The 56,904-nt window shown below is 68.0% G+C and carries 48 protein-coding genes and 1 pseudogene (2 of these 49 running past the window's edge); 25 read left to right on the forward strand and 24 right to left on the reverse strand.

Translation table 11 applies throughout. The features are described 5' to 3' along the window. A protein-coding gene (locus BM436_RS16115; RefSeq protein ID WP_093556556.1) for an Lrp/AsnC family transcriptional regulator crosses the window boundary here: on the forward strand, positions 1-254 show its 3' portion. 250 nt of this gene lie to the left of the window's left edge; 254 of the gene's 504 nt are visible here — the last part of the coding sequence; its start codon lies off the left edge, out of view; its stop codon occupies positions 252-254. Between the two features lie 103 nt (positions 255-357). Then, entirely contained in the window at positions 358-1,707 is a 1,350-nt protein-coding gene (locus BM436_RS16120) for an MBL fold metallo-hydrolase (RefSeq protein WP_093556557.1), read from the forward strand. Between the two features lie 6 nt (positions 1,708-1,713). Here the strand turns inward: BM436_RS16120 and BM436_RS16125 are convergent, their stop codons facing one another. After that, entirely contained in the window at positions 1,714-2,439 is a 726-nt protein-coding gene (locus BM436_RS16125) for a hypothetical protein (protein WP_093556558.1), read from the reverse strand. Positions 2,440-2,758: 319 nt separating this feature from the next. Here BM436_RS16125 and BM436_RS16130 point away from each other — a divergent pair, with 319 nt between their 5' ends. Then, positions 2,759-3,568: a heparin lyase I family protein gene (locus BM436_RS16130; protein WP_093556559.1), complete on the forward strand. Its 810-nt coding sequence runs from the start codon at positions 2,759-2,761 to the stop codon at positions 3,566-3,568. A gap of 14 nt (positions 3,569-3,582) precedes the next feature. Next, entirely contained in the window at positions 3,583-4,494 is a 912-nt protein-coding gene (locus BM436_RS16135; protein WP_177307244.1) for a polysaccharide lyase family 20 protein, read from the forward strand. An 18-nt stretch (positions 4,495-4,512) separates the two neighbouring features. On the opposite strand, the gene BM436_RS16140 is transcribed toward BM436_RS16135, so the two are convergent. Next, positions 4,513-5,424, reverse strand: a complete 912-nt coding sequence (locus BM436_RS16140) for a polysaccharide lyase family 20 protein (RefSeq protein WP_177307253.1) — start codon at positions 5,422-5,424, stop codon at positions 4,513-4,515. Between the two features lie 161 nt (positions 5,425-5,585). Between BM436_RS16140 and paoA the strand changes: the two genes are divergently transcribed. From paoA to BM436_RS16170, 6 genes are all read left to right on the forward strand, one after another. Continuing rightward, the gene (gene paoA, locus BM436_RS16145; RefSeq protein WP_093556562.1) at positions 5,586-6,230 is read left to right on the forward strand and encodes an aldehyde dehydrogenase iron-sulfur subunit PaoA; all 645 of its coding nucleotides are present in this window, start codon (positions 5,586-5,588) and stop codon (positions 6,228-6,230) included. Then, a complete protein-coding gene (locus tag BM436_RS16150; protein ID WP_093556563.1) occupies positions 6,227-7,186 on the forward strand; it encodes an FAD binding domain-containing protein in 960 nt (319 codons plus the stop codon). Before paoA ends, BM436_RS16150 begins: the two co-directional genes overlap by 4 nt. Further along, positions 7,183-9,381: an aldehyde oxidoreductase molybdenum-binding subunit PaoC gene (paoC, locus tag BM436_RS16155; protein ID WP_093556564.1), complete on the forward strand. Its 2,199-nt coding sequence runs from the start codon at positions 7,183-7,185 to the stop codon at positions 9,379-9,381. Before BM436_RS16150 ends, paoC begins: the two co-directional genes overlap by 4 nt. A 130-nt stretch (positions 9,382-9,511) precedes the next feature. Continuing rightward, the gene (locus BM436_RS16160) at positions 9,512-10,669 is read left to right on the forward strand and encodes an RCC1 domain-containing protein (protein ID WP_177307255.1); all 1,158 of its coding nucleotides are present in this window, start codon (positions 9,512-9,514) and stop codon (positions 10,667-10,669) included. 28 nt (positions 10,670-10,697) lie between these two features. Next, on the forward strand, positions 10,698-12,605 hold the full coding sequence (locus BM436_RS16165) for a PglL family O-oligosaccharyltransferase (protein WP_143133165.1): 1,908 nt from the start codon (positions 10,698-10,700) through the stop codon (positions 12,603-12,605). 201 nt (positions 12,606-12,806) lie between these two features. Continuing rightward, complete coding sequence (locus tag BM436_RS16170; protein WP_229490351.1) at positions 12,807-14,375, forward strand: sensor domain-containing diguanylate cyclase; 1,569 nt, start codon at positions 12,807-12,809, stop codon at positions 14,373-14,375. Between the two features lie 10 nt (positions 14,376-14,385). Here the strand turns inward: BM436_RS16170 and BM436_RS16175 are convergent, their stop codons facing one another. Together BM436_RS16175 and BM436_RS16180 are read right to left on the reverse strand one after the other, a co-directional pair. Beyond that, the gene (locus BM436_RS16175) at positions 14,386-14,607 is read right to left on the reverse strand and encodes a hypothetical protein (protein WP_143133167.1); all 222 of its coding nucleotides are present in this window, start codon (positions 14,605-14,607) and stop codon (positions 14,386-14,388) included. A 160-nt stretch (positions 14,608-14,767) separates the two neighbouring features. Then, complete coding sequence (locus BM436_RS16180; RefSeq protein WP_093556569.1) at positions 14,768-15,871, reverse strand: histidine kinase dimerization/phospho-acceptor domain-containing protein; 1,104 nt, start codon at positions 15,869-15,871, stop codon at positions 14,768-14,770. 344 nt (positions 15,872-16,215) lie between these two features. Between BM436_RS16180 and gudD the strand changes: the two genes are divergently transcribed. The 4 genes from gudD (at position 16,216) to BM436_RS16200 (ending at position 21,700) form a co-directional block, all read left to right on the forward strand. Then, positions 16,216-17,568 (forward strand): glucarate dehydratase, encoded by a 1,353-nt coding sequence (gudD, locus tag BM436_RS16185; protein WP_093556570.1) that lies wholly within the window; start codon positions 16,216-16,218, stop codon positions 17,566-17,568. 129 nt (positions 17,569-17,697) lie between these two features. Then, positions 17,698-18,663 carry a Bug family tripartite tricarboxylate transporter substrate binding protein gene (locus BM436_RS16190; protein WP_093556571.1) on the forward strand — a complete coding sequence of 322 codons (966 nt, stop codon included), beginning with the start codon at positions 17,698-17,700 and terminating at the stop codon, positions 18,661-18,663. Between the two features lie 41 nt (positions 18,664-18,704). Then, complete coding sequence (locus tag BM436_RS16195; protein WP_093556572.1) at positions 18,705-20,324, forward strand: MFS transporter; 1,620 nt, start codon at positions 18,705-18,707, stop codon at positions 20,322-20,324. Between the two features lie 68 nt (positions 20,325-20,392). Beyond that, positions 20,393-21,700 (forward strand): homoserine dehydrogenase, encoded by a 1,308-nt coding sequence (locus BM436_RS16200; protein ID WP_093556573.1) that lies wholly within the window; start codon positions 20,393-20,395, stop codon positions 21,698-21,700. 19 nt (positions 21,701-21,719) lie between these two features. Here BM436_RS16200 and BM436_RS16205 read toward each other — a convergent pair whose 3' ends face one another. From BM436_RS16205 to BM436_RS16225, 5 genes are all read right to left on the reverse strand, one after another. After that, positions 21,720-22,184 (reverse strand): carboxymuconolactone decarboxylase family protein, encoded by a 465-nt coding sequence (locus tag BM436_RS16205; protein WP_093556574.1) that lies wholly within the window; start codon positions 22,182-22,184, stop codon positions 21,720-21,722. Positions 22,185-22,377: 193 nt separating this feature from the next. Further along, a complete protein-coding gene (locus BM436_RS16210; protein ID WP_143133169.1) occupies positions 22,378-22,719 on the reverse strand; it encodes a hypothetical protein in 342 nt (113 codons plus the stop codon). Between the two features lie 123 nt (positions 22,720-22,842). Further along, positions 22,843-25,110 carry a TonB-dependent receptor gene (locus BM436_RS16215; RefSeq protein WP_177307257.1) on the reverse strand — a complete coding sequence of 756 codons (2,268 nt, stop codon included), beginning with the start codon at positions 25,108-25,110 and terminating at the stop codon, positions 22,843-22,845. 198 nt (positions 25,111-25,308) lie between these two features. After that, positions 25,309-25,929 (reverse strand): exopolysaccharide biosynthesis protein, encoded by a 621-nt coding sequence (locus tag BM436_RS16220; protein WP_093556577.1) that lies wholly within the window; start codon positions 25,927-25,929, stop codon positions 25,309-25,311. Next, positions 25,919-26,434 carry an MgtC/SapB family protein gene (locus BM436_RS16225; RefSeq protein ID WP_093556578.1) on the reverse strand — a complete coding sequence of 172 codons (516 nt, stop codon included), beginning with the start codon at positions 26,432-26,434 and terminating at the stop codon, positions 25,919-25,921. The genes BM436_RS16220 and BM436_RS16225 overlap by 11 nt, the downstream gene beginning before the upstream one ends. Positions 26,435-26,599: 165 nt before the next feature. On the opposite strand from BM436_RS16225, the gene BM436_RS16230 reads away from it, so the two are divergent. Together BM436_RS16230 and BM436_RS16235 are read left to right on the forward strand one after the other, a co-directional pair. Further along, complete coding sequence (locus BM436_RS16230; RefSeq protein WP_093556639.1) at positions 26,600-26,941, forward strand: ArsR/SmtB family transcription factor; 342 nt, start codon at positions 26,600-26,602, stop codon at positions 26,939-26,941. Continuing rightward, positions 26,938-27,429 carry an SRPBCC family protein gene (locus tag BM436_RS16235; protein WP_093556579.1) on the forward strand — a complete coding sequence of 164 codons (492 nt, stop codon included), beginning with the start codon at positions 26,938-26,940 and terminating at the stop codon, positions 27,427-27,429. Before BM436_RS16230 ends, BM436_RS16235 begins: the two co-directional genes overlap by 4 nt. Before the next feature lie 6 nt (positions 27,430-27,435). On the opposite strand, the gene BM436_RS16240 is transcribed toward BM436_RS16235, so the two are convergent. After that, positions 27,436-28,197 (reverse strand): hypothetical protein, encoded by a 762-nt coding sequence (locus BM436_RS16240; RefSeq protein WP_143133170.1) that lies wholly within the window; start codon positions 28,195-28,197, stop codon positions 27,436-27,438. Between the two features lie 191 nt (positions 28,198-28,388). On the opposite strand from BM436_RS16240, the gene BM436_RS16245 reads away from it, so the two are divergent. Next, positions 28,389-29,003: a LysE family translocator gene (locus BM436_RS16245; protein WP_229490353.1), complete on the forward strand. Its 615-nt coding sequence runs from the start codon at positions 28,389-28,391 to the stop codon at positions 29,001-29,003. On the opposite strand, the gene BM436_RS16250 is transcribed toward BM436_RS16245, so the two are convergent. The 10 genes from BM436_RS16250 to BM436_RS16295 all read right to left on the reverse strand — a co-directional run bounded on the left by BM436_RS16250 (position 28,932) and on the right by BM436_RS16295 (position 41,956). After that, positions 28,932-29,669: a phosphatase PAP2 family protein gene (locus tag BM436_RS16250; protein WP_229490355.1), complete on the reverse strand. Its 738-nt coding sequence runs from the start codon at positions 29,667-29,669 to the stop codon at positions 28,932-28,934. The two genes, BM436_RS16245 and BM436_RS16250, sit on opposite strands and share 72 nt — an antisense overlap. A gap of 66 nt (positions 29,670-29,735) precedes the next feature. After that, the gene (locus tag BM436_RS16255) at positions 29,736-31,376 is read right to left on the reverse strand and encodes a phosphoethanolamine transferase (RefSeq protein ID WP_229490357.1); all 1,641 of its coding nucleotides are present in this window, start codon (positions 31,374-31,376) and stop codon (positions 29,736-29,738) included. Between the two features lie 134 nt (positions 31,377-31,510). Then, entirely contained in the window at positions 31,511-33,946 is a 2,436-nt protein-coding gene (locus BM436_RS16260) for a TonB-dependent receptor plug domain-containing protein (RefSeq protein WP_093556582.1), read from the reverse strand. A gap of 220 nt (positions 33,947-34,166) precedes the next feature. Continuing rightward, entirely contained in the window at positions 34,167-35,315 is a 1,149-nt protein-coding gene (locus BM436_RS16265) for an NAD(P)/FAD-dependent oxidoreductase (RefSeq protein ID WP_093556583.1), read from the reverse strand. Then, complete coding sequence (locus tag BM436_RS16270) at positions 35,312-36,697, reverse strand: FAD/NAD(P)-dependent oxidoreductase (RefSeq protein WP_093556584.1); 1,386 nt, start codon at positions 36,695-36,697, stop codon at positions 35,312-35,314. Before BM436_RS16270 ends, BM436_RS16265 begins: the two co-directional genes overlap by 4 nt. Next, a complete protein-coding gene (locus BM436_RS16275) occupies positions 36,679-36,987 on the reverse strand; it encodes a (2Fe-2S)-binding protein (RefSeq protein ID WP_093556585.1) in 309 nt (102 codons plus the stop codon). The genes BM436_RS16270 and BM436_RS16275 overlap by 19 nt, the downstream gene beginning before the upstream one ends. Beyond that, entirely contained in the window at positions 36,984-38,852 is a 1,869-nt protein-coding gene (locus tag BM436_RS16280) for an ABC transporter ATP-binding protein (protein ID WP_371859644.1), read from the reverse strand. Before BM436_RS16280 ends, BM436_RS16275 begins: the two co-directional genes overlap by 4 nt. Beyond that, on the reverse strand, positions 38,849-39,718 hold the full coding sequence (locus tag BM436_RS16285) for an ABC transporter permease (RefSeq protein ID WP_093556587.1): 870 nt from the start codon (positions 39,716-39,718) through the stop codon (positions 38,849-38,851). The genes BM436_RS16280 and BM436_RS16285 overlap by 4 nt, the downstream gene beginning before the upstream one ends. Next, on the reverse strand, positions 39,715-40,671 hold the full coding sequence (locus BM436_RS16290) for an ABC transporter permease (protein WP_093556588.1): 957 nt from the start codon (positions 40,669-40,671) through the stop codon (positions 39,715-39,717). Before BM436_RS16290 ends, BM436_RS16285 begins: the two co-directional genes overlap by 4 nt. Before the next feature lie 10 nt (positions 40,672-40,681). Next, positions 40,682-41,956: an NAD(P)/FAD-dependent oxidoreductase gene (locus tag BM436_RS16295; RefSeq protein WP_093556589.1), complete on the reverse strand. Its 1,275-nt coding sequence runs from the start codon at positions 41,954-41,956 to the stop codon at positions 40,682-40,684. Between the two features lie 352 nt (positions 41,957-42,308). On the opposite strand from BM436_RS16295, the gene BM436_RS16300 reads away from it, so the two are divergent. The 7 genes from BM436_RS16300 (at position 42,309) to BM436_RS16330 (ending at position 50,123) form a co-directional block, all read left to right on the forward strand. Continuing rightward, complete coding sequence (locus BM436_RS16300) at positions 42,309-43,781, forward strand: aldehyde dehydrogenase family protein (protein WP_093556590.1); 1,473 nt, start codon at positions 42,309-42,311, stop codon at positions 43,779-43,781. Between the two features lie 248 nt (positions 43,782-44,029). Next, entirely contained in the window at positions 44,030-46,195 is a 2,166-nt protein-coding gene (locus tag BM436_RS16305) for a TonB-dependent siderophore receptor (protein ID WP_093556591.1), read from the forward strand. 17 nt (positions 46,196-46,212) lie between these two features. After that, a complete protein-coding gene (locus tag BM436_RS16310; RefSeq protein WP_093556592.1) occupies positions 46,213-46,965 on the forward strand; it encodes a DUF4198 domain-containing protein in 753 nt (250 codons plus the stop codon). A 21-nt stretch (positions 46,966-46,986) separates the two neighbouring features. After that, positions 46,987-47,364 (forward strand): hypothetical protein, encoded by a 378-nt coding sequence (locus tag BM436_RS16315; RefSeq protein WP_143133172.1) that lies wholly within the window; start codon positions 46,987-46,989, stop codon positions 47,362-47,364. 132 nt (positions 47,365-47,496) lie between these two features. After that, entirely contained in the window at positions 47,497-48,810 is a 1,314-nt protein-coding gene (locus BM436_RS16320) for an esterase/lipase family protein (protein WP_093556594.1), read from the forward strand. 2 nt (positions 48,811-48,812) lie between these two features. Further along, positions 48,813-49,307, forward strand: coding sequence for a hypothetical protein (locus BM436_RS16325; protein ID WP_143133174.1), 495 nt, complete (start codon positions 48,813-48,815; stop codon positions 49,305-49,307). Positions 49,308-49,451: 144 nt separating this feature from the next. After that, on the forward strand, positions 49,452-50,123 hold the full coding sequence (locus tag BM436_RS16330; RefSeq protein WP_093556596.1) for a haloacid dehalogenase type II: 672 nt from the start codon (positions 49,452-49,454) through the stop codon (positions 50,121-50,123). 152 nt (positions 50,124-50,275) lie between these two features. Here the strand turns inward: BM436_RS16330 and BM436_RS16335 are convergent, their stop codons facing one another. The 4 genes and pseudogenes from BM436_RS16335 to BM436_RS16345 all read right to left on the reverse strand — a co-directional run bounded on the left by BM436_RS16335 (position 50,276) and on the right by BM436_RS16345 (position 56,625). After that, positions 50,276-52,711 (reverse strand): TonB-dependent receptor plug domain-containing protein, encoded by a 2,436-nt coding sequence (locus BM436_RS16335; RefSeq protein ID WP_177307259.1) that lies wholly within the window; start codon positions 52,709-52,711, stop codon positions 50,276-50,278. 279 nt (positions 52,712-52,990) lie between these two features. Then, positions 52,991-53,911: a PDR/VanB family oxidoreductase gene (locus tag BM436_RS37880; protein WP_229490369.1), complete on the reverse strand. Its 921-nt coding sequence runs from the start codon at positions 53,909-53,911 to the stop codon at positions 52,991-52,993. Positions 53,912-53,983: 72 nt separating this feature from the next. Next, positions 53,984-55,021, reverse strand: a pseudogene (locus BM436_RS37885) (PepSY-associated TM helix domain-containing protein); the annotation flags it as partial. 38 nt (positions 55,022-55,059) lie between these two features. Beyond that, positions 55,060-56,625, reverse strand: a complete 1,566-nt coding sequence (locus tag BM436_RS16345; RefSeq protein WP_229490359.1) for an ABC transporter substrate-binding protein — start codon at positions 56,623-56,625, stop codon at positions 55,060-55,062. A 274-nt stretch (positions 56,626-56,899) separates the two neighbouring features. Between BM436_RS16345 and BM436_RS16350 the strand changes: the two genes are divergently transcribed. Continuing rightward, positions 56,900-56,904, forward strand: the 5' end (the start) of a protein-coding gene (locus tag BM436_RS16350) for an acetyltransferase domain-containing protein (protein ID WP_093556599.1). 1,225 nt of this gene lie beyond the right edge of the window; the window shows 5 of its 1,230 coding nt (coding positions 1-5); its start codon is at positions 56,900-56,902; the stop codon falls past the right edge of the window.

Consider the following 56,904-nt stretch of genomic DNA (forward strand, 5'->3'; position numbering starts at 1 on the left):
ACTTCCGCAAGTTCGAGGATGTGGTTGGCAAGTACGAGGAAATCGTCGAGTGCTACAACGTCAGCGGCGGCTACGATTACCTGTTGAAAATCGTGGCACCGAGTGTCGCTTCTTTCCAGGCCTTGATGGAGCAGCTGCTGGACGAGCAGATCGGCATTTTGAAGTTCTCCAGCCGTATCGTGTTGCGTCAGCCCCTCCTGCGGCGAAACTATCCACTGAGCACCATCATCAGCGGGAAAAGAAGCTGGGAATGAGGCGCCCGCGGCACCGGCTGTTCGACTCGCGCCACTTATGCATTCTTCCCCGATGGCGCACGGCCCGCGCGTTGTAGAATGCCGCCTTCCAGGGAGACCAAGCATGGCCAAGGCGGCGCTGACAATATCGAGAATTCTGCACGCGGGCTATGTGTTCGAATGCGAGGGCACGCGCATCGCCTTCGACACCATTTTCGAGAACCCGTTCAGCCGCAACTGCCACGCCTTCCCGGACGTGCGCTTCGACCTTGACGAGATCCGCCGCCAGCGCTTCGCGGCGGTCTTCATCTCGCACTTCCACGACGACCATTGCTCGCTCGAGAGCCTGGACCTGCTGGACCGCGCCACGCCGCTGTACATCTATTGCATCTTCGACGAGCTGTTCGACATGGTGCGCCAGCTGGGCTTCACCGAGGTGCGCCAGTTGAAGCTGAACGCGCCGGTCGACGTGGGCCCGTTCCAGGTGGTGCCGCGCGAGGCGATGGACGCGGACGTCGATTCGATGTTCCAGGTGCGCGCGGCCGGCCTGAACGTGCTGAACGTGGTCGACTCCTGGATCGACCAGGGCACGCTGGCCCAGCTGGCGCGGGAGGGGCCGTGGGACATGGTGCTGTGGCCGTTCCAGACCATGCGCGAGATCGAGGTGCTGTCGCCCGCGCGCGCCGCCGCCGCGCCGCAGGCGCTGCCGGAGGAATGGCTGGATCAGTTGAAGGTGCTCGATCCCCGCTACGTGGTGCCGAGTTCCTGCCAGTTCCTGCAGGAGCCGTGGTCGTGGTACAACCGCGCGTTCTTCCCCATCACCTACCGCCAGTTCGCGCTGGAGGTGGGAGCCGCGCTGCCGGAGGCGCGCGTGGTGCGCCTCGATCCCTCGGTCTCGGTGCTGCTGGACGCCACCTCGCTGCGGCCCGCGCCGCCGCTGGACTGGGTGGTCCCGGTGGGCGAACAGGATGTGGACTACGAGTACGAGGGCAACGCCGCGCCGCCGGGCACCGCCGATATCGCGCGCCGTTTCGCGCCGCTGACGGCGGAGCAGGACGCGCGCGTGATGGCGTATTGCCGTTCCGGCCTGCCGGAGAAGTACGGGGAGGTGGAGGCGTCGTCGGAATACTTCGACCAGCCGCGCGTGTGGCGGTTGTCGGTGTACGACCACACGGGCGGGGCGACGCATTTCCGCTACCTGCTGCAGCCCGATGGCACGGTCCGCGCGGACGACGGCGCCGCGCCGCTGGGCTGGACCACCGAGATTCCCGCCACCAAGCTGTACGCCGCGTTGGAGTTGGGGGAGTCGCTGACGTCGATGTACATGCGCATCAACGACGCCGTGTTCGACGCGGACACGGAGCGCGACCTGGAACAGGCGGACGTGGTGGACGATCCCTTGATACGCTGCCTGTTCAGCGACACCTTCGGCGCCTACCAGGCCGCGCAGCTGCGCCGTCTGCTGGGCCGCTGACCATCCTCATTTGCCCAACAAGCGCAGCGACTCGTCCCAGTCGCCTTCCCAGTCGTACAGGAAGTCGTGCGTCTTGAAGGCGCGCTTCAGGGGACCGAGCGGCACGCGGTAGACGTCGTGCAGGCCCAGCGCCAGCGTGACGGGATTCCACACCGCGTTGCGCTTGGACTTCTTCGCGCTGGCTTTCACGCGCGCGCCGTCGTCGCCGAAGATGCCGATGGCGTCGTCCAGCGCCTTGTCCAGGTCCATCTTCACGATGCGCGAGAAGGCCTCCATCACTTGCGCCTTGCCGATGCCGAACTGCGATTCGCGCGCCGCCTCGGCCTTGACCACCGGCGGCGGGTTCAGCGCCAGTTCGGCTTCGTGTTTGAGCTTGCCCGCCAGGCGTTCCAGGTCCTTCTTCTGGAAGCGCAGCTCGTCCAGGCGGCGGCGGAAGCCCGGCTCCGGCAGCCGGGTGACGATCTTGTAGGCGTCCTTGGTGATGGTGATCAGCACGTCCTCGCCGCCGGCGGCCAGGCGCGCGGTGTCGCCCTCGAAGAAGATGGGCGCCGCGTAGCCGCCATTGGCGTCGCCGAACAGTTCGGCGTGCGCCGCGTCGTAGTCCAGCCAGACGTAGGGCGTCAGGCCGTGTTCGAGCAGGCGCGCCAGGGTCCAGGGGGAGGCGGTTTGCAGCGCCAGCCAGGCGCAGGCTTCGGCGGTCGTGGCCCGGAAGGGCAGGTCGGTGGTGCTCATTCATGTCTCGCATCGGGGAGGAAAGCGATTGTAGTGCAAAATGCGCGCGCCGCGGACCTGGCACCTGGCTCGCAAAAGACGCGAACCAGGCGCTTGCGGAGTCGCCGGTACGCTTGCCGTTTTTCATGGGCTTTCTTTCAACTAAGCGGAACTGACAATACACTTGACGTGCGGGAATCTAAGTTGGCCTTATGTTATGTGGCCGAATGGTCTTTCAATGAAATTAAATATTGTAGGCGTTGTCCTACGGCAACGTTAGTTGCCGTGCGGCGTGATATCTTTGCTCCCGTTCCTTACCGAATACTTTGGGAGATAGAAAATGAACCGCGCAAGGCAAGCCTGCCTACTTTCCGGACTGTTGTTGAGCGGCGCCGCCAGCGCCCAGATCGATACGCTGATCGGCGGGGCCGTCACCCCGCTGACCTTCTCCAGCCGCTACGCCCTGAGCGCGGCCAACGCGGCCAACCTCGGCTTCGTGTCCGATCCGGCCGGCAGCGGCCGCACCGTGCTGAGCACTGCCGTCAACGGCGCCGAGGGCGAGGTCGGCGCCATCAAGCGCACCGACTTCCACCCCTTGGGCGAGGCGCTGGCCACCGGCGTGCGCTGGTACGGCATCAGCGTCTACGTGCCGAACAGCTGGGTCGTGCACCCGAACCCCGCCGTCATCGCGCAGATCGACAGCGCCGCCACGGCCAGCGGCCTGGGCGCGCCCCTGTCCCTGCTGGTGCGCGGCGGCGGGCTGGAGCTGAACCTGGTTTCCAACCACCTGGCCGCCGGCGCCACGGCGTCGAACTCGGCGCGCGAGATCATCAAGCTGGGGGCCCTGGTCACCAATCGCTGGTATTGCCTGGTGGTGCGTTCCGACTGGCAGACCACGCTGGGCAGCGGCGCCATCACGATGTGGATGAATGGCGAGAAGGTCTACAACGCCAGCAACTCCACCAACTCCTACTTCGGCGCGGCCCAGACGCCGCGCGCGGGCTTGATGTTCCCCGGCCTGATGGGCGTGACGGAGCGCACCCTGTACACCGATTTCATCCGCCTCGGCGGCCCCACCACGACGGCCCTGCAGATGTACCAGATCAGCCCTTGTTCCTCGTTTGTCAACGGCTCCAACATCCAATGGTAGGCCGGGAGAAGAAAATGCGACTCACTAAAATCCTGGCGGCCGCCGCCTTCCTGTGCGCCGGCGGCGCCCAAGCCCAGATCGACCTGGCCCGCGGCGGACCGGTCAACACGCTCAGCCCGAATCCCAATCCGCTGATGTACGTGAGCCAGAACCTGGCCCGCAACCTGACCTCCACCTACCGCTATCTCGACGACCTGTACAGCCTGAGCGCGTCGTCGCCCGCGCGCTTGTCGCTGGTGCCCGATCCGCTCGGCAGCGGACGCAATGTGCTGCTGCACAACCTGAACAAGACCGATCCGCTGGTCTCCGGCGGTTCGCGCACCGAGGTGTCGCTCAAGTATGAATACGTGATCGAAGGCGTGCGCTGGTACGCGGTCAGCATGATGTTCCCCGCCGACTGGCAATTCCACGCCAGCCCGACCGTCGTGGCGCAGCTGCACACCAGCCAGAAGACGCTGGCCGTGCCGCCGCCGGTGTCCATGGTGGCCAGCGGCCAGGACCTGAACATCGAGCTGCACTACAACTACCGCAACATGAGCGGGCAGGGCACCGACCCCGCCACCCGCGCCAACACCGGCGAGCAGCTGGTGCGCGCCGCCAAGATCGAAACCAACAAATGGTATTGCTTCGTGGTGCGCGCCGAGTGGTCCTACAAGCCTGGCCTGGGTTCCATGCAGATCTGGATGAACGGCAACATCGCCTACGAGGCGAGCAACGTCTACAACGCCTACGAAACCTGGCTGGGCAACTATCCCAAGGTGGGCTTGTACCTGCCGGGCGTGATGCAGGTGGCGACGCGCAACCTGTACACCGACTTCATCCACGTGGGCGGCGCCTCCAGCACCTATGACATGATGGCGGCGCTGACCCCTTGCGGCGTCAACGCGGCGGCCACCAGCAGCGTCATCAAGCAGGGCGTGCTCTAGCGGCCCTCTCGCGGGCACTCACTTGATGACAGGGGGCGTGGGCGAGATGGTGGCGCCGCAGGGCGTCAGCGCCGTCATCTGGTCGAAGGTGCTGGTCGCGCCGCCCGTGTAGATGAAATCGGTGTACAGGGTGCGCGACGGCACGGCCATGGTGCCGGGCAGATATGCGCCGACCTTGGGATAGTTGCCCAGCCAGGTCTGGTAGGCGTTGAAGGCGTTCTTGGTCTCGTAGGCCACGTTGCCGTTCATCCAGGCCTTCACCGAGCCCAGCCCGGGTTTGTAGGACCAGTCCGCCCGCACGACGAAGCAATACCATTTGTTGGTCTGGATCTTGGCCAGGCGCACCAGTTGCTGGCCCGTGTTGGCGCGCGTGGCGGGATTGGTGCCGGTGCCGTCCGTGTTGCGGTAGTTGTAATGGAACTCCATGTTCAGGTCCGTACCGCTGGCCACGACCGACACCGGCGGCGGCACGCTCAGCGTCTTCTGGCTGGTGTGCAGCTGGGCGACGACCGTCGGGCTGGGATGGAACACCCAGCCGGTCGGGAACAGCACGGAGAAGGCGTACCAGCGCAGGCCCTCCATCACGTAGTCGTATTTGAGCGCGATCTCGGTGCGCGAACCGCCCGCGTACAGCGGATCGGTGTTCCGCACCGTGAACTGCAGCACCTTGCGTCCGCTGCCCTTGGGATCGAGCACCAGTTGCAGGTTGTTCGCGTTGCCGGTCTGCAGGATGTACAGGTCGTCCAGGTAGCGGTAGGTGGCGGTCTGGTTGCGCGCCAGGTTCTGGCTGACGTAGGCCAGCTTGACGGGGTTGGGCGCCAGCGTGTCGACCCTGCCGCTGCGGGCCCGGTCGAACTGGGCGGTGGCAGGCGCGCAGGCGAGGGCGAGCGCGCAGGCGGAAAGGGATAGTCGGGGAAGGCAATGCCGCATGGCGTTCTCTGTGGCTGACAATATGCATGTCACTATACTCGGGCCCGCTTTTGACGGGCGCGCAGCTGCTTTCATCCCTTAATGTGCGATGGCGTACGGAAGCGCGCCGCCATCGCCCGCATGCTTGTCCGCTCACGTCAGCCAAATAGAAAGCGGACACCATGGACGAGTTCAGCGACCTCAAGATATCCCGGCGCGACCTGCTGATCGCGGGCGCCTTGACGGCGACCACGGCCTCGGTGCCGTCCCTGGCGGGCGCGGCGGAGGCCAGGCCGGAGCCGGTCCGGCAACCGGTGAGCGCCAAAGTGAGCCTGCAAGTGAACGGCCAGCGCCGCGAGCTCGAGCTCGACACGCGCACCACGCTGCTGGACGCCCTGCGCGAGCACCTGCACCTGGCGGGCACCAAGAAGGGCTGCGACCATGGCCAGTGCGGCGCCTGCACCGTCATCGCGGACGGGCGGCGCATCAACTCCTGCCTCAGCCTCGCGGTGATGCACGAGGGCTCGAACATCACCACCATCGAGGGCCTGGGCACGCCGGACAAGCCGCATCCCATGCAGGCGGCCTTCGTCAAGCACGACGGCTACCAGTGCGGCTACTGCACCCCGGGGCAGATCTGTTCCGCCGTCTCGGTGCTGGACGAGATCCGGCGGGGCGCGCCCAGCCACGTGACGGCCGACCTGACGGCGCGTCCCCTGCCGACGCCCGAGGAGATCCGCGAGCGCATGAGCGGCAATATCTGCCGCTGCGGCGCCTATTCGAACATCGTGGACGCGATCACCGAGGTCGCCGGGAGGACGGCATGAAGGCCTTTTCCTACCAGCGCGCGCGCACGCCCGCCGAGGCCGCGGCCGCCGCGCTGCGCACGCCGGGCGCGAAGTTCATCGCTGGCGGCACCAACCTGCTCGACCTGATGAAGCTGGAGATCGAGACGCCGGCCCACCTGATCGACGTGAACGGCCTGGCGCTGGACCAGATCGCGCCGCTGCCCAACGGCGGCCTGCGCATAGGCGCCCTGGTGCGTAATTCCGACCTCGCCGCAGACGAGCGCGTGCGGCGCGACTACGGCGTGCTGGCGCGCGCCCTGCTGGCCGGCGCCTCCATGCAGCTGCGCAACCGCGCCACGACGGCGGGCAATCTGCTGCAGCGCACGCGCTGCCCCTATTTCTACGACACCAACCAGCCCTGCAACAAGCGCGTGCCCGGCAGCGGCTGCTCGGCCGTAGGCGGTTTCAGCCGCCATCACGCGGTGGTGGGCGCCAGCGAGGCCTGCATCGCCACCCATCCCAGCGACATGGCGGTCGCCATGCGGCTGCTGGACGCGGAAATCGAGACCGTGCGGCCGGACGGCGCCGCGCGCGTCATCCCCATCGCGGACTTCCACCGGCTGCCGGGCAACACGCCCCATGTCGAGCACGCGCTGGAGCCCGGCGAGCTGGTCACCGGCGTGACGCTGCCCCCGCCCCTGGGCGGCGCGCACATCTACCGCAAGGTGCGGGACCGCTCGTCGTACGCCTTCGCCCTGGTCTCGGTGGCGGCCGTCGTGCATCCCGGCGGCGACGGCAGGGTGGCGCTGGGCGGCGTGGCCCACAAGCCGTGGCGGGTGGAGGCGGCCGAGCGGGCCATGCCCGGCGGCGCCGGGCGGGTGGCGGAGCTGCTGCTGGTGGGCGCCAAGGCCACCGCCGACAACGCGTTCAAGATCCCGCTGGTCCAGCGCACGCTGGCCTCCGTGCTGGCCGAAGCGAAGAAAGGTCAACCATGAAGTTCGCCACCCCCGCCACCACCAATCCCATCGACCAGCTCAAGGTTGTCGGGCGAACCGTCGACCGCATCGACGGCCCGCTCAAGACCACCGGCACCGCGCCCTACGCCTACGAGCAGAGGGAGGGCATACCGAATGCCGCCTACGGCCACGTGCTGGGCGCGGCCATCGCCAAGGGCCGCATCGCCTCCATCGACACCGGCGAGGCCCGGCGCGCGCCGGGCGTGCTGGCGGTGGTGACCGCCGCCAGCGCCGGCAAACTGGGCAAGGGCAAGTTCAACACCGCGCGGCTGCTGGCCGGACCGGCGGTGCAGCATTACCACCAGGCCGTGGCGCTGGTGGTGGCCGAAACCTTCGAGCAGGCGCGCGCCGCCGCGCAGCTGGTGCGCGTCAAGTACGTGAAAGAGCGGGGCGAGTACGACCTGGAACACGCCAAGGACAAGGCGGGTGTGCCCAAGGACGATCAGCCCGACTCGAAGTTCGGCGACTTCGCCAAGGGCTACGAGGCGTCGCCGGTGCGGCTGGACGCCCGCTACACCACGCCGGACCAGTCGCACGCCATGATGGAGCCGCACGCCTCGATCGCCTCCTGGGAGGGCGACAGGCTGACCGTGTGGACGGCGAACCAGATGATAGATTGGACCAAGGGCGACATGGCGAAGACGCTGGGCATCCCCAAGGACAAGGTGCGCCTCGTGTCGCCCTATGTCGGCGGCGGCTTCGGCGGCAAGCTGTTCCTGCGCGCCGAGGCGCTGCTGGCGGCCCTGGGCGCGCGGGCGGCGGGGCGGCCGGTGAAGGTGGCGCTTACGCGTCCGCTCATGTTCAACAACACCACCCACCGGCCGGCGACCATCCAGCGCATCCGCATCGGCGCCACGCGCGAGGGCAAGATCACCGCCATCGGCCACGAAAGCTGGTCCGGCGACTTGCCTGGCGGCAAGCCGGAGACGGCGGTGCAGCAAACCCGGCTGCTGTACGCGGGCGCGGACCGCATGACCCGCACCCGGCTGGCCGTGCTGGACCTGCCGGAAGGCAACGCCATGCGCGCGCCCGGCGAGGCGCCCGGGCTGATGGCGCTGGAAATCGCCATGGACGAGATGGCCGAGAAGCTGCGGATGGACCCGGTGCGCTTCCGCGTCATCAACGACACCACCAGCGACCCCGAGAAGCCGGGCCGCCGCTTTTCGCAGCGCCGCCTGGTGGACTGCCTGCGCATCGGCGCCGAGCGCTTCGGCTGGAACGCCCGCAAGGCCGAGCCGGGCCAGACGCGCGACGGGCGCTGGCTGATCGGCATGGGCGTGGCGGCCGCCTTCCGCAACAACCTGGTGATGAAGTCGGCGGCGCGCGTGCGGCTGGACCGGAGCGGCGTCGTGACCGTCGAGACCGACATGACCGACATCGGCACCGGCAGCTACACGGTGATCGCGCAAACGGCCGCCGAAATGATGGGCGTGCCGCTGGACAAGGTGGTGGTGAGGCTGGGCGACTCGGACTTCCCCGTCTCGGCCGGTTCGGGCGGGCAGTGGGGCGCCAACAGCGCCACCGCCGGCGTGTACGCGGCCTGCGTCAGGCTGCGCGAGGCGGTGGCGGCGAAACTGGGCTTGCCGGCCGACGCCGAGTTCGCCGACGGCCAGGTCCGCGGCGGCGGCCGCTCCGCGCCCCTGGCGCGGGCGGCCGAGGCGGCCGAGTTGGTGGCAGAGGACGCCATGGAATACGGCGACCTGGACAAGCAGTTCCAGCAATCGACCTTCGGCGCCCATTTCGTCGAGGCGGCGGTGGACGCCTACACCGGCGAGACGCGCGTGCGGCGCATGCTGGCCGTGTGCGCGGCCGGCCGCATCCTCAATCCCAAGTCGGCGCGCAGCCAGGTGATCGGTGCGATGACGATGGGCGTGGGCGCCGCGCTGATGGAGCACCTGGTGGTCGACAAGCGCGCCGGCTATTTCGTCAACCACGACCTGGCCGGCTACGAGGTGCCGGTGCACGCCGACATCCCGCACCAGGACGTGATCTTCCTCGACGAGACCGATCCGGTGTCCTCGCCCATGAAGGCCAAGGGGGTGGGCGAACTCGGCATCTGCGGCGTGGGGGCGGCGGTGGCCAATGCCATCTACAACGCGACCGGGGCGCGGGTGCGCGATTATCCGGTCACGCTCGACAAACTGTTGCAGAAGTTGCCCGACCTGACCGCATAAATCCAGTGGGCGAAGTTACATGAAGAATAATATAGTTGACTAACGACAATGCCATCTTTATCATGCTTTCCTCAAAGTATTGAACGATTCGAGGATACGGATGACTAAGTGGTACGGAATCACGGCTGGCATGACGGCTGTATTGGCGCTTAGCGCTTGCGGTGGTGGCAATGGCGAAGTGGCGGGCGGCGAGAGCCGTCACGCACTGGGCGGCGCGGCCCCGGCGCCCGAGCCCCTGGTCGATGCGCAGCGCCTGGCGGCGGGCCACGAACACGTGGTCGGCCTGGGCGCGGACGGCCGGGTGTATGCGTGGGGCCGCAATGACGCCGGCCAGCTGGGCACGGTTTCCGGCCGCCAGTCGGATGTGCCGGTCCTGATCGCCGGCATGAGCGGCGTCAAGGCCGTCGAGGCCGGCGCGTTCGCCACCGTCATGCTGAAGCAGGATGGCACCGTCTGGGTCTTGACCCCGCGCGGTCCGCAACTGGTTCCCGGCCTGGTCAATGTGAAAGCGATCGCCGCCGGCCAGTCGCACGTGCTGGCCCTGCAGGGCGACGGCAATGTGTGGGGCTGGGGCCGCGGCGGCAACGCGACGGGCAGCGCCACGCCCGCCGTGGTGGCCGGTCTGAGCCACGTGAAAGCCATCTCGGCGGGCCAGGACTACAGCGTCGCCCTGAAGGCGGACGGCAGCGTCTGGACCTGGGGTGTCAACCAGTTCGGCCAGCTCGGCAACGGCGGCACGGCCTACTCGGCCCAGCCGGGCGTGATCGTCGGCCTGTCCAACGTCCGGGCGGTGTCGGCCGGCGAGGTGCACGCCTTGGCGCTGAAGGACGACGGCACGGTGTGGGGCTGGGGCAACAACAGCTACGGCCAACTGGGCGGCACCATCTATTACGCCCGCAGCCCGGTCGCCGTCAAAGGCTTGCCGGTGCCGGTCGCCGGCATGAGCGGCGTCAAGTCCGTGGTCGCGGGCGCCTACAACAGCGGCGTCGTGAACTGGGACGGCGGTGTCTGGGTGTGGGGTAACAACCATTATGGCCAGTTGGGCAACGGCTCGCACCAGGTTTCCTATGCGCCGCTCAAGGTCAACGCCGTCAGCGACGCGGTGACGATGGCGATCGGCAGCGGTTTCATCTCCGTGCTGAAAGCGGACGGCGCCGTGTACTCCTTCGGCCGCAACAACTCCGGCCAGCTGGGCAACAATACCCGTGGCAACTCCAGCGTTCCAACCCAGGCCGTGGGCATAGGCGGCTTCGGCAACCTGAACCTGGGCGCGTCGGTGTCGCGTTAACAGCGACGGCGGTCTGGCGGGAGCGTTCATGGCCACACCCGCGGCGCCGCCCATGGCGGCGGCCGCGCCCCCGCGCGCCGGCGACCGCCTGGCCTGTTTTTGCCTGGGCCTGATGCTCAGCCTGCCGTTCCTGCAGCCCTTCCACACGCTGCCCCTCACGTCCTTCCACGCCGAATGGCTGGCCATGCTGCTCGGCCTGCTGTCCATGGCGCCCTTGCTGGCGCGTCCCGCCAGCGCGCCGCTGTACCTGCCCGGCATCGCCTGCGCCCCGGCGGCCTTGCTGCCGGTCGTGCTGCTGCAACTGGCGGCGGGCATGTTCGCCTACGCCGCCAGCGCCATCCTCCTGATGTTGTACCTGCTTTGGTGCATGGGCCTGATGCTCGCCGGGCGCAGCCTGGCCGCGTCCATGGGCCTGCCAGCCTTGATGGCGCGCCTGGCCTGGGCCGTGCTCGGCGGCGGCTTGGCGGGCGCCGTCTTCGGCCTGCTGCAGTACTTGCAATGGTGGCCGGTCTTCGGCGGCCTGATCAATCCACCCGCGGCGGTGGACCTGTACGGTGTGTTTGGCAATCTGGCCCAGCAGAATCATTTCGCCGACCACATCGCGCTGGCGATCGCCGCGGCCGGCTACCTGGCCCTGACCGGGCGCCTCGCTCCGCGCTGGTTGTGCGCCTGCGGCGCGCCGCTACTGGCGGCGCTGGCGCTGTCCGGCTCGCGCAGTGGCGTGCTCTACCTCTCGTGGCTGCTGCTGGCGGCCTTGGTGCTGGTGCCGCGTGCCGGCCTCGTTGACGCGCCTGGCGGTGGAGCTGGCGGAGGACCTGATGCCTGCCCGGAGGGGGGGGCGGGCGGCGAATCGCGTGGCGGATCGGATGGCTGGCCGGTTTGCGCGGATGACGGGCGGCGGGGTGCGCAGGGTGTGCGCCGCGTCTTGCGCTGGATGGCGGTGGGGCTGCTGGCGCTGTCGGTCGCGCTGGTCGTCGCGGCCCAACTGACGCCGCTTGGCGCCCAGTTGAGCCGCCTCGCGTCGCCCGAGGGCGCCCTTGGCCCGCGCCTGTACCTGTGGGGCCATGCGCTGCGCATGTTCACCGGCCACCCTTGGCTGGGTGTCGGTTTCGACGCCTTCGCCCACCAGCTCGAAACGCAGCTGACCGGGCCCGCCCCCTACGGCATCGACCAGTACGCCCACAACCTGCCGCTGCAATTGATGGCGGTGTCCGGCCTCGCCGGCCTGCTGGCCGTGCTGGCGCCGCTGGCGATGTTGGCGCGGCGGCTGTGGCGCGCCGCCTATAACCCCGAGCGTCTCTTCGCCTGGGGCGTGCTGGGCATCCTGCTGATCCACAGCATGCTGGAGCAACCGCTGTTCTATGCGCACTTCCTGGGCGTGGCCGCCTTGTTCGCCGGCGCCGCCGATCCGTCCGGCCGCGCGCTGCGCATGGGAACCTGGACCACCGCGCTGGGCGCGCTGGCGCTGACATTGCTGCTGGCCTTGCTGCTCAAGACGGCCGGCGAGTACCGCCAGGTGGAGACGCATTTCCACGGGGCCGGGCAGGGGGCCGCCGCGGACCCGGCCCAGCAGGCGGAGCAGCTGCGGTCCCTGCGCGCGCGGTCGCTGCTGGCGCCGCTGAGTGAACTGATCGCGCCGGAGCTGTTCGTGCCCGCCGACGCCCCGGCGGCCGCCAAGCGCGCGCTCAACGAGCGTCTGCTGCGCTTCGCGCCCACCGCCGACGTGGCGTTCCGCCATGCCGCCCTGTTGGCCGAGGAGGGCAGGATGGAGGCGGCGCAGGGGCAATTCCGGCGCGCCGCCTACGCCTATCCCGATTCCGCCGGCGCCTACCTGGGGCGCTTCCAGGCCATGGCCGCCACGGACCCCGCCACCTATGGCGCGCTCGCCGCGTTCGGCGAACGATTGCTCGTTGCGATAGTGCAACAGAAAAAATAGTCCGTTCGAACCCACTGTGGGACGCGGCTATACTGGAGCTACTAACAGTCCGCCCCCCACCCAAGCGCGGGCTGCTTGCCTGGCCCAATCTTTGCCGGATTATTGCGCACGTTCGTCGCTCGTGCTGCAGGAGGATCTGTGCGGCCCGCTATAGGCTTTTATCATAGTTTCAAATTCAAAATCACGCTTGTCGTCACCTCCATGGTGCTGATCGCGGCCATGGGTGTCGGCGGCGTTTCGCTGCTGATCGCCGAGGCGGCCATGCGCCTGGTGATCGCGCGCCAGGAACTGTCCCTGCTCACCAGCGCGGCGGCCTTCATCGACAACGACATCGACGGCAAGCGGCAATTGCTGAAATCGCTGACCGAGCAGATACCCGGCCGCGAGGTGACGCTGGACGAGGTGCAGGCCTGGCTCGAGGCGCACGGCGCCTTGCGCGACGCCTTCTTCGACGTGACCGCGTTCGACGTGTCCGGCACGTTGATCGCCAGCCTGCGTGACCGCCGCGCGAAAGGCACGATCAATATCGCCGACCGCCAGTATTTCCAGGACACCGTGCGCATGCGCGAGGGCCTGATTTCCACCCCCTTCAAGAGCCAGTTGTCCGGCAAGCCGGTGATCGTGATCACCCAGACGTTGGAGAACGCCAGGGGCGAGCTGATCGCCGTGCTGGTCGGCGCCATCGACCTGCAGCGGCCCTCGTTCTCGGCCCAGCTGGACGTGCTGCGCTCCAACGGCGAGGGCTACCTGTTCATCGTCGGCAGCGACCGCACCATCATCCATCATCCGAACAAGGACCTGATCCTCAAGCCCGTGGAGCGCGACGAGGATTCGGTGATGGACGCGGTGCTGAAGACGCCGGAGGGCTGGCAGGACAACCTGCTGGACGAGGGTGAGCTCAGCCTGGTCGCGCACAAGCGGCTGCGCACGGTGGACTGGACGATAGCGGTGTCCTACCCGACGCGCAGCGTGTTCGCGCCCATGGCGACCGTGCGCCTGCGCGCGCTGGCCGCCGCCTCGCTGCTGACGCTGCTGGCGGCGCTGTTCGGCTGGGCGCTGACCAAGGCGCTGCTGCGCCCGCTGGAGACGCTGCACGGCCACGTCGAGGACATCAGTTCCGGGGCCTCGGACATCAAGGTGTTCGACGTGGTTGACGAGGACGAGTTCGGTTCGCTGAGCAGGGCCTTCTTCGCCCTGTCCCAGCACCGCGCGCGCGCCGAGCAGGCGCTGCACCGGCTGGCCACCACCGACGCGCTAACGGGCATCAACAATCGCAGGATGTTCGACGAGTTCTTCCCCATCGCGCTGTCGCGCGCGTCGCGCGCGGGGCAGCAGGTGGGCCTGGCCTTCCTCGACGTGGACCATTTCAAGCGCATCAACGACGAGTACGGCCACGCGGCCGGCGACGCGGTGCTGGTGGAGTTCGCGCGCAGGCTGGAGCGCACCGTGCGCTGCACGGACACGGTGGCCCGGCTGGCGGGGGACGAGTTCGTCATCGTGTTCGAGCAACTGCCGTCGAACGCGGAAGTGAATCTGCTGGGGCGCAAGATCCTGGAGGCGATGGCGGCCCCGTTCCTGGTGGGCGGGCGCGAACTGCTGGTGACCACCAGCATCGGCATCGCGCTGACCACGAGCATGCCGGCGGCCGCCGACGACGTGATGCGCGCGGCCGACCAGGCGCTGTATGGCGTGAAGGCGGCGGGGCGCAACGGCTTCGCCGTCAATCACGCCGGCGCCGAGCGCCTGCTGCGTGTGCGGGGCTTGCCCTAGGCCACTCGGCTCAGCCCGGTCCGCCGCGCGCCTGCAATGCGCCGTCCGCCACGCGGTCGTCGGCGACCCGGCGTGCCTGCGGTTTGGTCAATACACGCAATATGGTTTCGGGCGGCACGCCGTGGGCGGCCATATGCGCCCAGGCGATCGCGCATCCATGCTTGTTGTCAATTTCGATACCACGGCGTATCACTTGCACCGTGTGGGTGTCCAAACGAGAATTCCAGGTCATGGCGGTCTCTATGCTAGCGGGCCGCAGGGATGTGGGGGCCGGGGTAATGGTCGCGCGGGGGAAGGGCGCTGGAAGGTGACGCGTGCACAATGTTACATAATTTCAGCGGCGCCGTCATTGAAGTTAACAATCAAACTTCCAAGTTGATAGGTTCGCATTTTCAGCTGTTCGACGCGATCGGCAGGATGATGCGGATGCGTCCGGGCGCGTCGGGGTCCGGGGTGGCCGAGGACAGCACGCCGCCCAGCCGGTCGCAGGCCTCGCGCGTGTCCGCCAGTTGCGGCGTGCCGTCGCCGCTCGTCGCCGCCATGGACCCGGCGGACCCGTCCGCCGGGGGCGCCACGATGCGGATATCGAGCAGTTCCCCGTCCGCCGTGACCTCCAGCTCCAGCGTGCTTCCCGGCGCGCCCTGCTGGCTGGCGTGCCCGATGGCCGCCGTCATGCCGCTGGCCAGCAGGTCGCCGCCGCGGCTGATCATGATCTCCGGCGCGCACGACACCCGCAGCGTCTGGCCGCGCGAGGCGATCAGGGGCGCGGTGTCCCGCAAGACCTGGTCGATGACGTCGCCGGCCGGCATCATGGCGGGACGCCACGCGCAAACCCTGGTCGGCTCGGCCGGCTGCTCCATCAGGTCGGAGGCGACGTCGGACATCAGCCGCACTTGGCGCTCGAGCACGTCGGCGATGCGTTCGACCGGGCCTGCCGTGGCGATGTGGTGCAGCACGTGGGTGGCGGACAGGATGGCCGACAGGGGATTGCGCAACTCGTGGGACAGCTGGCTGAGCACCTGGCGCCGGGAGGCGTCGGCGCGGACCAGCGCGTCCTCCAGCTCCCTGGAGTCGGTGATGTCGACATCGACGCAGAACACGCCCAGCACATCGCCGCCGGGCCCCAGCGCGGGCTGGGGGTAGGACAGGATCAGGCGTTTCGTGCCGTCGGGCCGTTCCACCGCCAGTTCCACGCCGTCTGCGAGGTCGGCCGTTCCCGTCGCCAGCGTGGCGGGGGTCTCGTCCGGCCCCAGCTCGCCGCCGTCGGCGCGCAGCAGCCGGTGCGCGGCCTGGAAGCGTCCGTCACCGTCGCGTTCGGGCGCCGCGCCCCACAACTGGGCGGCGGCCTCGTTGAAGCAGACGATGACGTTGTTCAGATCGCAGCAATAGGCGGGCACCGGCAGGCTGTCGATCACGCCATGGTGTTTGCACTCCAGCCAGCCCGTCCGGCTATCCGGCGTGAACATGACCAGGCCCGGCCGGTCCGGGGCGTTCATCGCGGCACCTCGCGCAGCACGGCTGGGGGATGGAATCCGGGCGAAAACAGGCCGCGCGGGGTGATGTTTTGATATGTTCGATGAGTGGACATGGCCAAACCCGCTTTGGTGAGTGTCGTTAGCACCATTGGACACGATGGCGGCGACGGCCGCCGTCGGCGCGCGCCTGACACCCGCGTAGGCCTAGCGCCCGCCAGGGCGTGGCCCCGCCCTTACAAGACGCGGCAGGCAACGTCGAAATGACAGAAAATGATTTGTCGAATGATAGAATGATTGATTAATCCGGAAAGTGCCTCTATACTGGGTCCAAGTTGTATGACGACCGATAACCACGAAAGGCAATCATGACCTCCATTCCCAGCAACGCGGCCAACGGCGCACCCGTCATTACGGAAGTCCGCGTCATCCCCGTCGCCGGCCGCGACAGCATGCTGCTCAACCTGAGCGGCGCGCACGGCCCGTATTTCACCCGCAACCTCGTGATCCTGACCGATAGCTCGGGCAACACCGGCGTGGGCGAGGTGCCGGGCGGCGAGGCGATCCGCAAGACGCTGGAGGACGCGCGTCCCTTGCTGGTGGGCCAGCCGATCGGCAATTACAACGGCCTCCTGAACAAGGTGCGCACGGCGTTCGCCGAGCGCGACGCGGGCGGACGCGGCAACCAGACCTTCGACCTGCGCATCGCCATCCACGCGGTGACGGCGCTGGAAGCGGCCCTGTTGGACCTGCTGGGCAAGTTCCTCAACGTGCCGGCCTGCGCCTTGCTGGGCAGCGGCCAGCAGCGCGAGCAGGTGGAAGTGCTGGGCTACCTGTTCTACATCGGCGATCGCGGCGTGACCGACCTGGAATACAACAGCGAGCCGGACGCCGCGGACGCGTGGAGCCGCTTGCGCCACGAAAAGGCGCTGACGCCGGAATCCGTGGTGCGCCTGGCCGAGGCCGCGTATGAGCGCTACGGCTTCAACGACTTCAAGCTGAAGGGCGGCGTGCTGCGCGGCGAGGAGGAGATCGAGGCGGTGACGGCGCTGGCCGAACGCTTCCCGAACGCGCGCATCACGCTGGACCCGAACGGCGGCTGGCTGCTCAAGGACGCCATCCGCCTGTGCCGCGACCAGCACCACGTGCTGGCCTACGCGGAAGACCCGTGCGGCGCGGAGAACGGCTACTCGGGCCGCGAGGTGATGGCCGAGTTCCGCCGCGCCACGGGCCTGCCGACCGCCACCAACATGATCGCCACCGACTGGCGCGAAATGGGCCACGCCATTCAGCTGCAGTCGGTCGACATCCCGCTGGCCGACCCGCACTTCTGGACCATGCAGGGTTCCGTGCGCGTGGCGCAGATGTGCGACGAATGGGGCCTGACCTGGGGCTCGCACTCGAACAACCACTTCGACATCTCGCTGGCCATGTTCACCCACGTGGCGGCCTCCGCGCCCGGCAAGATCACCGCCATCGACACGCACTGGATCTGGCAGGACGGCCAGCGCCTGACCAAGGCGCCGCTGCAAATCGTGGACGGCAAGATCGCCGTGCCGGCCAAGCCCGGCCTCGGCGTCGAGCTGGACATGGACGCCATCGAACAGGCGCACCAGCTGTACCGCGACAAGGGCCTGGGCGCGCGCGACGACGCCATCGCCATGCAGTACTACATTCCTGGCTGGAAGTTCGACAACAAGCGTCCCTGCTTCGTGCGCTGATGACGTGAAAATGATGCGGGGGTGGAGTGGCCGCCGCACCGTTCGAAAGTTTGATTGCGCAAGCGGCACCCGCTGATATACTCTAATTAAGTCGTATGATGACTGATGACTACTACAAAGGGAGATAAAATGAAGATCAAGCAACTGTTGTCCGGGCTGGCCGTGGGTTTGGCGATGTCCGCGAGCGTGCACGCCGCCTATCCTGAAAAGGCGATCACGGTGGTGGTGCCGTTCCCGGCGGGCGGTTCCTCCGACGCCATCGCCCGCGCGATCGGGCCGAAAATGGTCCAGCGCCTGGGCCAGCCATGGGTGGTCGACAACCGTCCCGGCGCGACCGGCGCCATCGGCGGCGGCATGGTCAAGCGCGCCGCGCCGGACGGCTACACCATCCTGGTCGCGTCCATCGGCGTGTATTCCGTCAATCCCATCCTGCAAAAGACGCTGCCGTACGATCCGTCCAAGGACTTCGATCTGCTGACGGTGGCCGTGCAGGCGCCCAACGTGCTGGTGGCCACGCCCAAGTTCCCGGCCAATAACATGGCCGAGCTGCTGGCCTATATGAAGAAGAGTCCCGGCAAGGTGACCTTCGCCAGTTCCGGCTCCGGCAGTTCGGACCACCTGACCGCGGCGCTGTTCTGGCAGAAGAGCGGCACCAGCGGGCTGCACGTGCCCTACAAGGGCGGCGGTCCCGCGATGACGGACCTGCTGGGCGGCCACGCCGACGTCTCCTTCGTCAACATCAACACGGCGCTCAGCCACATCAAGGCCGGCAAGCTGAAGGTGCTGGCGGCGACCGGCGACAAGCGCCCGGCCGTGCTGCCCAACGTGCCGACGCTGGCCGAATCCGGCATCGAAGGCGTGGACATCTATTCCTGGCAGGGCATCGCCGCGCCCAAGGGCCTGCCCAAGGACGTGAAGGACAAGCTGCACACCGCCATCGTCGCCTCCCTGAACGACCCGGAGATCAAGAACAAGCTGGTGGAGCAGGGCTTCGAGGTGGTCGCCAACACGCCGGAGCAGTTCACCAAGTTCCAGGCGCAGGAGCTGGCGCGCTGGAAGGCCGTCATCCAGGCTGGTAACATCACGGCAGACTAAGGCCGTCTTCCAGGCCGACTCCACGGCCAACTCCCAAACGCATGCCATACACGGTTCCGCCAGACGCATCCCCTCCCGCCGCCGATCCCGACCTGTCGGCATTGGCGCCGCTGCGCAATCCGGTGTACCGGATGCTGTGGGGGATCTGGTTGACCGCGAACATCTGCATGTGGATGAACGACGTGGCCGCGGCGTGGATGATGACCACGCTCTCGGCCTCGCCGCTGCTGGTGGCGCTGGTGCAAAGCGCGTCCACGCTGCCGGTGTTCATGCTCGGTCTTCCGAGCGGCGCGCTGGCCGACATCCTGGACCGGCGCCGCTACTTCCTCGTCACCCAGTTCTGGGTGGCCGGCGTGGCGCTGCTGCTGTGCGCCGCCGTGCTGCTGGATGCGATCACGCCCGGCATGCTGCTGGCGCTGACCTTCGCCAACGGCATCGGCCTGGCGATGCGCTTCCCGGTGTTCGCCGCCATCGTGCCGGAACTGGTGCCGCGCGGCCAGCTGCCCGCCGCGCTGGCGCTGAACGGCGTGGCGATGAACGCGTCCCGCATCGCCGGGCCGTTGATCGCCGGCGCGTTGATCGCGGGCGCGGGCAGCGTCTATGTGTTCGTGCTGAACGCCGCGCTGTCGCTGGCCTGCGGCGTCGTCATCATGCGTTGGCGGCGCGAGCACGTGCCCAGCCGCCTGGGGCGCGAGCGCCTGCCCAGCGCGATACGGGTGGGCGTGCAGTACGTGCGCCAGTCGGCGCGGCTGAAGGCCACGCTGCTGCGCACCGCCGTGTTCTACCTGCACTCGATCGCCGTGCTGGCGCTGCTGCCGCTGGTGGCGCGCGCCCTGCATGGCAGCGGCGCCGGCGGCTTCACGCTGCCGCTAGCCAGCATGGGCGGCGGCGCCATCGCCGGCGCCTTGCTGCTGCCGCGCCTGCGCCGCGCCGCCTCGCGCGACGCGCTGCTGGCCGGCGCCGCCATCGTGCAGTCGCTGGCCATGGCGGCGGTGGCGACCAGCCGCGAAATCTGGCTCAGCGCGCCCACCATGTTCTGCGCCGGCATGGCGTGGATCATCGCCGCCAACCTGCTGACGGTGGCGGTGCAGCTGTCCCTGCCCAACTGGGTGCGGGCGCGCGGCATGTCCGCCTTCCAGATGACGATGATGGGCGCCAGCGCTGCCGGCGCCGCCCTGTGGGGGCAGGTGGCCACCGTGTACAGCGTGCAGGCCAGCCTGCTGTGCGCCGCCGCCTCCGGCGCGGCGGCGATGCTGCTGGTCCAGTGGCTGGCGCCGGACCTGAGCGGCGAGGAGGACTTGACGCCGACGGACGCCTTCAAGGCGCCCGAGATCGGCGCCGCCGCGTCGGCCGGCCATGTGCAAATCACCGTCGACTACCGCATCGATCCCACGCGCGCCGAGGAGTTCCGCGCGCTGATGCTGGAAAGCCGGCGCCGCCGCCTCAGCCAGGGCGCGCTGGCCTGGGAACTGCTGCGCGACGCGGCCGATCCCGCGCACTACATCGAGCGCATCGTCGACGAATCCTGGACCGAGCACCTGCGCCGCTTCGACCGTGTGACGCGCGCCGACGTGTCCCTGCGCGACCGCAAGTTCGCCTATCACCTCGGGCCGAATCCGCCGCTGGTGACGCGCTGTTTCATCGAGAACCTGGACGCTTGACCGCGGGCCTCGACTTGGTGGATTGACAATTGCCGGTACAATTGAGTTTTTCATAACTCGATTCCGTCATGAATCCGATCAAAGTAGGCTTGTTGGGCGTTGGTGTGGTTGGTTCCGGAACCTTCAATGTTTTGAAGCGCAACCAGGAAGAAATCCGTGGCAGGGCCGGGCGCGGGATTGAAATCGTCATGGTTGCGGCGCGCGACGTGGCGCGCGCGAAGGCCATCGTCGGCGACGACGTGGACGTGGTCAACGACCCGCTGCTGGTGGTGAACCATCCGGACATCGAGATCGTGGTGGAAGTCATCGGCGGCTGCACCGTCGCCAAGGATCTGGTGCTGAAGGCCATCGCCAACGGCAAGCACGTGGCCACGGCCAACAAGGCCCTGCTGGCCGAGCATGGGGGCGAGATCTTCGCCGCCGCGCGCGAGCGCTCGGTCGCCGTCGCCTTCGAAGGGGCGGTCGCGGTCAGCATCCCCATCATCAAGGCGCTGCGCGAAGGGCTGTCCGGCAACCGCATCGAATGGGTGGCGGGCATCATCAACGGCACCACCAATTTCATCCTGTCCGAGATGCGCGACAAGGGACTCGCGTTCGACGTCGTGCTGAAGGAGGCGCAGCGCCTGGGCTACGCCGAATCCGATCCCACCTTCGACATCGAGGGTATCGATGCCGCGCACAAGGCCACGCTGCTGGCGGCGATCGCCTTCGGCATTCCGGTGCAGTTCGACAAGGCGCACGTGGAAGGCATCACCCGGCTGGACCAGGCCGACATCGCCAACGCCGAGCGGCTGGGCTACCGCATCAAGCTCCTTGGCATCGCCAAGCGCACCGATGCCGGCATCGAACTGCGCGTGCATCCCGCGCTGGTGCCGGCCAGGCGTTTGATCGCCAACGTGGAGGGATCCATGAACGCCGTCATGGTGAAGAGCGACGCGGCCGGGGTGACCATGTATTACGGCGCGGGCGCGGGTTCCGAACAGACCGCGTCGGCGGTGATCGCCGACCTGATCGACATCACCCGCCTGGCCACGGCGCAGCATGAACACCGCGTGCCCTACCTGGCCTTCCAGCCGCACGCGATGGCGCAAACGCCCATCCTGCCGATGGCCGAGATCCGCACCGGCTACTACCTGCGCATCCAGGTGCGCGACCAGCCGGGCGTGCTGGCCGACATCACGCGCATCCTGGCCGGCCACGGCATCTCCATCGACGGCATGCAGCAGAAGGCGCCGGCGGAGCGCGAGCGGACCGAGATCATCATGCTCACGCACCAGACGCGGGAAAAGAACATCCTGGCCGCCATCGCGGACATGGAGGCGCTGTCCACGGTGCCGGCGCCGGTGACCATGCTGCGGGTGGAGGAGCTGGCCTAGGTTTGCCGGATGGCCGGTTTTACATCCCCGGCGCTGGCACCTCGGGGATCTGGTTGCGCAGGCTCAGGTTGAGCAGGTTCCAGCCCTTGATGACGGAGATGGCATAGCCCATCTCGGCGACTTCGGTCTCGTTGAAATGCTCGCGCAACTCGGCGTAGGCCGTGTCGGTGTCGTCGCGGTGGGCCAGGGCGTTGACCGCTTCGGCCCAGCCCAGGGCGGCGCGTTCGCGGGCGCTGAAGAAGGGCGCCTCGCGCCAGCCGGCGATGGCGTTCAGGTGGCGATAGTCGGCGCCTTGCTTGACCAGGTCGCGCCAGTGCATGTCGATGCAGACGCCGCAACCGTTGATCTGCGATACGCGCAGGTTGATCAGTTCCACCAGTCGCGCGCCGAGCGAGCTTTGCTTCACGGTGGCGGACAGGTTGACCATCGCCTTCAGGCTGGCGGGAGCGAGTTGGAAGAAGGGAACGCGTGCGGTTTGGCTCATGATGTGGCTCTTTCGGTAAGTTGGGAAGGCACCCTGTGTGCCTTCCATACCGATAAGACGCCCCGGGCGAGCGGGTTGTGACAGTTTTTTTGAAAATAATCTCAGAAGGATCTGGTTTGAGTGTTTCAGCTTGCCAAGGTGGTCGCGATTTGCGACCACCTTGGCATTCTCCTCTGCCGTGAGGATGAACAGGTCAAACCGGCAGCGCGCTGGTGGTGACGGACGCCTCGTTGATCTCCTCGGCGACGATCGCCGTGGCTTCATCGTTGGCGCCCATCAACTGCACCATGGCGCGCTGCTGGACCTCGGCGGCGTTTTGCGCCAGCGCGGACATGCACGACTGCGGCGCATCCATCCAGGCGCGCGCCAGATGGTCCTGGATGATGCGCATGGAACTGGTCCACAATTCCTGCGATGCCTGCTGCATGGACTGGTGGTAGACCGAACCGATCCGGGCCCACATGTCGGCGATCGGCTGGCCCGCGCCCCAGTTGTACGTGACTACGGAAGGAGTTGGAAAGAAGGCTGGATACATGATGGTTCCCCAAGAGAAGACTTCGGTGGTGGGCGCTAGGTCGTGCTTGTGCATCGCACAACAAAAGTATAGTTGAGCCACCGAGCGGGGGGCGCCCGCGAGCCGTTTAGTAGCTGAGCGGCGTCAATACAATGCCTTGAGATTCAGGCTGATCCGGCGCGGCGCGCCTTGCATGAAGTAATCGAAGCCGAAGCCTGCCAGGCTCAGCGCGTACACGTCGTAGTGTCGGTCCAGCAGGTTGCTGACATTGGCGGTCACCGTGTAGCGTCCGCTGCTGTCGCTGACGGCGGCGCGCGCGTTCAGCAGGCCGTAGCCCGCCTGCCTGATGCGCTCGTAGCCGGGCCGGTCGTTGTAGGCGCTGTACCATTGGCGGCCCTGGGCGCTGCCGGCGAGGCTGAGTTCGACCAGTCCGCCGGACCTTGTGCGGGTGCGGTAATCGATGGCCGCGTTGAACTTGGCCTTGGGCGCGGAGATCAGCTCGTTGCCGCTGAGCCGGTCGGCGCCCAGCTCCAGTTCCGTGTATTCGGTGTCCATCAGGTTCAGGCCGGCCGCGAAGCGCCAGGCGTCGCTGGGGCGCCAGGTCAGCTCCGTCTCCAGGCCGTGGATGCGCGCCGCGCCGGCGTTCAGCAGCATGGTGGAGGCGCCCACCACGTTGATGAACTGCTGGTTGCGGTAGCGGTAGGCGTAGGCCGCCGCGTTCAGGCGCAGCTTGCGCTGCAGCCATTCCGATTTGAAGCCCACCTCCAGCCCGCGTATGGTCTCCGGCTTGGTATAGCCTTTGCTGACCACGGTGTCTGGCGAATAAAACAACCCTGGGTTAAACGTGCCGCTGCGAAAGCCATTGCTCGCGTGGGCGTACAGCATGGCGTTGTCGTTGAGCTGGTAGTCCATGCCCAGCTTGCCGGACCAGTTGTGCTCGCGCTCGGCGCGCAGCGGGCCGGAGGCGGTGGTGTAGGGGCCCACGAGGTAGCGGCCGCCCATGCCGGGCGGCAGGAAGGCCGCTTCGATACCCGTCGTGTTGCCGGGCACCCAGCTGCCCACCGGCACGCCCGCGGCGGTGCGCTGAGAGACGTTGATGTAGTCCAGGTGATTGTTGTCCACCGTGTAGCGCAGCCCCAGGTCGGCCGCCAGCTTGTCCGTGAGCTGGTAGCGGCCTTGCGCGTAGGCGGCGCGGCTTTCCTCGCCCTTGTTCATGCTGTGGCTGACCACGCCGTAGCGGTTGAGCAGCGCGGCCAGCGCCGGGTCGAGCGCCTGCACCAGCGGCAGCGGCGTGTCGAAGAAGCGGTAGGTGTTGGCCATGGCCTTGCGTTCGCGTCCGTAATAGACGCCCGCGATCAGGCTGAAAGGCCCGCCCCAGTTGGATTCCATGCGCAGGTCCTGCGAGACGGCGCGTCCGTCGAAGCCCCAGTCCGGTTCGATCAGCGACTGCGGGCTGCCGTCGCCGTCGGCCTCCAGGCGGTAGCGCGTGTCGTACCAGGAACTGAGGGCGATCACGTTGAAGGCACCGGCGGCGTACTTGAAGCGCGCGCTGGCCATGTCCAGGTCCACCAGCGCCTTGCCCACGTGGTTGGCCTCCGTTTCCAGGTAGCCCATGCCGGGCGGGCGCGTGTAGCCGGCGAGGTTCAGCTTGCCGGCGCCGGGGATGGCGTGGATGCCTTCCATGCGCGGCGGATTGGTCAGCGGCGCGCTGTGGCTGTGGGTGAACTTGAACAGGGCGTCCAGCTTGTCGCCCAGCCGGGCGGTGAGGCTCACGCGCATGGCGAGACGGTCGGTCTGCGCCATCGTGGGGCCGATGCGGTTCTTGATGTAGCCGTCGTCGCGTTCATGGTCGAGCGCCGCGCGGATGGCCAGCGTGCCGGGCAGCAGGGCGGTTTCGCCCGCGAGGAACACGCGGCGCGCGCCGTAGTCGCCCACGCCCAGCCGCGCTTCTCCGCTGGCCGGCGCATCCACCGCCGCGCTGCGCGACAGCACGTTGATGGCGCCGCCGGTGGTGTTCTTGCCGTACAGCGTGCCTTGCGGCCCCTTCAGCACCTCCACCCGCTCCAGGTCGAAAAAGCCCAGGCCGTGGGTGGTGATGGCGCCCATATAGGTTTCGTCGAGGTAGACGCCGATCGGGCTGGCCTCGGTGCTGTTGAAGTCGGACATCGACACGCCGCGCAGCGAGAACACCATCTGCACGCCGTTGGACACGCTGACCTGCAGCCCGGGCACTTGCTGGTCCAGCTCCACCGTGCCGTTGATGCCGCCGCGTTCCAGTTCGCGCGCGCCCAGCGCGCTGATCGACATCGGCACCCGCTGCACCGGTTCGGCGCGCCGCTGCGCGGTCACTTCCACCACTTCCATCGGCATTTCGGCGCCCGGCGCGGCGGCGGCGGAGAGGACGCCAGCCATGGCCAGGACAGAGTGTGGGATGCGGCCGCGCTTTGACATGATGCTTGTCCAATCTTGAGGAAACGACCTCACGAGTGTACAAGGCAATTCTCCACAAATGTAACAAAGAAATGCGCTTTTGCTTCAAAAACGACGAATCCGGGCGCCTTCTCCGCTCAACGCATGCCAAGAGCGCGGTTTGTCCAAGGCAGAACGCGGCTATGCAAGCCGGCTGAACACCTCTTGCACCGCCAGCCCGCCGCCGGCGATCAGCACGCCGAAGTAGATCATGGTGGCGACATTGCCCACATAGCCCAGCAGCACGCACACGCCGTCCCGCTGCAACAGGCCGATGGCCATGAACAACAGGGCCAGCGCGGGGAAGGTGTTGCTGAACGGGATGAAGCCGAACGGCACCATCAGCAGGATGGCGCCGAGGATGAGGGCGGCGTTGTTGAGTCGTTCCATCGGTCCGTCCGCCACCAGCCACTGGATGCGGTTGGGGCGGCTCACCCGTTCTATTTTGTGCAGCCAGGACAAGGCCTTGCGCAGCACCGGGCGCAGCTTCTTGGTGCCGATGGTCTTGTGCTTGAGGCGGGCCGGTATCCACAGTTCGCGGCCGAACAGGCGGCTGACCGCGATCAGCAGGATGGCCGCGCCGAAGACGGTGCTCACGCCGGGGATGGAAACGGGGATGATGAAGACCAGTGTCAGCAGGGCGGTCAACATCAGCAAGCCATCGCCGCCGACCTTGTGTATCAGCTCGCTGAGCGTGACGCCGGTGGGTGGCAGCGAGCGTATCAGTGCGTGTAGTTTCCTGCTTATCGGTTCACTCTGCATTCGTATCCTTTTGATTCTGGTTGTGGTCGGTCGAGCTCTTTTTACCGGCGCGGCCATGGCGCAGCATGGACAGGATCACCAGCGCGAACAGCGCGCTCAGCACGGCGGTCGCCTCGCGCCCCATGCCCGCCGCCACGCCGACCGCGGCCGTCAGCCATACGCCGGCCGCGGTCGTCAGGCCGGTGATCTGGTTTTCGTTCTCCAGCTTGAGGATGGCGCCGGCGCCGATGAAGCCGATGCCGGCCGTCACCCCCTGCAGCACGCGCGACAGGTCGGAGACCGCCATGCCGGCCTGCAGGGGGATCAGCACGAACAGCGCCGAGCCGAGCGAGACCAGCATATGGGTGCGCAGCCCGGCCGAGGCGCCGACCGATTCGCGCTCATAGCCCAGCAGCGCCCCGAGCGCGACCGCCACCGTCAGGCGGATGCAGACGCGGGTGATGTCCGAGACATCGCCCAGGTCCGAGAATTCCTGTTCGACGGTTGCCCATATTTGCCTCCACACGACGAGCCTCCGGTAGATCGCTTCAACGGCCGAATTGTAGAGCAGTATGGGGTTTGGGTCCGCCACGGAGGTTGGCTATCGTGCAAGGACCACGAATCGAGGTCGATTGACGCGACGCCTTTGAGGGTATATATTCCTATTTGGTTATATAACTAAATGGCTACAATGCGATCCGATACTCTCGACCGTGCATTCTCGGCGCTTGCCGACCCCACCCGCCGCGCGATCGTCGCTCGGTTGGCGCTGGGGGAGGCAACGGTGACCGAATTGGCGGAGCCGTTCGAGCTATCCCAGCCTGCGATCTCCAAGCACCTGAAAGTGCTGGAAAACGCCGGGCTGATCTCCCGAGGCCGGTCGGCGCAGACGCGGCCGTGCAGGCTGGAGGCGGCCAGGCTGCGGGAGGTCTCGCAATGGCTGGACACTTACCGCGGCATGTGGGAGCAGAGCTTCGACCGGCTCGACGCGTTCCTGCGACCCCCATCTTCTGAAGGAAGGACTGAAAAATGAGCAATGAGACAGCATTCGTCATTACCCGCCAATACAAGCAGCCACTGGCCGTGGTGTGGGCGGCGTGGAGCGAAGCGGAGCGGCTGAAGCAGTGGTGGGGGCCGGCCGGCTGCGCGGTGGAGGTGCGCCGTTTCGAGTTCCAGCCGGGCGGCTTCTTCCATTACGGGATGAAATTCGACGGCGCTCCCATGATGTGGGGCCGCTTCAATTACCGCGAGATCGTGCCCCGGCAACGCCTGGTGTGGCTGAACTCGTTCGCCAACGAGCGCGGCGGTATCGCCCGCGCGCCGTTCAGCAAGTCCTGCCCGCTGGAAATCGAGAATAGCGTGACGTTCGCCGAGCGCGATGGTGTCACCACCGTCACGCTGCGCGCCGAACCCTTCGGCGAACTGGACACGGAGCGCGTGTATTTCGACGAATTGCGTCCGTCGCTGGACGTGGGCTACGGCGGCACCTTCGATCAGCTCGCCGCTTATCTGCAAACGTAGACGCCATCAGCGCGTCGCTGACGCGGCGGCCGGCTCGGGCACATGGTCGAACTCGATCAGCGTGTCGTCCGGCCATGTCTTGTCCGCCAGCCTGACCTTCAATGTGCTGGCGGTCTTGTCGAACCGTTGGGTCATCCGCCGGCCGCCGGCGCCGAACGTGACGCTATTGAAGGGGAGCGGCGCCCTGACGGCGTACTTGACTGCCTGGCGGGGATCGCACCAGTCCATTCCTCCCAGCGCGCTGAGGCCGGCGGATTTAAGGAAGCCCAACTGCTTCTTGGCGATCGCCATCGTCACCTGGCATTCCAGCCGCAGGTCGCCTATGCGCACCGCATTGGCTGGCAGGCCAGGCGTCCTCACGACCGCCTGTGGCAGGCAATCACAGTTGAATTCGCCACGGCCGCGGTTGAGTTTCAGGACGGCCTCGCCGGGATCGTCAACCATGCCGCGGCCCAGCGCAAACTGGCTCTCCGCGTCGAGTGGGATATCGACGGCGGCGTGTTCGCCCGCCAATTGCAATGCCAGGCCGCCAAGCCCGCGCGGATTGCGGATTCTGAAGCGCAGCGTCGCGGACGGAGCCAGGCCGCGCTCCGTGTCGAACGCATCCAGTCCCGCCAGCAGTGTCCGGTAGGGCCAGGTCACCGGATCCTTGATGGCCTGTATGGTGACCACCGGCAGCTCTTCCACCGGATTCCCTGCCGCCTCCTGCGCGGAGGCCTGCAAAGCCAGCAGCTGCCAGCACAGCACGCTTGCGCTTAGTCTTCTCATGTGAATTGTATTAATGGCAATGCCGGCTAGTGTGCCTGACGCCAATCGGCGCGAGTGGTCAACTTGGTGATTGTTAGGCTGAGCCGTATTGGTCGAACCGCCATCACAGTTCGCGTCGGTTTTTGCCAATGTGTACTGGGACTGTACTGGAATGGTCGGTTAGCATGGGTGCTCTTGCTTAAGGAGCCGCTATGCTGAACACACCCATGGACCTGTTGCTGCCGCTGGCGCCGTTGATGACGTTCGCCTTCGTGTCGTCGATCACGCCCGGCCCCAACAACATCATGCTCGCCTCTTCCGGAATCTGGTTCGGCTTCCGCCGCTCGATCCCGCACATGCTGGGCATTACCATTGGTTTCGGCGTGCTGCTGGCGATTTGCGCCAGCGGAATCGGCGCGCTGGTGATGGCGGTGCCGGCGCTGCAGACGGCATTGAAGACGGGCGGTTCCGCCTACCTGCTGTACTTGGCCTGGCAAATGCGCGGCATGCGCTTCGACCGCGAGGTGGAGCAGGCGCACAAGCCCATGGGCTTCATGGCGGCCGCCTTTTTCCAGTTCGCCAATCCCAAGGCCTGGATCATGGCCATCACCGGCGGCGCGGCCTTCCTGCCGCCGTACGCCCCGGTGTCGCTGGCGATCGGCGTCTACTGCCTGGTGTTCTGCGCGGTCAACCTGCCATGCATCTCGGTGTGGGTCGGCGCCGGCGCGCTGCTGCGCCGCTTCCTGGCCAATCCCTTATGGCAGAAGGTGTTCTGCGGCGTCATGGTCGTGCTGACCGTATATTCGGCGCTGGCCGTCTGGCTGTAAGGCCCGCCGCGACCTTAGCGACTGCAGCCACAGCAGCCCGGCCGCGATGGCGCAGGCGATCCACACCGACCACAAGGTGTGCGTGAGGAAGTGGGCGCCGCGCATCTGCTGCAGCCAGCCCACCGCGGCGCCGAACGCCACGCTCGCGCCGCTGGCCGCCAGCGCCGTGCGCGGCCGGTGCGGCAGCCAGAACACGCCCACGCCCACCAGCCACAGCGCGGTCGAGGCGTGGCCGCCCGGCAGGCATTTGCCCGCCTCCACCCAGGCCGGGACGTGTTCCAGCAGCCGGTAGTACTGCTGGCTGCCGCCAAAGCGTTCCAGGTCCCATGGACAGTGCGATTTGCTGGCCTGCTTGAGCAGCGAGGTGGCGGTGGGGATCAGCATCGCGCACGCGGCCAGCAAACGCAGGCGCAGGCGCCACCATGGCCGCGGGTAGCGCTTGCGCAGCAGCTGTTCGCCGGCGCATAGCAGGATGGCGATCGCGGCCAGCGCGGTCAGGGCCGACTTCAGCAAACCATGCCCAAACTGTTCCGTCAACCACGCGTGACGCCACGGGAAGGTGTGCGCGCGCGCGTCGTACATGGCGTTGGCGAGGCGCAGATCGAGGTCGGTGTACGCGCCTATCCAGAGGATCAGCAAGGCGGACGCCGTCAGCGCCGCGAGCATGGGGACGCCGGCTCGCGGCGGGAGCAAGGCGGGTGTTGCGTTATGGGGCATGCGGAGTCCGGAGATTCAAGTGTCGTGGCTGCAGGCGTGGAACAGGTCCAGGCCGGGGTTGTAGACGGCGGTGCTCACGTCGAGCAGACCTAGCACGGAGTGGAACACGTTGTCGTGCGAGAAGGACTGGCTGGCGCGTGCCGCCACGCAGCGCGTGTCCACCTTGAAGCGGTCCGCGAAACGCTCGGAGAACCACAGCATGAATGGCACGCGGCGCTGCTCGGGCGGCGAGATGAAATAGGGCGCGCCGTGCAGGTACATATTCTTCTCGCCCAGCGATTCGCCGTGGTCGGAGAAGTAGATCATGGAGGTGTCGATATCCTCGTCCTCGCTGCTTTGCTTCAGCAGCTTGATGGTCTTGTCCAGCAGGTAGTCGGTGTACAGGATGGTGTTGTCGTAGGCGGCGACGATGGACTCCTGCGTGCACTTTTCCAGGTCGTTGGTGCGGCAGACCGGTCCGAAACGCAGGAATTCGGCCGGATAGCGTTTCCAGTAGGCGGGTCCGTGGCTGCCTTTCTGGTGCAGCACCACCACCAGGTCCTTGCTGGACTCGTGGATGATCGCGGGCAGGTTTTCCAGCAGGCGCTCGTCGTAGCATTCCTCGCTGTTGCAGAGGGGATTGCCGGCCACCGGCTCGGACAGGTCCTCGTAGTCGACGCGCGCGCACACGCCCTTGCAGCCGGAGTTGTTGTCGCGCCACAGCACGCTGAAGCCGGCGTGGTTCAGCACATCGAGCAGCCCTTCCTGGCCGGCCCCCTTGGCGTCCGAGTATTCCTCGCGGCCGAAGTCGGAGAACACGCAGGGCACGGAGACGGCGGTGGACGTGCCGCAGGACGAGACGTTGCTGAAGTTGATGAGGCCGGGCTGGCGCGACAGTAGCGGATTGGTCTCGCGCGGGTATTTGTTGAGCGAGAAGTTCATCGCGCGGGCGGTTTCGCCGACCACGATGACGGTCACCGTGCGGCGGCGCTGGCCGGCCCAGGACGTGCCCTTGACGGCGTCCGTGCCGAGCGGCGCCACGGCCTGCGGCTTGGCCCATTTCTGCCGCACGTAGCCGTTGACGGCCTGGATGTAGTTGGTGGGAGTGAGCAGGAAGCGCAGTTCGCGGTGTTCGCGCACGGCCGGCGCGTAGCTCTTGAAGAACAGCAGCAGGATGGCCACCGCCAGCGCCAGCGAGCCGGCGAGGATGGCGCCGCTGACGGCCAGGTGGCGCCGGGCGGGCGCGTACTCGAGGCGCGTGCGCAGCAGCAGCAGCGACGGCAGCACGCCCAGCACGGCCATGGTGAACATCATCCGCCAGTTCAGCAGCTCGCCGGCCTCGCGCACGTCCGTCTCGACCACGTTCTGCACCATGGCCTTGTCGATCTGCACGCCGTACTGGTTCATGAAGTAGCTGACGGCCGCCGTGGCGACGAACAGCGCGATGATGACGGGCTTGGCGATGGGCTTGAAATTGACCAGGCTAAGGCAGGCCGTGAAGGCGAACACCAGCATCAGGAAGGTGGCGGCCAGCAGCGGCAGCGTGCCGGCGGACGTGCCGCCCACGGCGAGCGCGAAGCGGCTCCAGAAGCTGTGGTTGAAGGCGGCCACCAGGAACAGGGACGCCAGGAAGGGCAGGTAGTACGCGCGCAGGCGGGGGGCGGGGAGGTGGTTCACGGCTATTCTGGCTCGGCGTGCAAATGCAGGAGCATGCAAAATAGCAATACGGGGATGAACTGCGCGTCAAATGGGCGTTAAGATTTTGTGAACAGGCCGGTCCGGGTGACCGGCCTGTCAAGCCGCCTGGGACCTTAGAACTGGTAGCCGCCCCTCACATAGTAGAAGGCGCCGTTGATGCCGAACGGCGAGAAGCTCGGCAGCACGAAGGCGTGCGAATAGCCTTGCGCGACGGCCTTGTCCGGGTAGCGGTTGAACAGGTTCTTCACGCCGGCGCTCAGGGTGAAGGCGGAGCTCACGGCGTATCCCGCCTCGATGTCGACGATGGTGGCCGGCGCGATGCGGTTGGTGTGGTATGGCGCGCCGCCGGTGTCGGGGTCGACCACGGTCAACTGCGTGGCGCCATAGCGCGTCGCGCGCAGGTTGGCGGTCCAGTCGCCGTTGAAGTAGTTCGCTCCCAGGATCAGCTTGGCCTTGGGCGTCGCCTCGATGATCGCCGACGCCGCCGCCGGACTCAGGCCGGCGGGGCGGTGGATGGCGGTGATCGTGTTGCGGTTCAGGTTCAGGCCCGCGCTCCACTTGACCGCCCCCAGGGCGCCGTAGTTGCTCGAATACGTCGCCGTCGCGTCGACACCGCGCGAGCGGGTGTCGGCGCCGTTGGTCAGGTAGCTGACCGTGGCGCCGCTGATACTCGGATCGAGGACGGCGCCGTGCGCCACGATGGCGGCGTTGGGGCCGGCGCCCTGCAGCACGCCGGAACCGATAATGCGGTCGCGGATGGCGATCTGGTAAAAGTCGGCGGTGACATTCAGGCGCGGCGCGAGCGTGGCGACGATGCCGACGCTGATGTTGGTCGACTTCTCCGGTTCCAGGGCTTTGGCGCCGGCCAGCGCCGCCGCCGCCGAGTTGGTTGGCAGCAGCACGTCGGCGTAGGTCGGGCCGACGTTGGTGGCCGAGTAGAATTCCTCCTGCAGGGTCGGCGCGCGGAAGCCGTTGCTCACCGTGCCGCGCACGGCGAACGTGGGCGACACCTCGTAGCGGCTGGTCAGTTTGCCGTTCACCGTGTTGCCGAAGTCGCTGAACTTTTCGGCCCGCGCGGCCACGTTGATTTGCCATTGCGGGCTCAGGCGCGTGCCCAGGTCGACATAGGCGGCGAGGTTGCGGCGGCCATGGGTGCCGGCGTCGCTGAGGGCGTAGCCCAGGAAACCGTCGGGACCGAAGTCATAGCGCGACGCCGGGTCGCCCGCGCCCAGGGAGTACGACTCGCGCCGCCATTCCATGCCCAGCGCCACCGACAGCGGAGCGCTCCAGCCGAGGTCGAACGATTTGCCGAAGTCGGCGTTGTTGGTCCACTGCGAGAAGGTGTAGGAGCCGCAGTAGAAGACGCTCGGCGAACTGCCCGTGTCGCGCAGCAGCGGACGGTTGACGGAATGCTCGGTGCCGATCTCCATATAGTCGCGGCCATAGGTCGAGCTCAGGTCCCAGCGCCAGCCGGAGGCGGCGACGCCCTTGACGCCCACGGTCAAGGCGTAGTCGTCCTCCTTCACCGTTTCCAGCGGCGAAAAGCCCATCGGGTACATGGCGGGCGCCTTCTCGGGCGTGCGCCAGTTCTGCCAGCTCTCGGAATCGCGGTGCGCGGCGGTGGCGATGGCATACACTTCGGCGCCGCCGCCCAGGCGCAGGCCCGCGTTGACGCCGGCGTTGGCGAAGCGGCTCTTCGGGTCGCCGCTGATCCGGCTCGGAAAGGGTTCCGAACTCGGCGAGCGCGGCACCAGCGGCGTGCCGAAGCCGCGCGTGGTGACCAGGTCGGCGCCGGTCTGGTTGGTGAAATCGTGGTCGCGCACCTGCGCCGACAAGTGGAGGTAGCCGTCCTTGCCGAGCGCGAAACCCTTGTTGATCGACAGGTCGCGCGTCAGACCCTGGTGCTCGCGGTGGGGGTTGACCTTGCTGTCGCCGTGCTGGCCGATCAACAGGCTGAGCCCGCCCTCGCTGGGGGAGGATTTGAGGATGATGTTGACCACGCCGGCGATCGCGTCCGAACCGTACTGGGCCGCCGCGCCGTCCTGCAGGATCTCGATGTGATCGACGGCGGAGACCGGAATCAGGTCCAGGTCGGCCGGCGAGGTGTACTGGTTCGGGCCGTTGTCGGCGGCGATGCTGGCCGTGTTGTGGCGGCGCTTGCCGTTGACCAGCACCAGCACATGGTTCGGGCTCAGGCCGCGCAGTTGCACGGAGCGGATCATGTTGCCGATGTCGCCGCCGACCGATTGCGAATTGTAGGAAGGAACCAGCGCGGTCATGGCGTCGAACAGGTTGCTGGCGCCGGTCTCGGCCAGCTCGGCGGCGCTCACCACGGAGATCGGCGCGGCGCTGTCGCGCAAGCGGGTGCCGGCCTTGCGGGTGCCGGTCACGATCACCTTTTCCAGGGCCGCGGCCTGGGAGGCCTCGGCCTTCGATTCGGTGGCCGGCGCGTCCGGCGCCTCGGCCAGCGCGGCCGGGCTGCCGAACACGGCCGCGATCGCGAGTGCCAGGACGGTGGGCGCGTGCCGCTTGCATTCAATTTGTTGCATCAAAGTTCTCCCTGTTATGTTTTATAAAATGATGAATCGCGGTCAAGATTAGACCACCGGGAGCGGGATACAAACGGCTGGGTATCGGCGACGTTGAGGCATATTCGACCGTATTGGGACACGATCGCGACACAAGCTGCGGGCGCCGCCATCGGACGCGTGGTGCGGGGGAATCCCGCGCGCCGGGCGCGCGGGAGGGGGGCGGGAAGGTCGGGCGGAATCAGGCAGCTTGGGCGGCGAGGTCGCTGAAACGGCCAATATGGTAGGGCTCGATGGGCGTCGAGGTGGCGCCGGTGGCGATCAGCTCGGCCATCACGTCGCCCACGCCGGGGCCCAGCTGGAAGCCGTGGCCGCAGAAGCCGAACGCGTAGTGCAGGCCGCTGACCCGGGCGCTGGGGCCCATCACCGGCTTGTCGTCGCGCATATAGCCTTCGATGCCGCTCCACACGCGGATGATGTTCAGCTTGGACACCACCGGCGCCAGCCGCGCCATCTGGCGGAACTGCGCCAGCGTGTGCTCGGGCAGCACGTAGGCGCGGCGCGTGTCGGGATTCGCCGGGCCGCGCCCGCAGCCGCCGAACACGATGTTGCCGCGCTTGACCTGCCTGAAGTAGAGCGAGGTCTGGATCGACGGCACCGCCACGCCGATCGCCGGGCCGATCACATAGGGCACCGGCTCGGTCACGCCCATTTGCGGGCCGCGCACGTCCATCGGCACGTGCTCGCCGAACTGCGCGGCCATCTTGTCGCCCCACGCGCCGCTGGCCACCAGCAGCACGGGCGCGCGGTACTCGGCGCCGCCGGCGCAACTGGCGCGGAAGTCCACGCCGTCCTTGACGATGGACAGCACCTCGGTGTTTTCGATGATGTGGGCGCCGGCGCGGGCCGCCGCGCGGGCGAAGGCGGGCGCCGCGAGGCGCGGGTTGGCGTGGCCGTCCTCCGGCGCCAGCGAGCCGGCGATCACTTCCTTGCCGAGGAAGGGATAGCGCTGCCGTATGGTTTTTTCGCCCAGGATGTCGAGCGCCAGGCCGTGGTGGCGCGCCTCGCTGGCGTACTTCTCCAGCACCTCGATGTGCTGCTGGTCGTAGGCGCAGCGCAGGTGGCCGGTCTGCAGGTATTCGGCGTCCTCGCCCAGCAGTTCGGGCAGGCGCTGCCAGACGCGGTGCGCGCGGTGCGACAGGGGCAACTGGGCCATGGGGCGGCCCTGGCGCCGCACGTTGCCGAAATTGACGCCGCTGGCCTGCTGGCCGGTGAGGCCGCGCTCCAGCAGGATCACGGACACGCCGCGCTGGCGCAGGAAGAAGGCGGTGCTGGCGCCCATCAGGCCGCCGCCGACGATGACCACGTCCGCGTGGGTTGGATGGCTCATGCCTGTTCCTCCCTGGTTTGGATGGATAGGGGTTTGACGGGCGCCTGGCCGCGCAGGCGGCCCACCTGCTCCAGCGGCACCTTGGCCGCCGCCGCGATCACCTCGGCGCCGGCCTGGGCGCAATAGCGTCCCTGGCAGCGGCCCATGCCCACGCGGCTGAAGGCCTTGGCGCGGTTGGCCTCCTGCGCGCCCATCTCGTTCACGGTGCGGCGCAGCTCTCCCGCCGTGACGCATTCGCAGCGGCAGACGATGGCCTGGTCCGGCAATCGCGCCGCCTGTTCGGCGGGCCAGGGGAAGGCTTGCACCAGGCCCTGGCGGAAGCGTTCCATGCGGCGCTGCGCCTGGCGCAACTCGGCCGCGCGCGCCTCGCGCTGCTCGCGCCGGGCCTGGTGCAGGTCGTCCAGCGCCGCCATCGCTGCCAGGCGGCCCGCGTTCTCGGCGCCCTCGGCGCCCAGGATGCGCGCGCCGTCGCCCGCCAGGTAGACTCCGGGCACCGAGCTGCGGCCGTCCAGGCTCACCTCGGGGAACCACTGGCGGGTCGCGGCGTCGAAGCGGAACGCGCAGCGCGCGAGGTCGGCCAGCTGGGTTTCGGGGCGCAGATGGTAGCCCATGGCCACCGCGTCGCATTCGACGCTGTGGCGCTCGCCCCCCGCGTCTTGATAGGCCAGCGTGCGCACGCCGTCCTCGGCGTCGCCGCCGATCTCCAGCGGCGTCACGCCGGACAGCACCGGCACGCCCGCCTTGCGCAGCGCGGAGATGTAGGACATGCCCAGGCGCAGCAGCCCGGGACGGGCCAGCAGCTTGGGCAGGGCCGCCGCCTGGTGCCGCAGGCGCGAGGTGTCCAGCACGGCGGCGATGGAGGCGCCGGCCTTCAGGTACTGGTAGGCCACCAGGTAGAGCAGCGGCCCGCTGCCGAGGAACACCACGCGGCGGCCGACCGAGCAGGCCTGCGACTTGAGCGCGATCTGCGCCGCGCCCAGGCTGAACACGCCGGCCAGCTCCCAGCCGGGCACCGGCATCAGGCGGTCGGTGGCGCCGGAGCAGATCAGCAGCGCGTCGTAGGGCAGGCGCTCGTTGCGGCCGTCGCGCACCGCGTGCACCTCGCCGTCGGCGATGTTCCAGGCCAGCGTCTCGGGGCGGTAGTCGATCTTGCCGCGCAAGGCGTCGAAGCCGCGGTGCAGGCTCTCGGCGCGCGCCGCCTCGCTGCCGTACAGCGTGGCGTAGCCGCGGGTGAAGTGCGCCGGCTGGCGGCGGTAGATCTGGCCGCCGTCGCGGCGTCCCTCGTCGATGACGACGGGACGCAGGCCCGCCGCCACCAGCTCCTCGGCGGCGCGCACCCCGGCCGGTCCGGCGCCGATCACGATTACGCGAGCTTCAGCCATGCCGCCTCCGTGTTCCGTGTGATGATCTGCAGGCCGTCGCGCACCTCGGTCGAGCAGGCGCGCAGGCGTTCGCCGTCGGCGGTCCATACCCAGCAATCCTGGCAGGCGCCCATCAGGCAAAAGCCGGCGCGGCGGCCTTCGCCGAACTCGGAGGTGCGCAGCGCGCGGGCGGCGTTCAGCATGGCGACCAGCAGCGTGTCGCCTTGCAGCGCGGTGGCCGGCGCGCCATCGATGGTGAAGCTGACCGGCTCCCTGGCGGTCTCCGCCAGGCGGACAAATCGTGAATTCATGCGACTTCTTCCTCGAAACGATGTAAGGGGGATTGCATCTGGACCAGCACGGCCGGCGTGTGGTGGCACAGGATTTCGCCGCCGTTGGCCAGCCGCTGGCGCGGCGGCGCCTTGTGGGTGCACAGGCCGTCCACGCGCAGGCTGCAGCGGGACAGGAAGGTGCATAGCGGCCCGGCATCGGCATCGGCGCCGGGCGCCGAGCCCAGCGCCGGCAGCCGCGTGGCGCCGCGCGCGCACACCCCGTCCAGCCAGCCTTGCTCCAGCTTGGGCACGGACGAAATCAGCAGGTGCGAATACGGATGGAAGGGCGCCTCGCCCAGCGCCTCGCGCGGCCGCGCCTCGACCTTGCTGCCGGCGTACAGCACCACGATCTCGTCGCAGATGGCGCGCACCGTGCTGATGTCGTGGCTGATGAACATGTACGACACCTTCAGTTCGCGCCGCAGCTCGGCCATCAGGTCCAGGATGGCGGCCGCCACCACCGTGTCCAGCGCGGAGGTGATCTCGTCGCACAGGATCAGGTCCGGCTCGGCGGCGAGCGCGCGGGCCAGGTTGATGCGCTGCTTCTGGCCGCCGGACAGCTCGCCGGGCAGGCGGTTGGCGATGGCGGCGGGCAGGCGCACCAGGTCCAGCAGCGCCAGCACCCGCTTGCGGCGCGCCTCGCCCTTCAAGCCGTGATAGAAGGCCAGCGGCCGGGCCAGGATGGCGCCGATGGTGTGCGCCGGGTTGAGCGAGGTGTCCGCGTTCTGGAACACGAACTGCACCCGCTGGTGCATCTCGCGGGTGCGGCCCTGGTCGCAGGAGGGCAGGGCGGCGCCGTCCAGCAGCACCTGGCCGCGGGCGATCGGCACCATGCCGGCCACCACCCGCGCCAGCGTGGTCTTGCCCGAGCCGGATTCGCCGATCACGCCCACCGTCGCGCCGCGCGCGATGGTGAGGTTGATGTCGGTGAGGATGCGCTTGGACGGCAGGCCGTCGCGGCCGACGGGACCGTAGCCGGCCGTCAGGCCGCGTATGTCCAGCAGCGGCGGCGCGCTGCGCGTCAGCTCCGGTATCTCGATGCCGATGTCGCGCACCACCGGTTCGGCCGCCGCCAGCAGGCTGCGCGTGTAGTCGTGCGCCGGCGCCTCGAGCACCTGGGTGGTGGCGCCGTCCTCGCGGATCTCGCCGTCGCGCAGCACCACGATGCGGTCGGCCATCTGCGCCACCACCGCCAGGTCGTGCGACACGTAGACGGCGGTGGTGCCGAGCTGGCGCACCACGTCCTTGAAGGCGCGCAGCACCTCGATCTGGGTGGTCACGTCGAGCGCCGTGGTGGGCTCGTCCAGGATCACCAGCGCCGGGTCGGTGATGAAGGCCATGGCCGCCATCACGCGCTGCAGCTGGCCGCCGGACACCTGGTGCGGATAGCGCGAACCGAGCCGCTCGGGGTCCGGCAGGGCCAGGGCGCGGAACAGCTCCACCGCCTTGGCCTCGGCCTGGGCGCGCGGCATGGTGTGGTGGATGGCGGCGCTCTCCACCACCTGGTCCATCAGCGTCTTGGACGGGTTGAAGGCGGAGGAGGCGCTTTGCGCGATATAGGCCACGGTGCGCCCGCGCAGCGAGGACAGGCCGTCCTGGTTCAACTCCAGCACCTGCAGTTCGCCCACCCGCACCGAGCCGCCGGCGATGCGGCAGCCCTGGCGCGCATAGCCCATCAGCGACAGCGCGATGGTGGTCTTGCCGGAGCCGGACTCGCCGATCAGGGCCAGCACCTCGCCCTGGTTGATGGCGAAGTCCACCCCCTTCACGATGGGGAACTCGACGCCGTCGTCGTTGCGCGCGACCACGCGCAGGCCTTGTACTTGCACTAACGGTTTCATCATGCGTCCTTCCGCTTGCCGCGCAGGTTGTCGATCAGCAGGTTCACGCCGATGGTCAGCGTGGCGATGGCCAGCGCCGGCATCAGCACGGCGGGCGCGCCCTCGGGCAGGCCGCCGATGTTCTCGCGCACCAGCGAGCCCCAGTCGGCCTCCGGCGGCTGCACGCCCAGGCTGAGGAAGGACAGGCCGCTCAGCAGCAGCACGGTGAACACGAAGCGCAGGCCGAAGTCGGCCAGCACCGGCCGTATCATGTTGGGCAGGATCTCGACGCAGCCGATATAGGCCATGCCTTCGCCGCGGGCGCGGGCCGCCTGCACGAATTCCATGGCCTGCACGTTGACGGCCAGCGCGCGGGCGATGCGGTAGGCTCCGGGCAGGAAGCCGATCGCCGCGGTCAGGATCAGCACCGGCACCGAGGAGCCGAAGGAGGCCACCATCATCAGCGCGAACATCTTGCTGGGGATGGAGATCAGCGCGTCCAGCGCGCGGCTCAGGCCGGCGTCCGCCCAGCCGCCGGCGACGGCGGCGTACAGGCCGAGCAGGGTGCCGCAGCCGCTGGCCAGCACCGTCGAGGCCAGCGCCAGCGCCACCGTGTAGCGGGCGCCGTACAGGATGCGGCTGAGCATGTCGCGCCCGAGGTAGTCGGTCCCCAGCGGGAACTGGGCGCTGACGACGCCGAACACCTCGGGGTCGACGATGGCGGCGGCGTCGTGCGGCGCCATCGCCGGGCCGGCCACGGTGACGACCAGCCAGAACAGCACGATGGCCAGGCCCAGCAGGCCGGAGGGCGGCAGCGCGGACAGCAGGCGCTTGCCGGGGCGCGCCCGCGCTGGCGCGGACGGAACGGGGGTGAGGGCGGGAGTGGTCATATGTTTCGCAGCCTTGGGTTGGAGACGATCGCGCAGATGTCGGCCAGCATCACCAGCAGCAGGTAGGCGCCGCAGAAGATCATGGCGCAGGCCTGCACCAGCGGGATGTCGCGGGTGGTGACGGCGTCGATCATCAGGTTGGCGATGCCGGGATAGTTGAAGATGCTCTCGACGATCAGCACGCCCCCCAGCAGGTAGGACAGGCTGAGGGCGACCGCGTTGGCGATCGGGCCGATGGCGTTGGGCAGCGCGTGGGTGAGCACGATGCGCACCGGGCGCGCGCCTTTGAGGCGCGCCATCTCGACGTAGGGGGAGCGCAGCTGGTCGATCACGGCTGCGCGCGTCATGCGCGCCATCTGCGCCACGATCACGCAGCACAGCGTGAACACCGGCATGGCGTAGGCCTTGAGGAACTGGCCCAGGTTGACGATGTCGGCCGTGTGCGACAGCGCCGACAGCCAGCGCAGCTTGACGGCGAACAGCAGCACCGCCAGCGTGGCGATCAGGAACTCGGGCACCGACACCAGCGACACGGCCAGCATGTTCATGCCGCGGTCGAACGGCGAACCGCGGAACATGGCCGAGACGATGCCCAGCGCGAGCGCCAGCGGCACCGAGACCAGCGCGGTGGCGCCGGCCAGCACCAGGGAGCTGGGCAGGCGTTTGCCGATCAGTTCCGAGATCGGCTGGCCGTTGACCAGCGAGCTGCCGGCGTCGCCTTGCAGCATGCCGCCCAGCCAGCGCGCGTAGCGCTCCGGCGCCGGCTGGTCCAGCCCGAACTGGGCCCGCAGCGCCGCCACCGCCTCCGGCGTGGCGGCCTGGCCCAGCGATTCCTCGGCCGCGTCGCCCGGCAGCAGGTTGGTGATGCCGAACACCACCACGGAGACGATCAGCAGCGTCAGGGCGCCTATGCCCAGGCGGCTGAGCAGCAGTTTGCCTATAGTTGAATTCATCCCGGAGGCCTCAGTGTAGTTTGTCCTGCAGTTTGTAATAGGCGCCCACCAGCGGCAGGAACCACGCTTTGCCGTGATAGCCGGGGATCGCCGGCCAGTCCAGGCCGCGCCACGGATTGCTGTCGGCCTGGCCCGCCATCACCTCGGCCATCTTCTGGCCCATGTGCACCGACATCTGCACGCCATGGCCGCTGTAGCCCAGCGAATAGAACATGCCCTCGTGTTCGCCCGCCCGCGGCAGGCGGTCGGCCGTCATGTCCACCAGGCCGCCCCAGCAGTAATCGATGGCGGTGCCGTCCAGCTCCGGGAACAGGCCCACCATGGTGTCGGCCAGGATGCGGCCGCTCTTGGCGTCGGACTTGGGGTTGGACAGCGCGAAGCGCGCGCGGCCGCCGAACAGCAGGCGGTTGTCCGGCGTGATGCGGAAGTAGTTGCCGATGTTCTTGGTGGTGACGTAGTTGCGCCGGGTCGGCAGGATGCCGTCGATCAGCGCCGCCGGCAGCGGCGCGGTGGCGATGATGAAGCTGCCCACCGACACCAGGCGCCGGCGGAAGTAGCCGAACGGTCCCAGGCTGGAATTGCCGGTGGCGAGGAAGACCTGCTGCGCGTCGATGGCGCCGCGCGCCGACGTCAGGCGGTAGCCGCCGGCGGTGCGCTCGATGTTCTGGACGGCGGCGTCCTGGTAGACGCGGGCGCCGGCGCGCACCGCCGCCTCGGCCAGGCCGACGCCGAATTTACCCATGTGCATCTGGGCGCCCTGGCGCTGCAGCAGGCCGCCGTGGAAGCCGGTGGCGCGGATCTCGTCGTCCAGGCGCGCGCGCGGTATCAGCTCGATGCCGGGATCGACGCCGTCGCGCAAGCGGTCGTAGGCGCGCTCCAGCTTGGCGAAATGCTCGGGCTTGGCGGCCAGTTTCAGTTTGCCGCAGCGGTGGAAGTCGCAATCGATGTGTTCCTTCTCGACCAGCCGTTCGACCGTGTCCACGGCCGCGTCGTAGGCCCGGTAGAAGGCGCGGGCCTGGTCCTCGCCGAGGCGGGCGGCCAGGTCGGCGTAGTCGTGCGCCAGGCCGGTGTTGCACTGGCCGCCGTTGCGGCCGGAGGCCTCGCCGGCGACGCGGCCCGCCTCCAGCAGCACCACGGAGGCGCCGCGCCTGGCCAGCGCCAGCGCCGCCGACAGGCCGGTGAAACCGCCGCCCACCACCACGACATCGGCGCGCGGCACCACCGGACCCTGTGCCGCCCCCGTGAAGGGCGGCGCCGTATCGAGCCAATATGATTCCAGCTTCATTCCTGCTCCTCGCTCATTTGATCTTGGACGCATCGTTCGGGATGCGTTTTGCTAAATCCATTACACCATGGCGGGGGCTGCGCAATATTCCGTATTGAGCGACCGGCGAGACACAAACGACGGTTTTGACGGGTGGGCGCAGCACACATTGCTGCGCGCGCGCCGGGCCGCGCCCCGCGCCGAAACGCCGCCTTCCCCCTCGTGGGCGCCCGAAGCAGGATCTACGGTTGGGCGCCGAACAACACAAGCTTGCGTGTGCAACGGCGCCCTCGGCCACATTAAATGCTGCGGCTTCGGGCGTAGCATTCGGATATGCAGTTTTTATTCCAGTTTACACACAAGGACCCTCGCCATGCATAGTATCGATCCAGACAGCATCCAGTTCAACCGCGGCCATTTCATCGGGGGGCGCGCGGTCGCGGGAAGAATTGAAATGGACGTGCGCCGGCCGTCGGACAACCGCGTCTACGGCGGCCTGCCGGTGGCCGACCAGGACCTCGTCGACATGGCCGTGCAGAACGCCTGGACCGCCTTCAAGACCAGCGGCTGGGCCCGGCAGGCGCCGCGCGACCGCGCCCGCGTGCTGCGCCGCTGGGCGGACCTGATCGAGGCCGACGCCGGCCTGGCGGCGCTGGAGGCGGTGGGCTCGACCCGCCCCATCGCCAACGCCGTCGGCTGGGACGTGCCCTTCACCGCCGAGGGCATCCGCTTCTTCGCCGAGTTCGCCGACAAGGTGGGCGGCGACGTGGCCGCCACCCGCGCCGACACCCTGGGCATGACGGTGGCCGAGCCGTACGGCGTGATCGGCGCCATCGCGCCGTGGAACTTCCCGCTGGTGATGGCGTCCTGGAAGATAGGGCCGGCGCTGGCGGCCGGCAACGCGGTGGTGCTCAAGCCCTCCGAGCTGACGCCGTATTCCGCCGTGCGCCTGGCCGAGCTGGCGATCGAGGCCGGCATGCCGCCCGGGATCTTCAACGTGATCCAGGGCGACGGCCGCGTCACCGGCGACGCGCTGGTGCGCCACCCGCGCGTCGCCAAGGTCACCTTCACCGGCTCCACCCGCACCGGCAGCGCCATCATGGCCGCCTGCGCGCAGACCGGCACCAAGCCGGTGACGCTGGAACTGGGCGGCAAGAGCCCGCAACTGGTGTTCGCCGACGCGCCCGACCTGGACAAGGTGGCGCGCATGGTGGCCGGCGCCATCGCCGGCAACGCCGGGCAGGTGTGCGTGGCCGGCTCGCGGCTGATCGTGCAGCGCGAGGTCGCCGAGCGCTTCGTGGCCGGCGTGAGCCAGGCCTTCGCGGCCATGCGGGCCGGCCACACCTGGCGCGCCGACACCACGCTCTCGCCCATCATCACCCCCGCGGACGCGCAGCGCATCGACGGCATGGTGCAGCGCACCGTGCAGGCGGGCGCGCAACTGGCGGCCGGCGGCAAGCTGGCGGCGGTGGAGGGCGAGGGGGCCTACTACGAGCCCACCATCCTGACCGGCGTGACCGAGGGCATGGAGGCGGTGCGCGACGAGATCTTCGGCCCGGTGCTGACGGTGCAGGTGTTCGACGACGAGGACGAGGCGCTGGCCCTGGGCGACCATCCATCGTACGGGCTGGCCGCCGGCGTGCATACCTCGGATATCGGCCGCGCGCTGCGCTGCGCGCAGCGGCTGGAGGCGGGCACGGTGTGGATAAACCGCTACGGCCGCAGCGACGATTTCGTGCTGCCCACCGGCGGCTTCAAGCGCTCCGGCATGGGCAAGGACCTGGGCCGCCAGGCCTACGAGGCGAACCTCAGGTTCAAGACCGTGCTGGTGGACTTCATGCGCTAAGATCACGTGTTGAAATCGCGCGCTAAAACAGTGCGCCGCGCGCCCGCTGTCGGGCCGCGCCACCGCCGGCGGCACCGTTCCGGTGCGGCTAGCAAAACGGCAGCAAGTTGTGCTGCCGGGCGGATGGAAAACACATATTTGCGTTTTGTGACAGGGCGATTACAGGATAAACCGGCGATACAGCCGTGATGTAATCGTTAGCAGTAGACGCCTTACCAAGTACATTCACACCTAACTAGGAGTTTGTCATGTATCCCACTCGTCACCGCACCCTGGCCCTTTTCCTGGCCGCGACCTATCCCCTGGCCGCGTTCGCGGCGGACGCCGAACCCGCCGCCGAACCGGCCGCCGCCACTGAAAGCGCGGCGGCCGCGCCCCAGGCCGAGGCCGACAACAACAAGCGGGAAGTGGTGGTGGTGAAGGCGTCCCGCCAGAACTACCGCGCGCTGTCCGCCACCGGCGCGACCAAGACCGATACCTTGCTGAAGGACCTGCCGCAGAGCGTGCGCGTGCTGACGGCCGACCTGCTGAAGGACGTGGGCGTGACCAACCTGGCCAGCGCGCTGGACCTGTCCAGCGGCATCTCGCGCCAGAGCAACCTGGGCGGCCTGTGGGACAGCTACGCCATGCGCGGCTTCACCGGCGATCCCAACTTCGGCTCCGACTACCTGGTGAACGGCTTCAGCTCCAGCCGCGGCTACAACGGCCTGCGCGATTCGGCCAGCACCGCCAGCGTGGAAGTGCTCAAGGGCCCGGCCTCCGCGCTGTACGGCCGGGGCGAACCGGGCGGCACGGTCAACATCACCACCAAGAAGCCGCGCTTCGAGCCGAACTATTCGATCGACCTGTCGGCGGGCAGCTACAGCACCTACCGCGGCGCCGTGGACCTGACGGGCGGCGTCACCGAGTCCGTGGCCTACCGCCTGAACGCGGCCTACGAGAAGGGCGACAGCTTCCGCGACACCATCAGCACCGAGCGCAGCTTCTTCTCGCCGTCCTTCATCTGGCTGATCGGCGACAGCACCACGCTGTCCTACGAGGTCGAGGCCAGCGAACAGCGCGTGCCCTTCGACCGCGGCGTGGTGGCGGTGGGCGGCGTGCTGGGGCTGGTGCCCAATTCGCGCTTCCTGGGCGAACCGAAGGACGGCCCGACCGTGGTGAAATCGCTGGGCCACCAGGTCTTCCTGCAGCACGAGTTCAACGATCAGTGGAAGCTGCAATCCGGCCTGTCCTACCGCGACAGTGAGCTGAAGGGCTTCTCGACGGAGGCGAACAACCTGCTGGCCGACGGCCGCACCTTGCGCCGCCAGCGCCGCCACCGCGACTTCTCGGCCACCGACGTCTCCGGCCGCGTCGAGGTGCTGGGCAAGTTCAGCACCGGCGCCGTCGTGCACAACGTGCTGGTGGGCGCGGACGCCTACCGCTTCGACGACCGCCGCGTGCAGCTGCGCCGCAACCCGAACGCCACCAATCCGTACGCGATCGACATCTACAACCCGGTCTACGGCGGCGTGGCCGATCCGCTCACGCTGTCCATCGACACCAAGGAAAGCCAACGCGCGCACTCCTTCTACGCGCAGGACCAGGTGGACCTGACGGACCAGTGGAAGGCGCTGCTGGGCATACGCTCGGACAGCTACGACCAGACGGTGACCAACTATCGCCTGAACGTCTCGAACACGCAGTCGCTCAGCGCGACCAGCCCGCGCCTCGGTCTGGTGTACCAGCCGCTGAAGACCATCTCCCTGTACGCCACGGCGGCCAAGGGCTTCCGCCCCAACAGCGGCATCAGCCTGGACAACAAGGCCTTCCCGGCCGAGGAAAGCCGCTCGTACGAGGTCGGCGGCAAGCTGGAAACGGCGGACGGCAAGATCACCGGCACGCTGGCGCTGTACAAGATCAGCAAGGAGAACGTGCTGACCACCAATCCGGTCAACACCGACTTCTCGATCTCGGCCGGCGAAGTGGGCAGCAAGGGCGTGGAGCTGGACGTGTCGGGCGAGATCTTCCCCAACGTGCGCATGGCCGCCGCCTACGCCTACACCGACGCCACCGTCACCAAGGGCGACAACACCATCGTCACCGGCAGCCGCTTTCCCAACGTGCCCAAGCACAGCGGCACGCTGGTGCTCACGCCGACCTTCAAGGTGGGCACGGGCACCGCGACGCTGGGCGGCGGCCTGAACTACGTGGGCGAACGCCTGGGCGACGTGGCCATCTCCAGCAACTTCCGCCTGCCGGCCTACACCACCGCCAAGCTGATCTCGTCCTGGTCGCCGAACAAGAAGCTGCGCCTCGCGCTGAACGTGGACAACCTGTTCAACAAGCGCTACTACGCGAGCTCGTACAGCCAGGTCTGGGTCGCCCCCGGCACCGAACGCACCATCACCCTGAACCTGAACTACAAATTCTGAACCGGAGCGCATCGATCATGAAGAAACTGAACAAGGCGGCAACCCTCATCGCGCTGGCCGCGTCGCTGGCCGGCGGCCTGGCCGCGGCGCCGGCGCAGGCGCACGGCATCTGGTTCGCGCAGCGCGCCACGCAACTGGCCTTCCTGTACGGGGTGGGCGCGGACGACCTGGATTCGCTCAAGCGCCTGCCGCAGGTGACCAGCGTGACGGGCTACGACAACGCCGGCAAGCCGGTGGCCACCGGCCTGCAGCCCGACGGCCGCCTGGTGCTGGTGAACCTGGAGAACCAGCCGGCGGTGGTGGCGGCTGTGCTGGACAACGGCACCTGGAGCCGCACGCCGGACGGCAAGTGGCACAAGAAGGGCAAGGACGAGGTGCCGACCGCGGTGCTGAGCGAGCGCACCATCAAGTACGGCGTGCACCTGCGCGCGCCGCTGGCGGCGCCGCTGGGCGCGCTGCCGGGCCACACGCTGCAGCTGTCGCCGGTGGACGCCGCGCTGCCGGCGATGCTGGGCCAGCCGATCAAGTTGCGCGTGCTGTACCAGGGCAAGCCGGTGGCCGGCGCCAAGATACTGCACGATTTCCTCAACGACCCGGACGGCGCGCCCGTCGTGAGCGGCGCGGACGGCATCGTCACGCTCCCGGTGCGCAACCAGGGCTTGAACGTGATCGTGGCGGTCTACGAGTCGCCTTCGGACCAGCCCACGAAGTACTCCCGCATCGAGCACCTGGCGTCGCTGTCCTTCGTGCTGGCGCACGCCCCTGAATAATCGAACCGCAAAGGAATCGTGATGAAAAAGATACTTGGAATGATCGTCCTGGCCACGGCATCCCTGGCCTCCGGCCTGGCGGGCGCGCACGGCTCGCCCGTCGCCAACCACGGCGGCATGGTGCAGGCGGTGGGCGAGACCTGGCTGGAGCTGGTGGTCAAGGGCGACAAGGTGGAGCTGTACGTGCAGGACGACGGCGACGACATGCCGGCGGCCGACATGGGCGGCAAGGTGACCATCGTGAAGGGCGCGGCCAAGTCCGAATTCGCGCTCAAGCCGGCCGGCGGCAACAAGCTTGAGGCGCAGGCGCCGGGCGCGGTCAAGGGCAGCAAGGTGCTGGCCGTGCTGATCCTGGCGGACAAGAAGACCAAGGTCAGCGCCGGCTTCGACATCAAATAGGGCGCGGATGCGACAGTGGCTCGCCAGTCCATGCGATTGGCTCGCGGGGCCACGCCGCCGATGATCAACGGCGGCGCCCTCCGTGGTGAAATGGTGTTCACGACAACATCACCCACCAAGGAGACCTCGAAGATGAAATTGCTGGCAAAGATAGCCCTGGCCGCCTGCCTGGCCGCCCCCGCGGCGCAGGCCGCGAACAACCTTCCCATCGTGATGGTGCACGGCTTCCTGGGCTTCGGCCCGGATTCGCTGCAGGGCACCGGCTTCCTGTACTGGGGCGGCTTCAACGACGTGGCCGGCCACCTGCGCACCAGCCAGCGGCAGGTGCATGTCGCGGCGGTGGGGCCGGTGAGCTCGAACTGGGACCGCGCGGTGGAGCTGTTCTACCAGATCAAGGGCGGTTGCGCGGACTGCGGCGCGCGCCGCACCGCCACCAGCGCCTGGGCCGGCAAGATCCAGAAACCGGCCGGCAAATGCTGGGCGGCGGACCCCAACAACAATCCCAACAACTATCCGGTGGCGCTGTATCCCCAGTGGGACGCGCAACACCCCATCCATCTGGTGTCGCACAGCCAGGGCGGCCAGACCATCCGCACGCTGATCCAGCTGCTGGAGAACGGCCCGCCCAACGGCAGCGAGGGCGACGGCGCTCTGTACACCGGCGGCAAGACCGGCTGGGTCAAGAGCGCGTCCACCATCGCCACGCCGCACAACGGCACCACGCTGCGCGACGTGATCGTGGACTTCGTGCCCAAGGTGTCCGAGCTGGCCGGCAAGATCGTCGAGGTCGCGGGCCTGGGCGGCAGCACCAGCGCCATCTACAAGTTCCGGCTGGAGCAATTCGGCCTGGCGCAGGGGCCGGCGGAATCGATCGGCGACTTCATCGCGCGCACCAAGGGCGCGCCGTTCTGGAACCTGGCCAACCACGACGCGGCGCAATGGGACCTGGGTCCGGACGGCGCGGCCGAGCTGAACAACTGGGTCAAGACCTCTCCGAACGTCTACTACTATTCGATCGGCTCGCGCGCGACCGAGCAGGGTAGCTTCTGCTGCAACAACACCGACCGCGTGATCGCGCCGTTCCAGAGCGGCAGCTACCAGTACGCGCGCAACGACATGATGTTCTTCCTGCGGAACACCGCCGGCGAGTGGGTGGTGCCGGCCATCCTGCAGCCGGGCATGGGCTCGTACCGCCAGACCGCGGCCGGACGCGTGCCGACCGACGCCACGTGGTATCCGAACGACGGCGTGGTCAACACGGTCAGCATGCGCGCGCCGGCCGGGCAGCCCAACCGCAACTATGACGGCAGCTCGGTCAAGGGCAGCTGGAATTACCTGGGCTATTACAACCAGCACGACCACTTCGACGTGATCGGCTGGGACACCTCGTCGTCGTCGACCTACGCGATCTACGACAATCTGGCCTCCATCCTGTACGGTCTGTAACGATGCTGCACGCAGCAGCCCTCGTGGCGGCCGCCGTGGCGCTGGCCCTGGGATTGTGGCAGGGCATGCGCGATGGCGCAGCCGGCGCCGCGCCGGCGCGCGACATGGCGGCGACCTCCAGCGCCGCCATGGACGCGATCGCGGGCGCCGCCATGGCCGGCGGCCGGCAAGCGGCCGTCCCCGCCGCGGGAAACGGCCGGGCGCGGGCCAAGGCCGCCGCGCCACCCGCGGCGGACGACGCCGGCGCGTTCGACCGCGACGCCGACGCGCAAGCCGGCGCCCGCGCCATGGCGAGGCGCATCGCCGCCACCGAGGCGGCGGTGAGCCAGGGCCGGCGGCAGGGGCAGGGCGAGGACGCGGTCTATGCCCTGCGTTCGGCGCGGCTTCCGGCCGCCCAGGTCGCGCAACTGATGGAAATGGAGCGCGCCGAGGCCGCGTGGCACGCCCGCGAGGCGCCGCAAGCGGCTCCGCCACGCCTGACGCAGGACGCGCCGTAGCGGACGCCATACAAGCTGCTGCGCCGGCCGCCATAAAAGAGGCATTGCATCGCAAACGGGGAGATAGTCGGCACCTCTTGCGGCGGGGGGATGGGTATCATGGAATTGTTTTGATACGCCATCAATCTCATCGAAAGGGCAACCATGAGCATCATCTTCCGACCAAAATACATCAGTTTCGACTGCTACGGCACCTTGATCTACTTCCAGATGGCGCCGGTGGCGCGCAAACTGTTCGCCGACCGCATCAAGCCGGAAGACATGGACCAGTTCTGCAAGGACTTCTCGTCGTTCCGCCTGGATGAGGTGCTGGGCGACTGGCAGCCTTACTACGATGTGGTCTACAACGCCGTGCTGCGCACCGCCAACCGCTGGAAAGTGCCGTTCCGTGAAGCCGACGTGGCCGAGATCTACGCCGCCGTGCCCACCTGGGGCCCGCATCCCGACGTGGTGGAGGGCCTGGCCCGCATCGCCGACAAGATCCCGCTGGTGATCCTGTCCAACGCCATGGACGCGCAACTGGTGCACAACGTGGAGAAGCTGAAGGTGCCGTTCCACCGCGTGTACACGGCGCAGCAGGCCAAGGCCTACAAGCCGCGCATGCGGCCCTTCGAATACATGATCCAGCAGTTGAACGCCAAGCCGGAAGACTTCCTCCACGTCTCGTCCAGCATGCGCTACGACCTGATGACCGCGCACGACATCGGCATCAAGGACAAGGCCTTCGTCAATCGCGGCCACGAGCCCGGCACGCCGTTCTACAACTACGCGGAAATCGCCGACATCGGCGGCCTGGCGGGGCTGGTCGGCCTGTAATCAGTCATTCATTGCGGTCCCTTCAATGCGCCTTCCAGGCGCATTTTTTTCGCCCTAGCGCGGGCGCGCAAGGAAAAAAGAAGAGAAAAGAAAAGCCCTCCCGATGCCGGGAGGGCCTGGAACCCGCGATTACCGCTTTTACCGCGTCGGCCTTAGAACTGGTAGCTGGCCTTGGCGTAATAGAACGCGCCGTTGAAACCGAAGGGCGAGAAGCTCGGATACACATAGGGCTGCGAGAAACCGCGCGAAATCGCCTTGTCCGGGAACCGGTTGAGCAGGTTCTTGATCCCCGCGTTCAGGGTCAGGTTCGACGTCAGCTGATATCCGCCGTCAAGGTCGAAGATGGTGGCCGGATTGATGCGGTTGGTGTGGTAGGGCGCCGCGCCGGTGTCCGGATCGGACACCGTCAACTCGGTGGTGCCGTAGCGGGTCGCCCGCAGGTTGCCGCTCCAGTCGCCGTTGAAATAGTTCGCGCCGAGGATCAGCTTCGATTTGGGCGTCGCGTCGATGATCTGCGAAGCCGCCGCCGGATTCAGTCCGCCCACCCGCTTGATGTTGGTGAACACGTTGTGGTTCAGGTTCAGGGCGGCGCTCCACTTGACCGAGCCCAGGTCGCCGAAATTGCTGGCGTACGTCGCCGTGGCGTCCACGCCGCGCGAACGCGTGTCGGCGCCATTGGTCAGGTAGCTCACCGTCGGCCGGGTGATGCTGGAATCGAGCACGCTGCCGTGGGCGACGATGGCGGCGTTGGCGCCGCTGCCGCTGATCACGCCGGAACCGACTATGCGGTTGCGCACCGCGATCTGGTAGAAATCGGCGGTGAGATTCAGGCGCGGCACCGGGGTCGCGACGATGCCGATGCTCAGGTTGGTCGATTTCTCCGGTTCCAGCATCTTGGCGCCCGCCAGCGCGGCGGCGGCCGTATTGGTCGGCAGCATGACGTCGGCATAGGTGGGCCCGACGTTGGTGGCGGAGTAGAACTCCTCCTGCAGCGTCGGCGCGCGGAAACCATTGCTGACCGTGCCGCGCACCGCGAACGTCGGCGCCACCTCATAGCGGCTGGTGAGCTTGCCGTTGACCGTGTTGCCGAAGTCGCTGAACTTCTCGCCGCGCACGGCGACGCTGACCTGCCATTGCGGGGCCGGTTTCACGCCCAGGTCGACATAGGCCGCGATGTTGCGGCGCGAGTGGGTGCCGGCGTCGTTCAGCGCATAGCCTTGAAAGCCGTCCGGGCCGAAGTCGTAGCGCGAACCGGGGTCTCCCGCGCCTATGCCGTAGGATTCGTGGCGCCACTCCAGCCCCAGCGCCACCGACAGCGGCGCGCTCCAGCCCATGTCGAACGACTTGCCGAAGTCGGCGTTGTTGGTCCACTGCTTGAAGGTGTACGAACCGTCATAGAAGCTGGTGGGCGAGCTGCCGGTGTCGCGCAGCAGCGCGCGGTTGACGGTGAATTCGCCGCCGGTCTCGACGTAGTCGTGGCCATACACGGAGCTGAAGTCCCAGCGCCATCCGGACGCGGTCACGCCCTTGACGCCCACCGTGAGCGCATAGTCGTCTTCCTTGACGGTGGTGAGGGGCGAGAAGCCGAGCGGGTAGACGGTGGGCGCCTTGGTCGGGGTGCGCCAGTTTTGCCAGGCCTCGGCATCGCGGTGCGCGGCGGTGGCGACCGCGTAGGCCTCTGCTTCGGCGGACAGGCGCAGGCTGGCGTTGACGGCGGCGTTGACGAAACGGCTCTTCGGGTCGCCGCTGACCCTGCTCGGGTAGGGATCGGAGCTTGGCGAGCGTTGCACCGGCGCGCTGCCGAAGCCGTTCGAGGTGACCAGGTCGGGCCCGGTCTGGTTGGTGAAGTCGTGGTCGCGCGCCTGCATCGACCAATGCAGGAAGCCATCCCGGCCCAGCGCGATGCCCTTGTCGATCATCAGGTCGCGCGTCAGGCCGTTGTGCTCATGGTGCGGGTTGATCTTGCTGTGGCCGTGCTGGCCGGCCATCAGGCTGGCCGCGCCATCGCTGGGCGAGGATTTCAGGATGATGTTGATGACGCCCGCGATCGCGTCCGAGCCATATTGGGCGGCGGCGCCGTCCTGCAGGATTTCGATATGGTCGATCGCCGAGACGGGGATCAGATCCAGGTCGGCGGGGGCCGAGTACTGGTTCGGGCCCGTGTCGGCGGCGAAGCTGGCGGTGTTGTGGCGGCGTTTGCCGTTGACCAGCACCAGCACGTGGTTGGGGTTGAGGCCGCGCAGCTGCACCGAGCGGATCATGGCGCCGATGCGGCCGGAGAGCGATTGCGAATTATAGGAAGGCACCAGCGCGGTCATCGCGTCGAACAGGCTGCTGGAGCCGGTTTGAAGCAGGTCGGACGCGTCGACCACGGAAATCGGCGCGGCGCTGTCGCGCAGCCGGGTGCCCACTTTCCTGGTGCCCGTGACAATCACCTTGTCCATGGCCGTCGACACCGACGCGTCGGCCTTCGATTCGGCGGGCGCCGTCTCGCCGGCGGCGGCTTCCTGCGCCAGGCCTGGCGCGGCGTGGCTTGCCAGCAAGGCGGCAACGGCCAGCGCGATGGCGCGCGGCGCCGTTTTTTCCATGGGCGTGCTATCCGCCGCGGTGCGCGTGCGCTGTTGGGTCCTCTTGTTCTGCATTTATGTCCTCTTCCTCTGTTTATCTCTGTTTATATATAAGTCGCGGTTCGTACAGCGGGCTCATTAGAACATTGAAGTAAACACACATTTGCTTGGAACGGCGAACCGCGAAAGCATGAATCGCCGTATTTTTACGCGCCCATGGCAGCGCGTGCGGGACGGTGCAAGGGGGTGTGGCGAGCGCGGCCGCCGCACCGTGAAGGTGCGGTTTTCGCACCATTAAGGTCAGAGGTCGAGTACCAGGAGGGAGCCGCGGGCGCGGGAGCAGCAGGGCGTGAAACGGTCGTTGCGGGCTTTTTCCCCGGGGCTGAGGCATTGGTCGCGGTGCTCGGGTTCACCCTCGAGGACGCCGGTGACGCAGCTGCCGCAGACGCCATGCCCGCATGAGGAACGCACGGCCACACCGCCGTTCGCCAGCGCCGCCAGGGCGCTGACGCCGGCGGGCACGTGGATCACGCGGCCGCTGCTGGCGAGGCGGATGTCGAAGGGCAGTCCGGGCGTGGTGTCGGTCGCGCCCGCGAAGTATTCGCGGTGGACCCGCTCCTCGGGCCAGGCGTGCCGCGCGGCGGTCGCGATGACCGCGTCCATGAAGGCGGCCGGGCCGCAGACGTAGACATGGGTGCCGGCCGCCGGGAACGCCAGCAGGGCGTCCAGGTCGAGCCGGGTGGGCGGGCTGCCCTCGCTGTAGTGGAAGTGCACGCGGCCGGCGAAGCGCGCGCCTGCCAGCGTGCCGCGGAAGGCGGCGCGCTGTTCGTCGCGGCAGCAGTAGTGCAGCTCGAAACCGGCGCCGTCGGCCGCCAGCTGTTCGGCCATGCTCAGGATGGGCGTGATGCCGATGCCGCCGGCCAGCAGGATGGTGTGGCGCGCCTCCCGTGCCAGCGGGAAGTGGTTGCGCGGCAGGCCGGTTTCAATGGTGTCGCCCTGGCGCAGCATGTCGTGCATGGCGCGCGAGCCGCCGCGCGAGTCCTCGCGGCGCAGCACGGCGATGCGGTAGCGCCGCGTTTCGCGCGGATCGTTGCAAAGCGAGTACTGGCGCACCGCGCCGCCCGGCGTGAGCACGTCTATGTGGGCGCCGGCGCTGAACCGCGGCAGCCGCTTGCCGCGCGGCGCGGCCAGTTCGAAGGAGCAGATGCCGTCCGCCTCCATCGTCCTGCGCGCCACGACCAGCCGCTGGCGTGCGGGCGGCCGGCCATCGGCACGGCCGCGCAGGTAGCTCGCGGTTCCCGTCCAGGCCAGCAGCGGCACGGCCAGCGCGCCCAGCAGCAACAGCAATTGGCCGGCGACGCCGCCTATCCAGCCATAGTGCAGCGCCAGCATCCACAGGTAGAGGCGATGGCCGGGCGGATGGGCCGCGTGGGGGAGATGGCGCAGCAGCGCGCCGGTGGCGGGGTCGAAATGGAAGTAGCTGAGCGCGTTGGCGTGCGGCGCGTCGCGCGCCACGACTTCCAGCGTGATCGGGTCGCCGGCGGATCGCGGCGCGCGCAATTGCAGTTTCCGCGGTTGCGGGGACAGCGCCTGCGCGCGCCGCCACAGCGCTTCCAGCGAAACCGGGACGGCGGGACGGGAGGGAGGCGCAGCCGCCGGCGCCACCGGTAGTCGCGCATCGCCGCCGATCGTCTCGACGGCCTGTTTCACCCATCCGAAGGCCTGGGGCAGGCCCGTGAGGGCGCTGGCCAGCAGTACGGGCGCGGCGTAAAGGGCGACGGTCTTGTGCAAATCGAGCTGGAAGGCCCGTCCGCGCAGGCCGGGCTTGAGCCGCCAAGCACCGCGCAGCAGGCGCGCGCTGGCGCGCCACCACAGCGCCATGCCGCCCACCGCCATGATGGCCGACAGCGCCAGCGCCAGGCCGCCCGCCAGCAGGTCGCCAAACGGCAGGTAAGCGAAGATGTGCACGCGGGCCAGCAAACCGAACGGGCCGCCATAAACGGCCTGGCTGCCCAGCACCCGGCCGCCGCATGGGTCGACAAAGATCCAGCGGCCGTCGCTGAAGCGCACCCGCGCGCTGGCCTCGGCGTCGCCGGCCAGCCGGATGGCGGTGAGCGGGCCGGATGCCGGACTGGATGCGCGGGCGGCGTCCACCAGCGCGTCCAGCGCCAGGGGCGCGGCGCACGAGGGCACGCGCACCAGCCCGGGCAGCAGCAGCGGTTCGAGCTGGGGACGGAAGGCCATGCCGGCGCCGGTGACCGCCACAACGATGAACAGCAGGCCGGCCGTCAGCCCGGTCCAGCGGTGCGCTTGCAGCAGGCGGCGCATCATGGCCTCCGATTTGGCTGGTCGTGGAAGCGGCGGGTCAATCAGGCATCCAGCCACACATGCTCGGGGCAGGTGTATCCCATGAAGGCGCCCAGCGGATGCGAGGACACGCCTTTCACCTTGGTGCTGTAGCCTTCGAGGTTGTTGATGAACAGCGGGATGCCGACGCCGCACTTCTCGTGCACCAGCACCTGCATGTCGGCGTACAACTGTTTGCGCTTGGCCTCGTCGGTTTCGGCGCGGGCCAGCAGCAGCAATTGGTCGAACTGCGGGTTGTTCCAGCCCGACTCGTTCCACGGCGCGTCGGACTTGAAAAACTGGGTGAACAGCATGTCCGCGCTGGGGCGGGCGTTGACGTTGCCGAAACCGATGGGGGACTTCATCCAGTGCTTCGACCAGTAGCCGTCCGCCGAGACGCGTTTGAGCGCCAGCTTCAGGCCCGCCTTCTGCGCCGATTGCTGCAGCAGCATGCCCATGTCGACCGACCCGGTGGCGGCCACCGAGGCCACCACAGGCAGGGTCAGATCCAGCGCGCCGGCGCGGCGCAGGTGGTAGCGGGCGCGCTCCGGGTCGTAGGGCCGCTGCGGCAGGCCGGCGAAGTGGAAGCGGCTCGATGGCGGAATCGGCTGGTCGTTGGCGACCACCGCGTAGCCGCGGAACGCCGCGCGCTTCATTTGTTCGCGGTCGATCAGGTATTTCATGCCGAGTGTGAAATCGGGATTGCGGCCCAGGCCCACGGTCTGGCGTATCACCAGGTCGGTGTAGAGCCCGCCCTGGCTTTCCAGCACCTGGTAGCCGGGCTCGCTCTTGATGCGCTTGGTGGAGCGCGGATTGACCTCGTTCACCCAGTGCACGTCGCCGGACAGCAGGGCGTTGATGCGGGCCGATTCGTCCGGGATGCCGAACAGGGAGACCTGGTCCAGGTGGGGCAGGCCGGGCTTCCAGTACCGCGGGTTGCGCACGCCGATGGTGCGCACGCCCGGCGTGAACTCCTTGCAGACGAAGGCCCCGGTGCCGTTGGCGGTCGTGAAATTGCTGGCGCCGTCCTGCACGATGACGAAGTGCGAGGTCGCGAGGATGACGGGCAGGTCGGCGTTGGCGCCCTTCAGCGTGATCACCACGGTCAGCGGGCCGGAGGCGCGCACGGATTCGAACTGCTGCGCCACCGAGCGCACCTTGGAGGCGACCGCGGGGTCGTTGTGGCGGTTCAGCGAGTAGACCACGTCGGCCGACGTCAGCGGTTTGCCGTCGTGGAACTGCACGCCCTTGCGCAGGCGTATGGTCCAGGCGATGGCGTCGTCGGTCGCGATGTCCTCGGCCAGCATGTTCTGGGGCGCGAGGTGCGCGTCCAGCGATGTCAGGCCGCTGTAGAACATATGCGCGCGCAGGTAGTCGGTGGACAGCGCGCCCTTGGCGGGATCGAGCGTGTCCGCGTTGGAGCTGGACTGGGTGGCGATGGTCAGCGTGCCGCCGCGGCGCGGTTGCGGGGCCGCGTGCAGCAGGCCGGAGGCCGACAGCAGCATGCCGCCGGCGGCCATGCCGCGTAGCATATCGCGCCTCGAGAACGGCGTTGCGATATCCTGTTCCTTGCAAAAATCGTGTTTCATCGTGGGTTGCCTTAGCTTGCTGATCGATGAATGCATTACATCATAATAAACCCGTCGAAATGTGGCGTTTCCGGCGCCCCGCGGCACACAAACGGCGGTTTTCCAGGGGCGCGGCAGCATACATTGCCGGCCGTAGAAAATGCTGCGGCCCCCGCAAAACTTGCCTTTGAATAGCCGCCGGCGGCCGGCAACTAAGCAGAAAAAACCGCGTCCCGTCCGTACAATGAATCGAGTAGTCCGAGGCAACCAGACAAATCGATACAGAGAGAGCACGATGGA

This window comes from Pseudoduganella namucuonensis (assembly GCF_900116645.1).
GTDB classification, from domain to species: domain Bacteria; phylum Pseudomonadota; class Gammaproteobacteria; order Burkholderiales; family Burkholderiaceae_D; genus Rugamonas; species Rugamonas namucuonensis.

What these genes read in the sequence shown, in the direction of transcription:
- BM436_RS16120 (WP_093556557.1), top strand. Translation starts at nt 358, where the DNA reads ATGGCCAAGGCGGCGCTGACAATATCGAGAATTCTGCACGCGGGCTAT.
- BM436_RS16125 (WP_093556558.1), bottom strand. Translation starts at nt 2,439, where the DNA reads ATGAGCACCACCGACCTGCCCTTCCGGGCCACGACCGCCGAAGCCTGC.
- BM436_RS16130 (WP_093556559.1), top strand. Translation starts at nt 2,759, where the DNA reads ATGAACCGCGCAAGGCAAGCCTGCCTACTTTCCGGACTGTTGTTGAGC.
- BM436_RS16135 (WP_177307244.1), top strand. Translation starts at nt 3,583, where the DNA reads ATGCGACTCACTAAAATCCTGGCGGCCGCCGCCTTCCTGTGCGCCGGC.
- BM436_RS16140 (WP_177307253.1), bottom strand. Translation starts at nt 5,424, where the DNA reads ATGCGGCATTGCCTTCCCCGACTATCCCTTTCCGCCTGCGCGCTCGCC.
- paoA (WP_093556562.1), top strand. Translation starts at nt 5,586, where the DNA reads ATGGACGAGTTCAGCGACCTCAAGATATCCCGGCGCGACCTGCTGATC.
- BM436_RS16150 (WP_093556563.1), top strand. Translation starts at nt 6,227, where the DNA reads ATGAAGGCCTTTTCCTACCAGCGCGCGCGCACGCCCGCCGAGGCCGCG.
- paoC (WP_093556564.1), top strand. Translation starts at nt 7,183, where the DNA reads ATGAAGTTCGCCACCCCCGCCACCACCAATCCCATCGACCAGCTCAAG.
- BM436_RS16160 (WP_177307255.1), top strand. Translation starts at nt 9,512, where the DNA reads ATGACGGCTGTATTGGCGCTTAGCGCTTGCGGTGGTGGCAATGGCGAA.
- BM436_RS16165 (WP_143133165.1), top strand. Translation starts at nt 10,698, where the DNA reads ATGGCCACACCCGCGGCGCCGCCCATGGCGGCGGCCGCGCCCCCGCGC.
- BM436_RS16170 (WP_229490351.1), top strand. Translation starts at nt 12,807, where the DNA reads ATGGTGCTGATCGCGGCCATGGGTGTCGGCGGCGTTTCGCTGCTGATC.
- BM436_RS16175 (WP_143133167.1), bottom strand. Translation starts at nt 14,607, where the DNA reads ATGACCTGGAATTCTCGTTTGGACACCCACACGGTGCAAGTGATACGC.
- BM436_RS16180 (WP_093556569.1), bottom strand. Translation starts at nt 15,871, where the DNA reads ATGAACGCCCCGGACCGGCCGGGCCTGGTCATGTTCACGCCGGATAGC.
- gudD (WP_093556570.1), top strand. Translation starts at nt 16,216, where the DNA reads ATGACCTCCATTCCCAGCAACGCGGCCAACGGCGCACCCGTCATTACG.
- BM436_RS16190 (WP_093556571.1), top strand. Translation starts at nt 17,698, where the DNA reads ATGAAGATCAAGCAACTGTTGTCCGGGCTGGCCGTGGGTTTGGCGATG.
- BM436_RS16195 (WP_093556572.1), top strand. Translation starts at nt 18,705, where the DNA reads ATGCCATACACGGTTCCGCCAGACGCATCCCCTCCCGCCGCCGATCCC.
- BM436_RS16200 (WP_093556573.1), top strand. Translation starts at nt 20,393, where the DNA reads ATGAATCCGATCAAAGTAGGCTTGTTGGGCGTTGGTGTGGTTGGTTCC.
- BM436_RS16205 (WP_093556574.1), bottom strand. Translation starts at nt 22,184, where the DNA reads ATGAGCCAAACCGCACGCGTTCCCTTCTTCCAACTCGCTCCCGCCAGC.
- BM436_RS16210 (WP_143133169.1), bottom strand. Translation starts at nt 22,719, where the DNA reads ATGTATCCAGCCTTCTTTCCAACTCCTTCCGTAGTCACGTACAACTGG.
- BM436_RS16215 (WP_177307257.1), bottom strand. Translation starts at nt 25,110, where the DNA reads ATGGCTGGCGTCCTCTCCGCCGCCGCCGCGCCGGGCGCCGAAATGCCG.
- BM436_RS16220 (WP_093556577.1), bottom strand. Translation starts at nt 25,929, where the DNA reads ATGCAGAGTGAACCGATAAGCAGGAAACTACACGCACTGATACGCTCG.
- BM436_RS16230 (WP_093556639.1), top strand. Translation starts at nt 26,600, where the DNA reads ATGCGATCCGATACTCTCGACCGTGCATTCTCGGCGCTTGCCGACCCC.
- BM436_RS16235 (WP_093556579.1), top strand. Translation starts at nt 26,938, where the DNA reads ATGAGCAATGAGACAGCATTCGTCATTACCCGCCAATACAAGCAGCCA.
- BM436_RS16240 (WP_143133170.1), bottom strand. Translation starts at nt 28,197, where the DNA reads ATGAGAAGACTAAGCGCAAGCGTGCTGTGCTGGCAGCTGCTGGCTTTG.
- BM436_RS16245 (WP_229490353.1), top strand. Translation starts at nt 28,389, where the DNA reads ATGCTGAACACACCCATGGACCTGTTGCTGCCGCTGGCGCCGTTGATG.
- BM436_RS16250 (WP_229490355.1), bottom strand. Translation starts at nt 29,669, where the DNA reads ATGCTCGCGGCGCTGACGGCGTCCGCCTTGCTGATCCTCTGGATAGGC.
- BM436_RS16260 (WP_093556582.1), bottom strand. Translation starts at nt 33,946, where the DNA reads ATGCAACAAATTGAATGCAAGCGGCACGCGCCCACCGTCCTGGCACTC.
- BM436_RS16265 (WP_093556583.1), bottom strand. Translation starts at nt 35,315, where the DNA reads ATGAGCCATCCAACCCACGCGGACGTGGTCATCGTCGGCGGCGGCCTG.
- BM436_RS16270 (WP_093556584.1), bottom strand. Translation starts at nt 36,697, where the DNA reads ATGGCTGAAGCTCGCGTAATCGTGATCGGCGCCGGACCGGCCGGGGTG.
- BM436_RS16275 (WP_093556585.1), bottom strand. Translation starts at nt 36,987, where the DNA reads ATGAATTCACGATTTGTCCGCCTGGCGGAGACCGCCAGGGAGCCGGTC.
- BM436_RS16280 (WP_371859644.1), bottom strand. Translation starts at nt 38,852, where the DNA reads ATGATGAAACCGTTAGTGCAAGTACAAGGCCTGCGCGTGGTCGCGCGC.
- BM436_RS16285 (WP_093556587.1), bottom strand. Translation starts at nt 39,718, where the DNA reads ATGACCACTCCCGCCCTCACCCCCGTTCCGTCCGCGCCAGCGCGGGCG.
- BM436_RS16290 (WP_093556588.1), bottom strand. Translation starts at nt 40,671, where the DNA reads ATGAATTCAACTATAGGCAAACTGCTGCTCAGCCGCCTGGGCATAGGC.
- BM436_RS16295 (WP_093556589.1), bottom strand. Translation starts at nt 41,956, where the DNA reads ATGAAGCTGGAATCATATTGGCTCGATACGGCGCCGCCCTTCACGGGG.
- BM436_RS16300 (WP_093556590.1), top strand. Translation starts at nt 42,309, where the DNA reads ATGCATAGTATCGATCCAGACAGCATCCAGTTCAACCGCGGCCATTTC.
- BM436_RS16305 (WP_093556591.1), top strand. Translation starts at nt 44,030, where the DNA reads ATGTATCCCACTCGTCACCGCACCCTGGCCCTTTTCCTGGCCGCGACC.
- BM436_RS16310 (WP_093556592.1), top strand. Translation starts at nt 46,213, where the DNA reads ATGAAGAAACTGAACAAGGCGGCAACCCTCATCGCGCTGGCCGCGTCG.
- BM436_RS16315 (WP_143133172.1), top strand. Translation starts at nt 46,987, where the DNA reads ATGAAAAAGATACTTGGAATGATCGTCCTGGCCACGGCATCCCTGGCC.
- BM436_RS16320 (WP_093556594.1), top strand. Translation starts at nt 47,497, where the DNA reads ATGAAATTGCTGGCAAAGATAGCCCTGGCCGCCTGCCTGGCCGCCCCC.
- BM436_RS16325 (WP_143133174.1), top strand. Translation starts at nt 48,813, where the DNA reads ATGCTGCACGCAGCAGCCCTCGTGGCGGCCGCCGTGGCGCTGGCCCTG.
- BM436_RS16330 (WP_093556596.1), top strand. Translation starts at nt 49,452, where the DNA reads ATGAGCATCATCTTCCGACCAAAATACATCAGTTTCGACTGCTACGGC.
- BM436_RS16335 (WP_177307259.1), bottom strand. Translation starts at nt 52,711, where the DNA reads ATGGAAAAAACGGCGCCGCGCGCCATCGCGCTGGCCGTTGCCGCCTTG.
- BM436_RS37880 (WP_229490369.1), bottom strand. Translation starts at nt 53,911, where the DNA reads ATGGAGGCGGACGGCATCTGCTCCTTCGAACTGGCCGCGCCGCGCGGC.
- BM436_RS16345 (WP_229490359.1), bottom strand. Translation starts at nt 56,625, where the DNA reads ATGAAACACGATTTTTGCAAGGAACAGGATATCGCAACGCCGTTCTCG.